The 55,774-nt window shown below is 36.6% G+C and carries 72 protein-coding genes (1 of these 72 cut by a window edge); 14 read left to right on the top strand and 58 right to left on the bottom strand.

The window, feature by feature from the left end:
- The first annotated feature begins 396 nt into the window (after window positions 1–396).
- From BCR25_RS05825 to BCR25_RS05840, 4 genes are all read left to right on the top strand, one after another.
- Window positions 397–1,047, top strand: coding sequence for a phosphatase PAP2 family protein (locus BCR25_RS05825; RefSeq protein ID WP_069662680.1), 651 nt, complete (start codon window positions 397–399; stop codon window positions 1,045–1,047).
- Window positions 1,048–1,061: 14 nt separating this feature from the next.
- Window positions 1,062–2,030, top strand: coding sequence for a tRNA modification radical SAM protein MnmL/YtqA (gene mnmL / locus BCR25_RS05830; RefSeq protein WP_069662681.1), 969 nt, complete (start codon window positions 1,062–1,064; stop codon window positions 2,028–2,030).
- Window positions 2,030–2,593 carry a tRNA 5-(aminomethyl)-2-thiouridylate-methyltransferase MnmM gene (gene mnmM / locus BCR25_RS05835; RefSeq protein WP_069662682.1) on the top strand — a complete coding sequence of 188 codons (564 nt, stop codon included), beginning with the start codon at window positions 2,030–2,032 and terminating at the stop codon, window positions 2,591–2,593. Before mnmL ends, mnmM begins: the two co-directional genes overlap by 1 nt.
- A gap of 222 nt (window positions 2,594–2,815) precedes the next feature.
- Window positions 2,816–3,073 carry a YiaA/YiaB family inner membrane protein gene (locus tag BCR25_RS05840; RefSeq protein ID WP_069662759.1) on the top strand — a complete coding sequence of 86 codons (258 nt, stop codon included), beginning with the start codon at window positions 2,816–2,818 and terminating at the stop codon, window positions 3,071–3,073.
- A gap of 583 nt (window positions 3,074–3,656) precedes the next feature.
- On the opposite strand, the gene BCR25_RS05845 is transcribed toward BCR25_RS05840, so the two are convergent.
- From BCR25_RS05845 to BCR25_RS05870, 6 genes are all read right to left on the bottom strand, one after another.
- Entirely contained in the window at window positions 3,657–4,364 is a 708-nt protein-coding gene (locus BCR25_RS05845) for a response regulator transcription factor (protein ID WP_069662683.1), read from the bottom strand.
- Window positions 4,365–4,580: 216 nt separating this feature from the next.
- On the bottom strand, window positions 4,581–5,645 hold the full coding sequence (locus BCR25_RS05850; RefSeq protein ID WP_069662684.1) for a WxLIP family cell surface protein: 1,065 nt from the start codon (window positions 5,643–5,645) through the stop codon (window positions 4,581–4,583).
- Window positions 5,646–5,918: 273 nt separating this feature from the next.
- Entirely contained in the window at window positions 5,919–6,701 is a 783-nt protein-coding gene (locus BCR25_RS05855) for a WxL domain-containing protein (protein WP_069662685.1), read from the bottom strand.
- 39 nt (window positions 6,702–6,740) lie between these two features.
- Window positions 6,741–7,550 carry a WxL domain-containing protein gene (locus BCR25_RS05860; RefSeq protein WP_069662686.1) on the bottom strand — a complete coding sequence of 270 codons (810 nt, stop codon included), beginning with the start codon at window positions 7,548–7,550 and terminating at the stop codon, window positions 6,741–6,743.
- Window positions 7,550–7,957, bottom strand: coding sequence for an LPXTG cell wall anchor domain-containing protein (locus BCR25_RS05865; RefSeq protein ID WP_069662687.1), 408 nt, complete (start codon window positions 7,955–7,957; stop codon window positions 7,550–7,552). The genes BCR25_RS05860 and BCR25_RS05865 overlap by 1 nt, the downstream gene beginning before the upstream one ends.
- Window positions 7,958–8,085: 128 nt before the next feature.
- The gene (locus BCR25_RS05870; protein WP_169818989.1) at window positions 8,086–10,914 is read right to left on the bottom strand and encodes a WxL domain-containing protein; all 2,829 of its coding nucleotides are present in this window, start codon (window positions 10,912–10,914) and stop codon (window positions 8,086–8,088) included.
- 432 nt (window positions 10,915–11,346) lie between these two features.
- Here BCR25_RS05870 and BCR25_RS05875 point away from each other — a divergent pair, with 432 nt between their 5' ends.
- Both BCR25_RS05875 and BCR25_RS05880 read left to right on the top strand, forming a co-directional pair.
- Window positions 11,347–12,795, top strand: a complete 1,449-nt coding sequence (locus tag BCR25_RS05875) for a helix-turn-helix domain-containing protein (protein ID WP_069662689.1) — start codon at window positions 11,347–11,349, stop codon at window positions 12,793–12,795.
- Window positions 12,782–13,279 carry a hypothetical protein gene (locus tag BCR25_RS05880; RefSeq protein ID WP_069662690.1) on the top strand — a complete coding sequence of 166 codons (498 nt, stop codon included), beginning with the start codon at window positions 12,782–12,784 and terminating at the stop codon, window positions 13,277–13,279. Before BCR25_RS05875 ends, BCR25_RS05880 begins: the two co-directional genes overlap by 14 nt.
- Before the next feature lie 913 nt (window positions 13,280–14,192).
- On the opposite strand, the gene BCR25_RS20795 is transcribed toward BCR25_RS05880, so the two are convergent.
- The 42 genes from BCR25_RS20795 to BCR25_RS06085 form a co-directional block, all read right to left on the bottom strand.
- Complete coding sequence (locus BCR25_RS20795) at window positions 14,193–14,975, bottom strand: peptidoglycan recognition protein family protein (protein WP_083242596.1); 783 nt, start codon at window positions 14,973–14,975, stop codon at window positions 14,193–14,195.
- A gap of 2 nt (window positions 14,976–14,977) precedes the next feature.
- On the bottom strand, window positions 14,978–15,340 hold the full coding sequence (locus tag BCR25_RS05890; protein ID WP_069662691.1) for a hypothetical protein: 363 nt from the start codon (window positions 15,338–15,340) through the stop codon (window positions 14,978–14,980).
- Window positions 15,337–15,630, bottom strand: coding sequence for a matrixin family metalloprotease (locus tag BCR25_RS05895; RefSeq protein ID WP_069662692.1), 294 nt, complete (start codon window positions 15,628–15,630; stop codon window positions 15,337–15,339). Before BCR25_RS05895 ends, BCR25_RS05890 begins: the two co-directional genes overlap by 4 nt.
- Entirely contained in the window at window positions 15,623–16,717 is a 1,095-nt protein-coding gene (locus BCR25_RS05900) for a hypothetical protein (RefSeq protein WP_069662693.1), read from the bottom strand. Before BCR25_RS05900 ends, BCR25_RS05895 begins: the two co-directional genes overlap by 8 nt.
- Complete coding sequence (locus BCR25_RS05905) at window positions 16,714–18,939, bottom strand: hypothetical protein (protein ID WP_069662694.1); 2,226 nt, start codon at window positions 18,937–18,939, stop codon at window positions 16,714–16,716. Before BCR25_RS05905 ends, BCR25_RS05900 begins: the two co-directional genes overlap by 4 nt.
- 5 nt (window positions 18,940–18,944) lie before the next feature.
- Window positions 18,945–22,169, bottom strand: a complete 3,225-nt coding sequence (locus tag BCR25_RS05910; protein WP_069662695.1) for a phage tail tape measure protein — start codon at window positions 22,167–22,169, stop codon at window positions 18,945–18,947.
- A gap of 12 nt (window positions 22,170–22,181) precedes the next feature.
- On the bottom strand, window positions 22,182–22,469 hold the full coding sequence (locus BCR25_RS05915) for an HK97 gp10 family phage protein (RefSeq protein ID WP_069662696.1): 288 nt from the start codon (window positions 22,467–22,469) through the stop codon (window positions 22,182–22,184).
- Window positions 22,444–22,887: a hypothetical protein gene (locus BCR25_RS20305; protein ID WP_069662697.1), complete on the bottom strand. Its 444-nt coding sequence runs from the start codon at window positions 22,885–22,887 to the stop codon at window positions 22,444–22,446. The genes BCR25_RS05915 and BCR25_RS20305 overlap by 26 nt, the downstream gene beginning before the upstream one ends.
- 38 nt (window positions 22,888–22,925) lie before the next feature.
- Window positions 22,926–23,288, bottom strand: coding sequence for a hypothetical protein (locus tag BCR25_RS05925; RefSeq protein WP_069662698.1), 363 nt, complete (start codon window positions 23,286–23,288; stop codon window positions 22,926–22,928).
- A 16-nt stretch (window positions 23,289–23,304) separates the two neighbouring features.
- The gene (locus BCR25_RS05930) at window positions 23,305–23,670 is read right to left on the bottom strand and encodes a hypothetical protein (RefSeq protein ID WP_069662699.1); all 366 of its coding nucleotides are present in this window, start codon (window positions 23,668–23,670) and stop codon (window positions 23,305–23,307) included.
- Window positions 23,657–23,989 carry a hypothetical protein gene (locus BCR25_RS05935; protein ID WP_069662700.1) on the bottom strand — a complete coding sequence of 111 codons (333 nt, stop codon included), beginning with the start codon at window positions 23,987–23,989 and terminating at the stop codon, window positions 23,657–23,659. Before BCR25_RS05935 ends, BCR25_RS05930 begins: the two co-directional genes overlap by 14 nt.
- Window positions 23,990–24,460 (bottom strand): phage head-tail connector protein, encoded by a 471-nt coding sequence (locus BCR25_RS05940; protein WP_069662701.1) that lies wholly within the window; start codon window positions 24,458–24,460, stop codon window positions 23,990–23,992.
- Window positions 24,438–24,659, bottom strand: a complete 222-nt coding sequence (locus BCR25_RS05945; RefSeq protein WP_069662702.1) for a hypothetical protein — start codon at window positions 24,657–24,659, stop codon at window positions 24,438–24,440. Before BCR25_RS05945 ends, BCR25_RS05940 begins: the two co-directional genes overlap by 23 nt.
- Window positions 24,643–25,029: a homoserine O-succinyltransferase gene (locus BCR25_RS05950; protein WP_069662703.1), complete on the bottom strand. Its 387-nt coding sequence runs from the start codon at window positions 25,027–25,029 to the stop codon at window positions 24,643–24,645. The genes BCR25_RS05945 and BCR25_RS05950 overlap by 17 nt, the downstream gene beginning before the upstream one ends.
- Entirely contained in the window at window positions 25,026–26,276 is a 1,251-nt protein-coding gene (locus BCR25_RS05955) for a hypothetical protein (RefSeq protein WP_069662704.1), read from the bottom strand. The genes BCR25_RS05950 and BCR25_RS05955 overlap by 4 nt, the downstream gene beginning before the upstream one ends.
- 55 nt (window positions 26,277–26,331) lie before the next feature.
- Entirely contained in the window at window positions 26,332–27,015 is a 684-nt protein-coding gene (locus tag BCR25_RS05960; protein WP_069662705.1) for a hypothetical protein, read from the bottom strand.
- A 64-nt stretch (window positions 27,016–27,079) separates the two neighbouring features.
- Window positions 27,080–28,063 (bottom strand): hypothetical protein, encoded by a 984-nt coding sequence (locus BCR25_RS05965; protein ID WP_069662706.1) that lies wholly within the window; start codon window positions 28,061–28,063, stop codon window positions 27,080–27,082.
- Between the two features lie 420 nt (window positions 28,064–28,483).
- Window positions 28,484–29,023: a capsid assembly scaffolding protein Gp46 family protein gene (locus tag BCR25_RS05970; protein ID WP_069662707.1), complete on the bottom strand. Its 540-nt coding sequence runs from the start codon at window positions 29,021–29,023 to the stop codon at window positions 28,484–28,486.
- A complete protein-coding gene (locus BCR25_RS05975) occupies window positions 29,020–29,670 on the bottom strand; it encodes a hypothetical protein (protein WP_069662708.1) in 651 nt (216 codons plus the stop codon). The genes BCR25_RS05970 and BCR25_RS05975 overlap by 4 nt, the downstream gene beginning before the upstream one ends.
- Window positions 29,671–29,672: 2 nt before the next feature.
- Complete coding sequence (locus tag BCR25_RS05980; protein ID WP_069662709.1) at window positions 29,673–30,977, bottom strand: phage portal protein; 1,305 nt, start codon at window positions 30,975–30,977, stop codon at window positions 29,673–29,675.
- A gap of 2 nt (window positions 30,978–30,979) precedes the next feature.
- Window positions 30,980–32,221, bottom strand: coding sequence for a PBSX family phage terminase large subunit (locus BCR25_RS05985; protein ID WP_211272494.1), 1,242 nt, complete (start codon window positions 32,219–32,221; stop codon window positions 30,980–30,982).
- Entirely contained in the window at window positions 32,193–32,627 is a 435-nt protein-coding gene (locus tag BCR25_RS05990; protein WP_083242598.1) for a terminase small subunit, read from the bottom strand. The genes BCR25_RS05985 and BCR25_RS05990 overlap by 29 nt, the downstream gene beginning before the upstream one ends.
- Before the next feature lie 30 nt (window positions 32,628–32,657).
- Window positions 32,658–32,945, bottom strand: a complete 288-nt coding sequence (locus BCR25_RS05995) for a SprT family zinc-dependent metalloprotease (RefSeq protein ID WP_069662710.1) — start codon at window positions 32,943–32,945, stop codon at window positions 32,658–32,660.
- Between the two features lie 300 nt (window positions 32,946–33,245).
- Window positions 33,246–33,572 carry a hypothetical protein gene (locus BCR25_RS06000; protein WP_069662711.1) on the bottom strand — a complete coding sequence of 109 codons (327 nt, stop codon included), beginning with the start codon at window positions 33,570–33,572 and terminating at the stop codon, window positions 33,246–33,248.
- On the bottom strand, window positions 33,556–33,771 hold the full coding sequence (locus BCR25_RS06005; RefSeq protein WP_069662712.1) for a hypothetical protein: 216 nt from the start codon (window positions 33,769–33,771) through the stop codon (window positions 33,556–33,558). Before BCR25_RS06005 ends, BCR25_RS06000 begins: the two co-directional genes overlap by 17 nt.
- 2 nt (window positions 33,772–33,773) lie before the next feature.
- A complete protein-coding gene (locus BCR25_RS20310) occupies window positions 33,774–33,950 on the bottom strand; it encodes a hypothetical protein (RefSeq protein ID WP_169818990.1) in 177 nt (58 codons plus the stop codon).
- Window positions 33,951–33,982: 32 nt separating this feature from the next.
- Window positions 33,983–35,377, bottom strand: a complete 1,395-nt coding sequence (dcm, locus tag BCR25_RS06010; RefSeq protein ID WP_069662762.1) for a DNA (cytosine-5-)-methyltransferase — start codon at window positions 35,375–35,377, stop codon at window positions 33,983–33,985.
- Between the two features lie 276 nt (window positions 35,378–35,653).
- Complete coding sequence (locus BCR25_RS06015) at window positions 35,654–35,929, bottom strand: hypothetical protein (RefSeq protein WP_069662713.1); 276 nt, start codon at window positions 35,927–35,929, stop codon at window positions 35,654–35,656.
- Window positions 35,913–36,209, bottom strand: coding sequence for a hypothetical protein (locus BCR25_RS06020; RefSeq protein WP_069662714.1), 297 nt, complete (start codon window positions 36,207–36,209; stop codon window positions 35,913–35,915). Before BCR25_RS06020 ends, BCR25_RS06015 begins: the two co-directional genes overlap by 17 nt.
- Entirely contained in the window at window positions 36,210–36,638 is a 429-nt protein-coding gene (locus tag BCR25_RS06025) for a YopX family protein (RefSeq protein WP_069662715.1), read from the bottom strand.
- Window positions 36,639–36,643: 5 nt separating this feature from the next.
- Entirely contained in the window at window positions 36,644–36,910 is a 267-nt protein-coding gene (locus BCR25_RS06030; RefSeq protein WP_069662716.1) for a hypothetical protein, read from the bottom strand.
- A 63-nt stretch (window positions 36,911–36,973) separates the two neighbouring features.
- Window positions 36,974–37,501 carry a single-stranded DNA-binding protein gene (gene ssb / locus BCR25_RS06035; protein ID WP_069662717.1) on the bottom strand — a complete coding sequence of 176 codons (528 nt, stop codon included), beginning with the start codon at window positions 37,499–37,501 and terminating at the stop codon, window positions 36,974–36,976.
- Window positions 37,502–37,505: 4 nt separating this feature from the next.
- The gene (locus tag BCR25_RS06040; protein ID WP_069662718.1) at window positions 37,506–38,018 is read right to left on the bottom strand and encodes an HNH endonuclease; all 513 of its coding nucleotides are present in this window, start codon (window positions 38,016–38,018) and stop codon (window positions 37,506–37,508) included.
- Window positions 38,019–38,078: 60 nt separating this feature from the next.
- Window positions 38,079–38,441, bottom strand: coding sequence for a hypothetical protein (locus tag BCR25_RS06045; RefSeq protein WP_069662719.1), 363 nt, complete (start codon window positions 38,439–38,441; stop codon window positions 38,079–38,081).
- Window positions 38,425–38,601 (bottom strand): hypothetical protein, encoded by a 177-nt coding sequence (locus tag BCR25_RS20105; RefSeq protein WP_249023536.1) that lies wholly within the window; start codon window positions 38,599–38,601, stop codon window positions 38,425–38,427. Before BCR25_RS20105 ends, BCR25_RS06045 begins: the two co-directional genes overlap by 17 nt.
- Complete coding sequence (locus BCR25_RS06055; RefSeq protein ID WP_069662721.1) at window positions 38,594–39,169, bottom strand: bactofilin family protein; 576 nt, start codon at window positions 39,167–39,169, stop codon at window positions 38,594–38,596. Before BCR25_RS06055 ends, BCR25_RS20105 begins: the two co-directional genes overlap by 8 nt.
- Entirely contained in the window at window positions 39,170–40,063 is an 894-nt protein-coding gene (locus BCR25_RS06060) for a helix-turn-helix domain-containing protein (protein ID WP_069662722.1), read from the bottom strand.
- Window positions 40,064–40,065: 2 nt separating this feature from the next.
- Window positions 40,066–40,737, bottom strand: coding sequence for a putative HNHc nuclease (locus BCR25_RS06065; protein ID WP_069662723.1), 672 nt, complete (start codon window positions 40,735–40,737; stop codon window positions 40,066–40,068).
- On the bottom strand, window positions 40,738–41,685 hold the full coding sequence (locus tag BCR25_RS06070; protein ID WP_069662724.1) for a DUF1351 domain-containing protein: 948 nt from the start codon (window positions 41,683–41,685) through the stop codon (window positions 40,738–40,740).
- On the bottom strand, window positions 41,667–42,368 hold the full coding sequence (locus BCR25_RS06075; RefSeq protein ID WP_069662725.1) for an ERF family protein: 702 nt from the start codon (window positions 42,366–42,368) through the stop codon (window positions 41,667–41,669). Before BCR25_RS06075 ends, BCR25_RS06070 begins: the two co-directional genes overlap by 19 nt.
- A complete protein-coding gene (locus tag BCR25_RS06080) occupies window positions 42,365–42,688 on the bottom strand; it encodes a hypothetical protein (protein WP_069662726.1) in 324 nt (107 codons plus the stop codon). The genes BCR25_RS06075 and BCR25_RS06080 overlap by 4 nt, the downstream gene beginning before the upstream one ends.
- A gap of 86 nt (window positions 42,689–42,774) precedes the next feature.
- Window positions 42,775–43,461: a Rha family transcriptional regulator gene (locus BCR25_RS06085; RefSeq protein WP_069662727.1), complete on the bottom strand. Its 687-nt coding sequence runs from the start codon at window positions 43,459–43,461 to the stop codon at window positions 42,775–42,777.
- Window positions 43,462–43,733: 272 nt separating this feature from the next.
- Between BCR25_RS06085 and BCR25_RS19835 the strand changes: the two genes are divergently transcribed.
- Window positions 43,734–43,958: a hypothetical protein gene (locus tag BCR25_RS19835; protein ID WP_139124535.1), complete on the top strand. Its 225-nt coding sequence runs from the start codon at window positions 43,734–43,736 to the stop codon at window positions 43,956–43,958.
- A 31-nt stretch (window positions 43,959–43,989) separates the two neighbouring features.
- On the opposite strand, the gene BCR25_RS20800 is transcribed toward BCR25_RS19835, so the two are convergent.
- A complete protein-coding gene (locus BCR25_RS20800) occupies window positions 43,990–44,121 on the bottom strand; it encodes a hypothetical protein (RefSeq protein ID WP_281247209.1) in 132 nt (43 codons plus the stop codon).
- A gap of 93 nt (window positions 44,122–44,214) precedes the next feature.
- Between BCR25_RS20800 and BCR25_RS06095 the strand changes: the two genes are divergently transcribed.
- The gene (locus BCR25_RS06095; protein ID WP_069662729.1) at window positions 44,215–44,424 is read left to right on the top strand and encodes a hypothetical protein; all 210 of its coding nucleotides are present in this window, start codon (window positions 44,215–44,217) and stop codon (window positions 44,422–44,424) included.
- Here the strand turns inward: BCR25_RS06095 and BCR25_RS20315 are convergent.
- Window positions 44,416–44,556: a hypothetical protein gene (locus tag BCR25_RS20315; RefSeq protein ID WP_169818991.1), complete on the bottom strand. Its 141-nt coding sequence runs from the start codon at window positions 44,554–44,556 to the stop codon at window positions 44,416–44,418. The two genes, BCR25_RS06095 and BCR25_RS20315, sit on opposite strands and share 9 nt — an antisense overlap.
- 82 nt (window positions 44,557–44,638) lie before the next feature.
- On the opposite strand from BCR25_RS20315, the gene BCR25_RS19840 reads away from it, so the two are divergent.
- On the top strand, window positions 44,639–44,734 hold the full coding sequence (locus BCR25_RS19840; RefSeq protein ID WP_083242599.1) for a DUF2188 domain-containing protein: 96 nt from the start codon (window positions 44,639–44,641) through the stop codon (window positions 44,732–44,734).
- On the opposite strand, the gene BCR25_RS06100 is transcribed toward BCR25_RS19840, so the two are convergent.
- The 3 genes from BCR25_RS06100 to BCR25_RS06110 all read right to left on the bottom strand — a co-directional run bounded on the left by BCR25_RS06100 (window position 44,731) and on the right by BCR25_RS06110 (window position 45,876).
- Window positions 44,731–45,198, bottom strand: coding sequence for a hypothetical protein (locus tag BCR25_RS06100; protein ID WP_069662730.1), 468 nt, complete (start codon window positions 45,196–45,198; stop codon window positions 44,731–44,733). The two genes, BCR25_RS19840 and BCR25_RS06100, sit on opposite strands and share 4 nt — an antisense overlap.
- A 138-nt stretch (window positions 45,199–45,336) precedes the next feature.
- Complete coding sequence (locus tag BCR25_RS06105; RefSeq protein ID WP_069662731.1) at window positions 45,337–45,558, bottom strand: hypothetical protein; 222 nt, start codon at window positions 45,556–45,558, stop codon at window positions 45,337–45,339.
- A 12-nt stretch (window positions 45,559–45,570) separates the two neighbouring features.
- The gene (locus tag BCR25_RS06110; protein WP_249023537.1) at window positions 45,571–45,876 is read right to left on the bottom strand and encodes a helix-turn-helix transcriptional regulator; all 306 of its coding nucleotides are present in this window, start codon (window positions 45,874–45,876) and stop codon (window positions 45,571–45,573) included.
- Window positions 45,877–46,288: 412 nt separating this feature from the next.
- On the opposite strand from BCR25_RS06110, the gene BCR25_RS06115 reads away from it, so the two are divergent.
- From BCR25_RS06115 to BCR25_RS06130, 4 genes are all read left to right on the top strand, one after another.
- The gene (locus tag BCR25_RS06115) at window positions 46,289–47,044 is read left to right on the top strand and encodes a helix-turn-helix domain-containing protein (protein ID WP_069662732.1); all 756 of its coding nucleotides are present in this window, start codon (window positions 46,289–46,291) and stop codon (window positions 47,042–47,044) included.
- A gap of 143 nt (window positions 47,045–47,187) precedes the next feature.
- The gene (locus tag BCR25_RS06120) at window positions 47,188–47,616 is read left to right on the top strand and encodes a hypothetical protein (RefSeq protein WP_069662733.1); all 429 of its coding nucleotides are present in this window, start codon (window positions 47,188–47,190) and stop codon (window positions 47,614–47,616) included.
- A 1-nt stretch (window position 47,617) separates the two neighbouring features.
- The gene (locus BCR25_RS20655) at window positions 47,618–47,986 is read left to right on the top strand and encodes a transporter (RefSeq protein WP_069662734.1); all 369 of its coding nucleotides are present in this window, start codon (window positions 47,618–47,620) and stop codon (window positions 47,984–47,986) included.
- Between the two features lie 51 nt (window positions 47,987–48,037).
- Window positions 48,038–49,168: a tyrosine-type recombinase/integrase gene (locus BCR25_RS06130; protein WP_069662735.1), complete on the top strand. Its 1,131-nt coding sequence runs from the start codon at window positions 48,038–48,040 to the stop codon at window positions 49,166–49,168.
- Window positions 49,169–49,252: 84 nt separating this feature from the next.
- Here the strand turns inward: BCR25_RS06130 and BCR25_RS06135 are convergent, their stop codons facing one another.
- Together BCR25_RS06135 and BCR25_RS06140 are read right to left on the bottom strand one after the other, a co-directional pair.
- Window positions 49,253–51,022: an ABC transporter ATP-binding protein gene (locus BCR25_RS06135; protein ID WP_069662736.1), complete on the bottom strand. Its 1,770-nt coding sequence runs from the start codon at window positions 51,020–51,022 to the stop codon at window positions 49,253–49,255.
- A gap of 2 nt (window positions 51,023–51,024) precedes the next feature.
- Entirely contained in the window at window positions 51,025–52,725 is a 1,701-nt protein-coding gene (locus BCR25_RS06140) for an ABC transporter ATP-binding protein (RefSeq protein WP_379974978.1), read from the bottom strand.
- A 236-nt stretch (window positions 52,726–52,961) separates the two neighbouring features.
- Between BCR25_RS06140 and BCR25_RS06145 the strand changes: the two genes are divergently transcribed.
- Window positions 52,962–53,609, top strand: a complete 648-nt coding sequence (locus BCR25_RS06145; RefSeq protein ID WP_069662738.1) for a TetR/AcrR family transcriptional regulator C-terminal domain-containing protein — start codon at window positions 52,962–52,964, stop codon at window positions 53,607–53,609.
- A 71-nt stretch (window positions 53,610–53,680) separates the two neighbouring features.
- Here the strand turns inward: BCR25_RS06145 and BCR25_RS06150 are convergent, their stop codons facing one another.
- The 3 genes from BCR25_RS06150 to BCR25_RS06160 form a co-directional block, all read right to left on the bottom strand.
- A complete protein-coding gene (locus tag BCR25_RS06150; protein WP_069662739.1) occupies window positions 53,681–54,481 on the bottom strand; it encodes an alpha/beta hydrolase in 801 nt (266 codons plus the stop codon).
- 256 nt (window positions 54,482–54,737) lie between these two features.
- Window positions 54,738–55,367: a LysE family translocator gene (locus BCR25_RS06155; RefSeq protein ID WP_069662740.1), complete on the bottom strand. Its 630-nt coding sequence runs from the start codon at window positions 55,365–55,367 to the stop codon at window positions 54,738–54,740.
- Window positions 55,368–55,468: 101 nt separating this feature from the next.
- Window positions 55,469–55,774 carry the 3' portion of an MDR family MFS transporter gene (locus BCR25_RS06160; protein ID WP_069662741.1) on the bottom strand. 1,155 nt of this gene lie beyond the right edge of the window, so only the last 306 of its 1,461 coding nucleotides appear in the window; its start codon lies off the right edge, out of view — the gene reads right to left on this strand; the stop codon is at window positions 55,469–55,471.

The raw sequence follows: 55,774 nt of genomic DNA on the forward strand, positions 1-55,774 counted from the left end.
CTTCAAGGTATTCCTTTACTATGTTCAATTTAAAATCTGCTTCATAAAAGTTCAAAAAAATGACCTCCCAAAGTTGTATTTTTCATGTACAACTTTTTGGGGTCACCTCAGAAACGTTTAACCCCGAGAAATAAGCTGGAATTCACGAAAATTGTTCTTCAAATTTTTGTGAATTTCAGCTTATTTCCGAAGGGGTTGTTTCTGCTTCCACCGTTTATTCGGATGTCAAATGACTAGATTGTAACTCATAGAGTTATGTCCCAAATTCTTTTTTGCTGTTTCTCGGATCTAAACGTTTTAGTCTTGCTCTCTCTTCTCTTCATTTTTTGGTTCTAAGCTGTGTTCTTCATTATTTGATGTTATAATAAGCATTACGTAAATCAGAAAGGATTTTTTATGAAAAACAAATTATACTATCAGTTTGCGGGCAGCTGCTTTTTGGTTGTCTTTATGTTTTTAGGTTATGTTGTCCGTTTTTATCCAGAGTGGCTGGGTGGATTTGACCAAACAATCACAGCATTTGTACGTGCCCCTTATCCCTCTTTGAATCAGTTTTTTATTTGGTATACGAAATTCGCTGATCCATTGACTATCGGAATTTTGGCGATAGCGATCGCTTTTATTTTATTTAAAGGAAAGTATTACGCTGAAACATTGTGGTTATTGATCAATACAGCAGGTATTGCTGGTATCCTCAATCCACTGATCAAACTGGTTTTTATGCGTCCGCGTCCAACCTTAGATCATTTAGTCGTTGAGCATAGTTACAGCTTCCCTAGCGGTCATTCAACAGGTAGTGTCTTGCTTTATGGCACGATTATCTTGCTGCTGCCCCAATTCATCAAACAAAAAAATCTTTGCTTATTCTTACAAATTTTACTTGGTTGCGGTATCTTATTGATCGGTATCAGCCGAATTTATGTAGGTGTGCATTTCCCAAGTGATGTTTTAGGTGGTTTTTGCTTTGGATTAGCTTGGTTATTGATGGGTTACCCAATTTACCTAGAAAAACGATTTGTTTGGCGTTTTAAAAATAAACAGCAATAGAAAGAAGAATAGATATGTCTGATTTTTTATATACAGAAGATCCAAATAAACGCTATCATACTTGGAATTATGCGCTTCGGCAGCAGTTTGGCGGAAAAATTTTCAAGGTTCCTTTAGATGGCGGTTTTGATTGTCCTAATCGTGATGGTACGGTTGCTAAAGGTGGTTGTACATTTTGTAGTGTGTCTGGCTCTGGTGACATGATTGTCGCACCACAAGATCCTTTACCGATCCAATTTCAAAAAGAAATTCAACTGATGCACAAAAAATGGCCTCAAGTAGCGCAATATATCGTTTATTTTCAAAACTTTACGAATACCCATGCCCCTGTTGATGTGATTCGTCACCGTTTTGAACAAGTAGTCAATGAAAAAGGCGTTGTTGGTATTTCAATCGGTACACGTCCAGATTGTCTTCCTGATGATGTTGTGGCGTATTTAGCGGAGTTGAATCAACGTTATTATTTATGGGTAGAACTAGGATTACAGACTACCTATGAAACCACCAGCACTACGATCAATCGAGCGCATGATTATCAAACCTATTTGGAGGGTGTGGCAAAATTACGAAAGCATAACATTCGTGTCTGCACTCATTTGATCAATGGCTTGCCAGGAGAAACAACAGACATGATGCGGGAAAATGTGCGCCGTACGATCGTTGATTCCGATATTCAAGGAATCAAACTTCATTTGCTTCACTTGATGACAAATACACGTATGCTACGAGATTATCACGAAGGCCGGCTTCAATTGATGACCAAAGATGACTATGTTTCTGTGATTTGCGATCAATTGGAGATGATTCCATCAGACATTGTGATCCACCGTTTAACAGGTGATGCGCCTACTGATTCTTTGGTGGGGCCAATGTGGAGTTTGAAAAAATGGGAGGTCTTGAATGCGATCGATGATGAAATGAAGCGTCGAAACAGCTACCAGGGAATTCACGATGCTCGTAAAGAAAAAGAGGTGCTTATTTGATGCTCCAGACAGCATTACATTTTAGTCATACATTGTTGAAAGAGAGTATTGCAGAAGGTGATACTGTTGTCGATGCTACGATGGGCAATGGAAATGATACAGTATTTTTGGCTGAGTTAGTTGGTCCGAACGGAATCGTTTACGCTTTTGATGTCCAAGAACAAGCATTAACAAACACGACTAAGAAATTGACGGAAGCGGGTTTGAGCGACCATGTTCAATTATTCCATCAAGGTCATGAGACGATCGAAACTACCCTTACTAAAGAAACAACCGTTGCGGCAGCCATTTTTAATCTAGGCTATCTGCCAAAAAGTGATAAACAAATCATCACCACACCTAACACCACAAAACAAGCGCTGGAGGCGTTACTTCTTAGATTAAAAAATAAAGGAAGGATCATTCTAGTTGTTTACTATGGACATACAGGTGGGGAAGCCGAATTGGCTTTTGTCCAGGACTATTGCCAAGCATTGCCGCAGGAGTCTTATAGTGTGCTGACTTATCAATTTATCAACCAACGAAATAATCCGCCGATTTTATTTTGTATTGAAAAAAAATAGTGCTCTCTATTCCAGACTCTCAACGTGAAAACTATTTAATGAATGTCACTTTTTCATTGCTTATCTAACCAGCTCTATCAAGTGTTCCTAAAAAGTAAACTTGCTCACTAACGCCTTTTTCAATATACCTTTAGCAGTTTGTCAAAATTGTCTTTCCTATCCTCTTTTTATTTGGTACAATTGTTATCTAATTAAAAAAGGAGTGGTTAGTTGAATAATAATATAAAAAAGAAAGCCTATCGTAATACTCCGGCTTTTGTTATGTTAGCATGGGGATCATTTTTATTCTTTGTGGTTCTTATCTTAATTGGGTTGTATACGCTAAAAGAGCCATTGATGGTAAAAGGATATTACTTAATGGGATCTGTAGGTCTGATCTCTTCGTCCTTTACTCTATCTAAAGTGATCAGAGATAACCAAGAGGATGAAGAACGATACAACAAAATGTTTAGAGTGCAAGATGATGTAGAAGATATCTGATTTCATCAAATAAAACTATTGCTGCGATTAGTGATGTAAACAATCAATTATTATGATAAACGATTTAACTAAGTTTCAGAAAATCCAAGATGTTCAATGCTAGAGTATTTCATTGTTCTAAAGCTTACGCGGCTTGAATAGATTGGTAATGAAAGAAAACAGGCTCTTTGTCAACTACTGTTGGTAAAAAAAGCCAAAGAATTAAATTGATTAGTCTGACTTCTAGAGGAAATTTCCTCTAGTTTTTTTATTAAAAAGGAATCACACTAAAACATAGAAAAATACTCAAGTTGAAAGAGTAAAAGTTCAGACTTTTGTAGACATTTCTCTTCAATACTTTACGATGATCATTTATACATTCTAGTATATTTTTAAGTTTATTTTGACTCTATTTATTAGTTTTTATCCATTTAATTCTAAATGATATCGGAGTGTCTGTTCTATTATTTTGCATTAAAAAAGATGCCGATGATTTCTCATCAACATCAGAACATATCGGTTCAGAATTACTTAAGCTTACCCGCAAACACATCAAAACACTAGAGACTAAACTAATTTTTTATTAGTCTGACTATATGTTCAATTATATATTTAACATATAGCCTCTTGAACGAACTGTCTTAATATAATTTTTGTTACTATCATCTGCTTCATCTATTTTTCTTCTTAGATGATACATTAGATTAGTTATACGATACTGCCGGTCTTCAGAAATGTCTCCATAGATGTGTTTCTGAAGCTCTTCGTAGCTAAAAGTCATTCGAGGATTTTGAGATAACATCTCTAGTAATTGAAATTCTAACCTGGTTAAAGAAATTTCTATTTTTCCGTTAACCTTCACGCTAAGATTTTCTGGAACTAAGTGAAAATTTGTTTTTGTTATTTCTGATGGTTGCCCATTAAACTGAAGCTCCTGCTGGTTTTTCGTAAAAATATGATTTCTTCTCAATGAATTTTTGATGATTAACTCTTTTTCCATTTGACTAGAATTTTTATTAATAACGAAATCAGCACCTAATTGTAAGTAAACCAGCCTATCCATATCTTTTTCGATTGATGAAACAACCCAACTAAAACATGTTGATTGTTTCTTGATCGTCATGATTATTTCACAAACCTCTCCTAGCTTATTCTTTTCTTCATCGACAACGATAACTCCTTCTAACTGATACAACTCTTCAAACAGTTCTTCCTTATCTCTTAATAACACAATATTTGAATATTTTTCTAAAAAATCTGTCTTTACTTCTTTCTTCTCGAATTCCAAATAGATTAAGCCAATCTTACCCATTCTTGTTCACACCTTATGTTTATTTTGGTATCTTAATTGCTTGTCTATTGCTCTAGTATGTTATCATTAAAAAAATTAAAATAGGAATGACACTTCCTATCAAGATTTCTTACCGCATAGATCAGCTTATATCGCAAAACAACGCCTGATTTCTCCTGTAAGTATTAAAGCAAACAGGTGAAACAGCTTTGCAAATTTTATTTGCTAAATAGAGAATTAACGTTTTTTACTTTGCTTTTTTCTTTTTTTAGCGTTCCTATTTTTTTCTTTTTTCTTCCTATATAATAGTATAAACACAAGAATAATGATTAGCATAAATAGACTACCGATTAATAGATACATCCATGTGTTGCTTTTCTCAATACTTACGTCTGTTTTATTTAATTTCTTCGCTACATCTGCTTTGATTTCAAACTCTTTTGTAAAGTGCCAATCTTGTTTCATAGAATGTGCGACCATATCTAATGTATATTTCCCTGGTTTCAATTCCTTTCCGTTTAAGGAAACCGGATAAGCAAATGAACTGTTAGGCGCCATCTGCATGCTTTCTTTTTTAGAAGAATATAGTACTTCTTTTTGCCCATTTTTAGTAATTTTGGTATCAATAGTTAGTTGATTCATGTACTTAGGTTGCGTATTTTGAATGGTTGCATTGATTACATTTCTAGCATTTACTTGCCCGGGCTCTACGTTAGTAAGTTTTAACTCAGAAGCGACTTTTTCCTCAGATTCGTGTAAAACTACAGCTACAACATAGGCATATTTATTTTCAATAGCAAGACCTTGAGCTTTATTTTTTTCATCTTTTTTTGTCTCTTCTTTTTCTTCTAAAGTAATTCCACCAGCTAAAACTCCTTCAAATTTTTCTTCTGGCATTTGAACATTCAATTCTAAATCTTTTGCTCCTTTTGCAGGAATTTTAACTTCATCAACTGTCGGTTTTACGATATTTTCAAGACTATATTTGATCGTCTTATCAACTTTGGTATTCGACTCTCCATACTCTACAACACCATTGATATTTGTTGTCGCCGCATGAATGGATGGTTTTACCACGACTTCTTTATCTGTATCATTTCGCATATGGACTTTCAGCACTTGCTTTTGATTTGGTGTCATATTCAAATCAAAATAAGTATGTCCTTCACTTTTTTGATTTTCAGGAAGTACTGGCTCAACACTAAACTTCAATTCAGAAGCATCTACTTTAGGCATAAATCCAACTATAAAACCAATACATAGTATTAAAGAAACCAGCCATCGTTTTTTTAGCTTAATCATTATTAATTTCCTCCCATATCCTCATATGTATATTGAATAAAGAGCGAGCAAAATAAAAGTAACGTTCTTCTCTGTTTTAAATTCTGTTTTAAATAAGGTAAGCATTTTTTGCTACGCTTAATTGAATGATTTAAGCAGATGATTTCTGGTGAGAACATCAATAATAATAAATTTTCTCACCAAAAATCTTAATTGATTTGAACTGCTTAGTATTTGAACTTATACACTTTTATCTAATCTCAATCTCTCATATTCAATGCATTGCTCTTATGTTTATTCCTCTGTATTTTCTGGAATATCAGTTAATGTCCACGTCAGCGTTGTTTTGTAAGTGTCTGCTTCTTTTACTGTAGAGCCTGGAACGTCTAATTTAATACTTTCCTTCATTGTTTCTTCATTACCAAAACGATAAACCCAAGTACCAAAACCTTCTCCAGTTGATGCAGCCATTACATTTTCAGCAACACCCAGACCATCTGTACCTAAGCTAAATGTGTCTTTCACGGTACTAGGTGCTTTTGAAGATGATACTGTAGCTGATTCCGCATTCATGAAAGTAATTTGCGCACCTGTTAATTCTTTTTGATTTTTTAATGACTTGAATTGACCATTTTGTTTTACACTAAGAGCCCAGCCTTTTTCTCCACCACGTTTATCTGTTACTTGAGCATAGTTTGGTACTGGGTTAGCTTCATCAACATTTCCATCTTTGTCTCTCAAGTATTGAGGTTTAGCAAAATACGTTTGATTTTTATTAGATATCAATTGTGTTCCAAAATCTAAAGTTGACGCAAAATCTAAACTCAATGGACCATTTGTACCTGGCTCTACTGGTTTGTCAGGATCTAATGGATCAACTGGTTTTTCTGGTTTTTCTGGATCTGGATCCGTTGGGTCTGTTGGATCTGTAGGTGAATCATCTTCGATAAATTTTACTTGTGCATCTGTATCGCGGTTTGCTGGTAATACACCTGGTGCTGCTGATGCCTGTGTTCCGAACAATACTGTACTAAATAATAAAGCTCCTGCTGTTGCTGCTAATTTGATTGATTTCATGTTTGTTATTCTCCTCTGTGTTTCACTATTTTTAATGAATTATTCTGCTTCTGTTGTATTACCTGGTACGTCTGTCAATGACCAGATTAATTTTGTTTCATATTTTACTGCATCCTTTGGTGTTGTTCCTGGTACAGATAACGTGATAGCTTTATTTTTTTTCACCGTTTCACCATTGATTTCAACATCTTCAAGTGTTCCAAAACGATCTACCCAAGTACCTGCTCCAGCATTTTTATCTGCTGTCATCACTTTTGTTGCAGTTCCTGGAACCAACGTCATATCTACCGTTTTCGGCTCTGTTACATTTGTACTATTTGAAGCAGCTACCCCTTGTGTAAACTTGATTTGCGAACCTGTTAACTCTTTATTTAAAGTTTGATCATTTTTAAATTGAGTATCTTGTTTAACAGTTAGTGTCCAACCACCATTTGTTCCGCGTTTATCAGATATTTGTACATAGTTAGGTTTTGCAGAAGATGGTTCAAAATCGGAATGGTCTTCATTCCATAGATATTGTGGTTCTGCATAGTATAATTCATCTTTATTCGTAATTTTATTTTTGCCAAAGTCAATACTTGAAGCAAAATCAATACTTAATGGACCATCTGTTCCTGGGTTTGGTTTGTGATCAGGTGTTGTCGGATCCCAAGGTTCAACTGGATTGTCTGGATCTGGATCATTTGGATCTGTTGGGTCTGTTGGATCTGTATCAGGAACAAATTCCACGACACCTCCACTTTGATAATTTCTTTCATAGTTGTCCGCTGCGAATGCTTTCATTCCTGATACTGTCATTGATGATAATATCATCAATACTGCTGCTGATTTTAAATTAACTAATTTCATTACGCGTTCTCCTCTTTACTCTTTTTTCTATTTATAAGGACGATCAATATAATTGCCACTACAATCAATACACCAATCAATCCAATAAACCTATTACTTATTTCTCCTGTATGAGGAAGCGTTCTTCCTGTAGGCTTACTCACCAGTTGATTTGTTTCAATTTCATTTTGGATTTGCTCTTTATCTATTGGTTTATCTGGTGAAGGCATTTCTGTTGGCTCTTCAGAAGAAGAATCATCATTTTGTGATCCTTCCTCATCAGGATATTCATAAGAACCATAAAATCCGACACCCGTACGTGATTCATATTCTTTATGCTCTACTGCCTGTACTTGATAGCCTCCAACCGTTAAAAAGAAGAAACCACATAATGACAACAACGCAACAAAAACGTGTCTTTTTTTCATTTAATTTTTCCCCTATCCTTGGTTACTAGCTGAGACATTTTGTGATGACCTCCAACCATTAGAAAGAAGAAACCACATAATGACGACAAAACAAAAAAAATGTGTCTTTTTTTCATTTAACTTTTCTCCTATTCCTGGTTATTAGCTGGAACATCTTGTAATGTCCATTTTATGGAGCCAGAATATTTTTCAGCACGCGGTTGACCAGCTTTTACATCTAAAAATGGACCGTTTTTTGTACCTGACCATTCGGCAGAAATATCTACGCCTTGTTCATTGAGGGTTTCTTTTTCAATAATAGGAATAGCATTACCAACTGTAAAAATATACTCTTGTTTTTGATCTTTATAGTGCAGACTGTTTGCTAGTTTATGCCCAGATTTGCTGCTTAATTCTTTTAATAAAGTAGCTGTCATTGACCAATGTTCTCCAGTACCGCGATGATCTTCTACAACTAAAGCATCATCTTTCGAAGCAATTGGATAGGTTTGATTTTTAGGAAGAATTTTTAAGTTATCGCCAAAATCAAGCATTTTAGGTGCCGAAACAAAAACTAAATCTCCTCTTTTTTTCATGATTTCTGTTTGTACTTCATTAGATGTTGGTCTTTTGTCCTGATCTAATGAGCTACCATTCGTAAATTCAGCCCAAAAATTTGCAGTTGCTTTAATCAGGGTTCCGTCAGGTGTGTCTTGTTTAACAGTAGCTTTATACTCTACATACAAGTTTTGATTGATAGGCACTAACTCATCCTTATCAAAAGCGTCAAAATAAAAGATAGTATTCGCTTTGTCATTTAGAACTGCTGTTCCAATCGTTTTTCCAGACTCATCTTTCAATGTAGCGTCTTGTACATTTTCCAAGTTAGCATCAAAAGGTATGAAGCCTTGCAAACTTTTATAATTCAACTTGCCTGAACTATGAGGGTTTAAAATCGTTGTTTTATAGGTTAACGTTTCTCCTTGAATACCTTTATCTGCAACAGAACCGTCTTCATGAAAGACCTCTTCTTTTAATTTATAGTCTAATTTTTCACTAATAGGAATTTCCACTTCGGCTTCCGCCGTCTCAAGTTTAGTATTAGCAGCTGTAAATTTATTGATTATGGTTTGATCCATCATACCGGAAATAATTTTAGCTTTATATTTGATTTCAATTTGCTCTTTGGGCGAGATATCATATAATCCAGCGTTAAATTCATGCTTATCTTTATCATAGATTGAGGGATCAAGCGGTGACTCTTTTCCACTCGCATCTACTAACGTTAAAGAAGATGTGTCTAACTCTAATTCTTTAGGCAATTCATCGGTTAATTTAACCTGTTCCCAAACATCCATATCTCCTCGATTATTAGCTACTATGCTAAAGGATAACGTATCTCCAACATGATTTTCTTTACTTGATGAGGTCTCATTCTTATACGTTTTTTGTGCGACTGGTAAAACTGGGGCTGGTTCTTCGATTGATAGATCTAGAGAACCAGTACCAACCTCTTTGGGTTTTACGTTTAGCTTGTCCCAACGTAATGCAAAAATTGGATGTGTCAATGGAAATTGATAGTCTACTGGTTCAATCCCATCCCATGGTTCATAGGGATCAGTATAACCGGCCAAAGGGTTAAGCCAATTGTGCATTGTAATAGTAGACCAATATGAAATTTTGTAGGTACCAATGGGATTATTCCCTAAATCTCCTGTCTTATAATCGGTAGGGCCTAACTTATTTCCGTACCCATTATTAGTATAAAAATAAATGCGGGCAGGTATTTTATCAACTGGTGTTTTGTCAGGTTCATGAAAATATAGACCCGATTCACCATAAGAAAATAGCTTTGAATTTTCATGTGCTCCACCAACATCCATATGTGCTCCATAGGTCATTGCATAGTCTTTTTCTTCTTGGCTATCATTGTAATAACTGACATCGTAACGGATTCTTCCATTCTTCTGGCTAACAATATATCCATGTACTCTCACAGGTAAATATGAAACAGTTCCACCATTTAGATCCTTTTGAGCAAAATAACCATATGAAACAATTTCATTTTCCTTCACATATTGGGAAATTATCCATGTTTTAGTTTCAGGACCATCACTAGCCACTCCAGATTTCATTATCGATTTAGACTCTGAGCTTATTTCTCCAATATCAAAGTTAGCTCCATTTGAACCCCATGTCGTCTCTCCGAAGTTATAGTCATAACCAAAAACCCCTGCGATTTTTCCTGATTCTGCTGTTTGTTTTTTTACCCCTATCATCATTGGTGCTAGAAGTGGTAATGATGCTTTTTCTCCTAAAGTCGCATGCATGTTACCTTGCTTTTCAAACCTATCAGTAGCATAAGTATAAGTATTTAATCTACCTATATGTCCAAAAAACATATAATATTCTCGTTGCTGCTTGTCAAATACTCCACCAGTCAACTTAACAGGTGTGTTCACAGAAACTTTTTCAAATGATGACAAATCTAAACCGTCTTTATTCAACAAATTCCAATCGAAGCTTGGTAATGTGTCCACCTTTGGCTGCTTCTCTACTAACGGCTGATCAGATGATGACTCTAAAGCTTTCTCCTGTGTTGAAATTGTTTGTTCTAAGGTAGAACTGTCTGTTTTGTCCGAAGAACTTTTTTCATCCGATTCTTCAACGCTGATTATCAGCTGTTCTTTTTCTTTACCAAGCTGAACAGCTATTTGCTGTTCCCCTTTTTCTAAAAAGCGTCCAGAAAATAAAATTTCTTTTACTTCTTTGTTCTTTAGCATAAATGAAAGCTGCTGTTTTTTAGAATCAACTTCAATATTTTGAACTTTATCACTATTTTCTTGTCTAAATTTTTCTTCTTCTAATTGAAAACTCTTTGGATAGTGTACAGTGATAATACTTTCTTCCATACTGTTTAATCCAATGGAGAACTCCGTAATATTATCGATTTGAACTGTACTTTTAGCTGTGCTCAATTGTACTGATCTCTCTTGTGCAGAAATCTTGTTAGAAAAAAGCATTGTTATACTTCCTATACAAATAAAAAGAAAAGACGTAAAAATAAATATATAATTATTGACATATTTTTTCTTTCTCTGCTTTACGCTCATTAGACTCTCCTCTCTAGCTAACACTCTATTTTCCTTGATCTACAGGACTTAGTGCACCTCGTCCTTAAGACACAAATTATTATATTATCTGCCTCCTTTTTTGTCATTTCAATTTTTTTTGTTTTTTTTTAAAAAAATTGGAACGCAGAGAAACGGCATTTATTCTGGCATTTTTTATATATTCCAATTTTATTTAAAAATATTTATTGTTTTAAATCTATTTGGGCTTTATAATATATTTTTAAATTTGACAGTTTATCTTTTTTTGATAAATAAACTTTTTTGGGAGAGGTTCTTGTGAATAAATTATTAAATAAAGAATATCAATATAGGCTTGCTATTTTAAACTATCTTGAAATCCAACCTATGCAAACTACTTCATTTAAACAATTGTCCAGTGATTTATCATTATCTACATACTTAGTTAAAAAAGAAGTAGCTCAACTGATAGAAGACCTTACTTTTTTCAAAATAACTGAGCTTAAACTTATCATTGAAAATAAAAATGTCTATTTTTTCTCATCAGGACAAGATTCAGTGCAAACTTTACAATGGTACTATCTTAAAGACTCAAAATTATTTTTGCTTTTAGATGCTATTTTTAAAGATGAAGAATTTTCATTTGAAGAATTTTCTTCCACATACTACTTAAGCCTTTCCGCTACATATCTCTTAAAATCAGATTTGGATAAATTACTAGAATTGGATAATATTTATATCGATGATAATTTAGAATTTGTTGGAGAAGAAGAAGCGATTCGGATTTTTCTTTTTGATGTTTATTTTTTTTCCTTTAATAGTTTGGAGTTTCCATTTTCAAAAGAGATTGCAGATTTGAGTGAAGTTTTATTAAAAAAAATAGATGATTTATATTTGGTGAACTCCTCTTATTCACAAAAAATTAAGTTAAAATTCTTTCTAGCTATTATCTTCCAAAGAATCTACAGTGGAAACACTATTTCTGTAAAAAAAACTCTTGAAAAAGTTCCTTCCTCAAGAGTAATATCTATCAAAGAGTGGTTCGCACTTCATACAACTTTAAGCCCAGATGAAATAGCTCAAGAAGTTGCCTTTATCTACTCTTTTTTGATTGCAGAGCAATTAATGTCGTCCTATGATAAGAAATTAGCCAATAAACATATCAAACTAAATTGTCCTGAAGCATTTCGTTTAACTACAACTTTTTTAAAGGCATTGAAACATCATTTTAATATTTCAGAAAATGAATCTTACTATCATCGTTTAAGAAGAAATTTATTGCAAATTCATTATAAGTTCCTTCGCTTCACTCATATAAAAGACTCTTATTCATTTGAATCTGATTTTGTTTTTTTTAAAGAAAATTATCCTGATTTCTACCTGTTTATTGATTCTTTTATTAAAAAGAAAAAATTATTTACTCTTCAAACTGGTACGCTCCAACATGACTACTTATTTTTGCTGATTCAACATGTTCCTGTTATAATTTTTAGTACACCAGTTTATGTCTGTGTTGATTTTTTATATGGAAAAGCCTATAACGAATTCATCATAGAAAATATTCAATCATTTAAATTTCTTAATATTATTATTGAAAATACACTGTCTGAAAAGACAAACTTATATTTATCAGATATCAAATTAAAAAATTTACCTTGCGATTATATTATTTGGAAAAAACCGCCTCTTGCTTCTGATTGGGAACATTTTGGGAATCGGGTAGTCCAAATAAAAGAAAGGAAAACGATGGTTCATGAAAAAATTTAATAAAAAAAAGAAACTCCTAAAATCATCTATTATACATAGTGCATTATTAACTAGTATACTTATCTGTACTCCTACAGACACCGTCGCATCAACTGATAGTACCCGAGTATCTCCTGTAGATCCACTAAATCCTGCTGTGGATGTTCACCCCACATCAGCACCGCCTGACTCTTTTTCAAGACCTGAAAAAGAACAAAAATCAAAGGAAGAATCATATACAGATTCTACTTATACTGACTCTACTGAACAAATAGAAAAAGAAACTGATACTAAAGTAACTCATAAGAAAAAAAAGAAGCCCTCAAAATTAAAAAATATTCATAAGCTTTCTGCTTACCCCATAAGTAACGAAGGTATAGTATTAGAAAGTCAATCGAACACAGGTAGCGGTTCATCGAATTTCACAGATAATTCTACCCAAGTTGGTCAAACATTATTTAAAGTTTCAGGGATACTTTTATATGGAAAAAAATGTAAAATATAGAAATAATATATTTAATTCAAACCCTACCTCTAAAAATAAACTATTGAAAGTTGAACATTTCTTCATGATTTTTAGCCATCGATTTGTTAATTCATATACTTTTGTTTACCAAAATACGGACTACTATATGTCTTGATTTTTCGATTACATGTAGAATAAGTAGAAAACTTTAATTTATTTTCAATGATTCTATCTAACCAATAGCATCTTTAGTTTTCTAGTGCTTATTCATGAATATCTATTATCTCGAACTCGTTCTATACACTTATTTTTGATCTACTCATTTCAATTCCCCTAACAACTACCGATTTTAATTGCTTGCATCTACTATATGTTTTAAATAACGTTTAAGTGAAATAAATCATTCTTCAAATGTTATCATTTAAGCTATAAAAGGTACAATTCTATAACAACATTTCCTCTTTTGATATATCTTTCTAAGTTAGTTTATTTTAATTCAAAAAGAATGCTTAATAGATTACATATAACAACTGATTGTTTAAAATATTATTTATTCTACAGCTATTTTTATTGAAGAATCCCTAATTGAGTTCTCTTGAAAACAGATTGCCAACTATGTCACTTTTTTAAGCTAACAAAAAAGTATAGACTCCTTTCTAAATTTCAGGAATCTACACTTTTTAAGTGTTTATAGTATAAAAACTTATTCTTATTTATTGTAATTAGACACTGTCCACGCAGTGATTTCGAACTTTATTTTTTAATCAAAAACAAATTGGTTCTAAATTATGATTATTTTGATATATAAAAGAATAACAAAATAGTTATAAAAGACTTATATAGAGCTATTTTAAAAGATATTATATATCAATTGTAATACACTCATATTTCTATAACAATTCTTTTTTTGCCCCTTTTCCGCCCCTTTTAAATACAATCGTTGTTGATTTTTTTAATACTTATATTCTTCTTTCTTTCTCTCGATAGCTTTTAACGTGCGGTTATCACTGCTGAATCGGATATGCTTCTTACTAACACCTTTTTCTTTAAGCAAATATTCTACATCTAAAACATCTTGTTTAGTTAATAAAGAACGTTTTTCTCCATCGATAAACCACGATTCTACTTTTCCATTTGGAAATACTTTATCTAAAATATACATATTTGCATCATCCTTTACTTTTGTATTTTTATCTACACTATCGCTACTATCCTCTTTATTGCTAAATCCATTAGCTAGATCTTTAGAAAATTGATCTACAGTGATACCCCATTTATTTAGATATGGATATGGGTCAATGTGATCACTACCATTGTTTGGTTGATTATAGGTACAAAACATATGTGTTTTGATACCTGCTAAATCCTTTGTATCTAAAGTTAATGGTATACCTGCTTCTTTTGCTAACTGGCGTAGCAAATCTACATATAAGCGATAATCTCGATCAAATTCTTTTCTTGTTGTATGACTTTCGATTAATTCAACTGCAGCATATGTTTCGTAGTTCCAGCTCCCACCAACATCGTATGCGCCGCGGTTAGTTTCCGCCGTTTGGATCACTTGGCCATTACCGACAACGTGAGTATAGAAACCGCTGTTTAAGTCCTTGCGGATCATATAGTCCGCCTCATTTTGCGCTGTAGAATTTGGATTTCCAGTACTGTGCGCATGTATTTGACTGTAGGGCTTAACTCCTACTTGTGGAGTAGATCGTATTTGTTTTTTTATCTCCATAATCAAATTACCTCTTTAAGTACTTCGATCAATACATTTTTTTTGGGGTTTTTATCAAATTTAAATTCTTTCTCTTTTGCCAGTTTCAAAAGTTCTTGATACCCCATATTATCAAGATCATTGGTAGACACTTCTTCTACTGATGGATCTTCTTCATCTTTTTCAGTTCCTACAGCGTGTTTTTTCAACCAGTCAAGCGCTAATAGTTGTGTCTTTTCAGATTTCTCAAGTGCTTTAGCATAAATGTGAATTTTATGCCTAGTCTGATAAAACCAATGTGGTGTAGTACTTTCAGTGTCGATACTAATATCGAATTTATTTTTACTTGTAACCATTCCGTCAAATTTTTTAATTTCTTCAATCATAGTTTTTTTCCTCCTAATTCTTTCGCAGTGCCTTTCATTATCTCGTGCCCTCTGTCATAGTGCCTAAAACCCAAATAATGACCGATTTCATGCGCTATGACAACAGATAAGTCTAAATTATATTCTTTTGCTTTGTCTGCGTATACAACGATTATACGTCCTTTCTGGTACCCTATTACTGGGACGCTCCACTGATTAGATTTCTCTTTGACATTAATATGCAATCCTGAGACGTCAAACCCTCGTACAGACCAGTACGCAAGCGCCTTTTTTTTCTCTTCTTTATACATCGATAAACTCCTCCAATGTATTCATTAATACAAAATCGGCATCATTTATAACAAATTTTTTGCAGTCAATCGTATAGCTGTAGGGTATATATAACTCAATATTATTTACACCCATGATAAATTGAGCTCTTACCTCAGGTTTAATATAAATATTTGCCGCAGTATAACCGTTGTACTGACTTAACACATTATTAATAATGCGCGTTCTTGTTGCGTTGTAGTCAGAAAAATCAACCTCATCAAGCTTGTATCTGACGCCATCATTAATCCCCTGCTTGTTTATGATGATAGAGCTTCCCCTAGTGATCTCAAATACTCCACGTTTAAACTCCATCGCTTTCATTAAAATTGTACTAGCTTGAGTATCTGTGATTGTATTATCAGCACCATCTATAAAAGCGACAAGCTTATTATAGTCAGCTGTAGTCATTCTGCTTTTCCACGATTTTAATTTTGATTTAGAGTTGATATTTCCGATAATCTGTAATAACTCACGGCTTGTATCGTATTGAGGGTTAGTATCTGACTTATGCATATAGTCTTGCATTGCGATAACTTTGTCCGCTAGGTCATAAGATCCCCAGGTCATTCCATAAACCTCAACACGCGTGTAATATAGGTCTAATCCGCTATTGTAGCCCTCTAAATTAAATAGAGTATTAATCATAGCTAAAACATTTACACCAGCTAAAACGCTATCTATAGCGTCCTTACATGTCAAATTGTCATTCTCTTCTACAACGATTGTAGGCAGCGTATTACCATTAGTAACAACCTGCACCGATCTATTTACTTTTTTTATCAAATCTTGCAGGGTGTACGTTCCTGGTGTCAGCTCTATATCCTCGGAAACTTTAGCTAGTACATCTCTAGCGGTTATATCTGTGCCGGTCACATCATTTGTATAGCTAATGATTGAGTATAACCGACTATTTACGGAAATATACCGATATTTTCCTATAAATTCCCGTGTAGTAATATGGATTTCACTTCCCCAGCCGTCGACAGACAGCTCGAAAACATCAAGAGCTGTCTCGTCAATAGCATGTAGAGGCTCAAACTTATCATACCTGTTCATAAATATCATAAGTGTCTCACCTCTCGTAAAACTATGCCTACATTGATATCATACTCAGTCATATCAATAGATAAAGGCACCTTCTCAGTAATCACTGTAGGAGGTCTGTAGCCTGTCACATCATACTCTGCACTAGAAACTTGTGTTGCATCTTCACCGTAAATTGTTACTCGGATTTTATCTGCATCATCAGGAACAGTTATATTACTCAGTAGCATTTGGCTATTTAGCGCCGTTCTTAACCATGTCCCTTTATAGGCTAGATCCCAATCATGAGATGTATCATGGTTAAACAAGTTTTGGTCAAACCACGTTGTATAAGAACCATTTGTTCTATGCCATTCCAATTTCACTTTATATCGGTACGTACCTGAATAATGAACATAAGGTAAGTTAGGGACGTACTGACCTTGATCATTTACAGCCCAACCCAATAGATTTAAACGAATAGTTAATTTATTATTATCAACTTGAAAACCACAACCATACCCTACACCGCTGTTGTGTGCAGTCGTTAAGTTTATACCTCCGTATCCCGTGCCACCTGGTGCACCGCCTAAAATAACGTTACTATATGGACCTGTATTGTCATAACCACCGTGTATTTCAAACCATTTCAATGGTAAGTTGATCGGTGGCGGTTGAATAATTCTATCAACCGTTGTGCCTAGCGTAGTTGTATCTTTTCTAAGAGTAAAACCTATACCTGTTCCGCGGTATTTTATACGATTCAATGATCCTATGCCTGCGCTTCGTATTTTTTTATGAAAAAGGCTAGGTGTTATATATTCCCTTGTATTGTCTAGGTTACAAATGGCTTTATATTGATACATTAGATCAGTACCGATTAGAAATGGTACATCATTTTTACCCAAACTTGACGTGTCCTGCTTTTGACCATTGATAAATTTATTCTTATCAAACCAGGTATCAGATCCAATGATCGTTAATGTTTTACCGTCTGGGGTTTCCTCAAATTTACCACCAGGTCTAATGTATAAATTAGCTATATGATCTTTAGGTACCCCTAAATGATATAAACCATCAATTTGATGTGTTTTAAAGTCGATCGTGGTTTCATTAAAGTTATATCTAAGACCGCCTAATGTATCAGTAGCTCCTTTAGTTGCTATATTGATAATTTTAGCTTCATTATTATAAGCTATACCCTCGGGAATTTTAACCGTAATATCGACAAACTCATCACCGCCATAATTTGTAAATGATATTTCCGCAATATCAAACGGCGCATACCATAGAGACGTATTTTCAGCGCCTAACGGGTCAATACTATTAGTATCATCAAATACATCAGGCGGGTTGCTTTGCGCACCTCTAATACGATCAAATACCGCTTCTGAATCCCATTCAAATACATCGTATACGCCTGCTTTTTGCACATCTAATGAGCTATCATCAGATTTTGAATAAGTTGACGTAGAACTATCATTATATTTTTCTTGATAAGTTGTTGGTGGGAAATTATCAATTATATATTTCTCATTTTTACCATGTTCAAAAAAGAACATGATTCCGTAATTCCTATTAGTTTGCATCACATCATTAAATTCTGTACTTATGAAATCTATTCTAGATCCTGCATACTTATTCCATACGTCTTGCTTCATGACTTCAAAATATCGGTTTAACTGCCACCTGATAAATTTAGTCACGTTTAGCATGTTAATACTATCATCAATATATTCAACGTCTTCTATGATATTTTCGGGGATATGCTCAGGGTTATGATAATCATGATTCATGTATTCTACTAACACATGTGTATCGAGCTTATAACTATAGGTGATTTCTCTACTACTATCTCCATCACGAGCGAGACTGCTGTAGGCTCCACCCGTTTCTGATATCTCATTATGCCTAGAAAGTTTCTCATCAACTCCAGCGAAAGTTAAAACTCGCCTAAAATCATCATTAATACTAAAATTCTCGGTTGAGTTGTGCGCAAACCACCCAGTGCCTAAATTATTGATCCACCGATTGAATGAGTGTTCAAAGCTTTCAAAGTCTGCGTAATTCCCTTTTGATGCTAACCATTTATTTGTTGTTATACCTGTCCCAAGCCCTGATATATCTAATTTTTCAGGGGCAACTTCTGCCCCTTGTTTTAGAAAAATCATATCATTTTCGATAAAACTAAGACCAGTATACATTGACTTGAAACGATGATCTATTTTAGGTTCTACTTGCGTTGGATTATGATAGCCAAACATGTCAATTACCTCCTATACTTAGCTTTATCAAATAATTTGACTAAAGGTTTAAATATGCCTCTAGCAAGTACATTACTATCAAGCATTACCGTAATAGGTTGATTTGTTGTTTCCATAAATCCGGAAACCTCTACATTTACACTACTACTAGTATCTACTCTACTTTGTACTGCGTTCATGCTCGTTATTCCTGCAGTATTATTTGATAAATTATTATCGACACCTGCGTATGTCATATAGTTTTCAGCGTATGCACCATATACTAACTTATTCCCTTTACTTGCTCCCTTAGCTCCGTTTACAGTTGCATTTATTTTAGAGTTCGCTTGTCTTGCTATATCGTCTATAACACTCATGATCGTAGAAGTTTGAGACCTAATACCGTTAGCAATTGCAACGCCTAATAACTGCCCAGAATTTTGGAAAGCAGCCTGATAGGAATTGATAACATTTATTGACTGTTGCATTGCACGATTTACAGCGCTAGCCATGCCAGCCATAGCAGAAGCGACACGAGCCACCATATTATTTACAATAGATACTGCAGCCGATGCCATGCGAGAAAATGCAGATATTACACTATTCATCATGCTAAGCGCCGCCGATTTCATCGCATTCATTGCTGCTACAAATGCAGATCTTAATCTTATTACAGTAGTTCTTAGTACATTTAGTGTTTTTATTAAGCTATTTGTTTGCTGCTCCATTACTGCCATCGCAAGCGTTACATCTGTAAGCTGTACAGCTAACTCAAAGGCATTTCTAGCGGTAACGATAAGGCTTGAAGACATAGCAAGTAATTCATTAGTAGCTCTATTTACTGATCCTTTAAACATTTCAAAATAACGGATAGACATCATCACCGCATTATCTAAAGCCATAAAGGCAGACGATGCGAACGTGGTAAATACTGCTATCCCCATAAGGGTTGCCATTGCCGTTAATGCAGTAGTTGCGAACGTTTGGAAAGTAGGCATTACTGTAGTCATCGTTGTTTGTAATAGCATTAGGTGTGGTATTAAGGTCGGTATAACCGCTCCTAATTGCATAAGACTTTGCATGATCATTGGTATAATAACCGCTAACTTCATGCCGTTATCAACTATTTTTAATAACCCATCTACTAATAACTTCATTGATTTGCCGACTGTTTGAAGTCCTAATGATGATAAAGCTATTGCAGCAAGCCCACTGGAAACAGCTAGTAATGTCCCTGAAAGGTCTACAAGGTTTAAACCAACAAGGATTTTAATACCTTTCGCCATTTCTTTTACGCCTTTGCCAGCATTTAGCGCTGCGTTTCCCATAGCTTCAAAGATATCGGCGATTTTTTCTAAAATCCCTTGTACCCCGCCTGAAATGCTATCTACTACATCGGTGATAGAGTCGCTCGCCTGTTTCATAACATTCACTAATGTTGTACCCACTGTTTCAACAATCTTGGAAACACCATCAGCTATTTTTTCTACTAAATTACCGACACTTGTAAGTATCAAATCTATAGCCTGTGATATAGCTTCTACTGCACTATTAAAGGCTTGACTTAATGAGTCAATAACAGGAGGTAAGGCTTCAATCATAGGTGTAGCTAAAGCAGCTGCGACACCAATTAGTAACATTGTTACGCCAAAGGCTAGCATGCCTGGTATCGCCGCATTAAGTAGCGGCCCGAATAGTGCGAACACTGCTACTAATATTGCAATCACAGCGCCAAATACTGCCATAGCGATTGCTCCCTCAGTTCCGGATTGCGCTATAGGTGCCATAGCAAACGCCAGTAAAGAAACAGCTATGGCAAAAACTGCAATACCTGTCATATTCGTTGTTAAAGCCTTACCGAACAGGGCAAACGTTCCTACTAAAATAGCAATTACAGCGGCGAAAGTGAGTAACGGTACAACTGCCGTTGTTCCTAGCTCAGCTATCCCTTTTAAAGCAAAAGCTAGTAGAGCGATAGAAGCAATTACCAATGCAATTCCAGCAGATTTTTGCAATGATGAGAAACCATCAGCGATAGACTGCATAGGATTTGCACTTGATCCACCTTTAGAAGATTTATTAAAAATTTTCATCATACTATTAAGACCGCCGAAAACTTTTTTGCCTATCGATAAAGCTTTAAAACCTATAAAAGCAATTGCTAAAGATTTTGCTAGTTTTCTAAATCCATTTAATAGATCGTCAAAGCTTGCTCCTTTTAAGAAATCAGTTAAGCCTTTCGTTAAATCGGTAAAAATAGACGTTCCGAAAATACTATCTAAAGTACCGGCAACCCCGCTAAATAGATCAGCCAGTAAACCTGGGATCATAGGTTTTAATTTTTCAAATGCTTTTTTTATCCCAGCCGCAAGCTTAGGCGCTAATTCTTTAGCCATTTTTGCCGCAATTCCACCAGCATGCATAGCTGCTTCAAGCGCTTCATCTGCTCCCTCACCGGTAGCTAAAAAATTTTTAAATGCCGCTTTAGCAGTCTGGAAACTACCTGCTAGCGTGTCATTTTCTTTTGCGTAGTTACCGGCAGCATAGGCGGATTTTTCCATAAACATTTCCATCGCAAGCGTGACTTTTTCAGCTTGTGTCATCTGCTGTGTAGTCTTTCCTAATCCTTTTTCTAGGGCGTAAGCGTTTAAACTAGTATCACTCATGGCCACGCCTAAATTATCCATCATAGTAAAGTTACCTTTGGCAGCACCTGCTATAGATTCCATGGCAAAATCAATATCAACGCCCATAATGGAAGCAACATCAGCCGCCCTTTGCATAGCATCAGAGCTTAGTTCCATACTTTTTGCTTGATCAACACCCGACCCCTGCATCAGTGCACCCATTTTGTTTATAGTTTGCATATATCCTGCCTGATCCTTACCCATGCTTTTATATGCTGTTTTACTTTGCTTCTGGATAGTTTCAGCGTAATCTCCGAAAACTGCTTCACTACCTCCCACTTGTTGCTCTAGCTCTCCGGCGGCTTTTACAGAAGCCCCTAAGCCTGTAACAATTCCAGTAGCACCGGCAGCTATTCCTTTGAGTGTTATTGATGCCGCTTTAGTTGCTATACTTGTCAAGGCTCTATCTATTTTATCAATACCAGCAGAAGCGGCACTTGTAGCAATATTTAGAGAAATCCCTTTAGATGCCTTAGCAGCAGTATTTGCCATTTTTTGTTCTATTTTATCAAGCGGCGAGGCATCTGCATTTATTTTTAACTCTAACGTTCCATTATCAGCCATATTTTCACCTCTTTACTTTATACGTCTGACTACTTCTTTTTTCCAACGTCCAGTTCTCGCCCCGAACATTTCGCGCCCAGATTGCTTATAAGTGCCGTACTCTTGGAAAATAGCATGATCAGACGTATTTTTTACTGTCCAACTCGATTCACTATTACGTTCTAATTTCCATGATTTTTTTAACTTTCCGGTATCTATAGGGCTAAGCTGTACCGCATTATTTACTTGTACTTGTAGGCTAGCGTCTATCTGATCCAGCATTTTCTTTTTTTTATTATTTAGTGCGGTTACCCAATCCACGCCACTTCGCCACCTTTTTAGCAATACTTGTTTCAGCTTTCGCTTTTTTGGCTTTTGCTTGTTCATGCTGCGCTTTCTGTTCTTTTTCTCTAGCATCCTCTATTAAGTCGTTATATACTTTCAAGGTATCACGGAAATTTTTACGATCAATACCCTGAAACCCTAAAAGTTCTTCGATAGTAAACGGTTTAGAGTTCTTCCCTGCTCTTTTTTTATCTGCTATAGACGTTAATAATGCTCTAGTAGCTATATCGGAAGCTCTATCAAATTTTATAGCAAGCATACGCGCATTAAGACGTTTGATAAAAGTATCATCTGCTTTTATAATATCCTCATATGCATAGCCAGTTAAAAAACTTATATATTCCGCTACCTCATCCTCATCGTCAAGGATGCAATCACCTAGAAAAACAGGCACAAGAGAATTTATAAATACTTGTGCCTGTTCTGTTTTTTCTAGAACTGAAGCATCTTTTTTACTTCGATTTCCTCTTTTACTTTTTTAGCAAATTCTACCAGATCAGAATTATCCAACCCTGCTACGTACTCGCTAAACTCTGCAAGTGATAATTTACTTTGTAAAGCATACCCGACTTTATTCAACTGACTTTCAAGTACTTCACGTTCTGCTTCTCCTGAGTTTAAAAGCTCTTTAAAACTTTCGACCGCATATTCTCCACCTGGTAAAATAAGGGTGATCATACCTTTTTCTGTTTCTTGCTTAGACTCAAGCTTAGTGATCTCGCCTAATACCTTAAAAAAATTGGCGCTTTTTGCAAAAATAACTGTTTTACCTTTAATCTCTTTTGTAAATGCCATAATTTTATAGTCTCCTTTAAGTTAAATTTAATAGCCCATGTAAGGTTCCGTCTTTTTCTCGTAGTAATCTAAATTCTGTGTCTGTTCTAAATCGTTTGTTTAATTCATCGTCAAATGCATCTATAGCCCGTATAAGGTCACCCTGTCTATTCCATGGGTAAAATATATGCACTGTAGCTGAATAGTCGTATACGTCTCCTTGACGCGTTCCACGCCTTGAGATTTGCCGACGTTCTGCATTTAGTTGATCAACCCATGCATAAGGTAATGATCCATCGTGCGTTTCAGGGTTGTAGGCAACTGTTAACCCTTGATTTTCAAAAATCTCACGTAGGATATTATAAAAAAATAGGGTATTCTGTTCCCAGTTACGAAATGCCATTATCGCCCACCTCCAGAAACCTCACAGAATGCCACTTTCTACCTCTACCTCGTTCTTTTTTCTTATATGATCCTTTTATAGGCTTATATAAAACATCTTCAAACATCATCATTTTAAGAGGTATCGGACGTTGTGATTTAACACTGATAAACTCCCTATATTCAAAAGGCGCTCCAGATTCGTTTAGCGTATCTGTTGATCTAAAACGTACATCGGCGTTATGGTAAGCTACATTATAAGTCTTAACGCTGTCATTTCCTGTTTGAGGGTCATAGCTTGATTTACTTGACTCAAAATAAAGCGTGTCATTATAAGTCATTTACTCACCGCCTAAAACGTTTGTATAATACCAAATGCCATTTGCTAAAAGTGGTACCCTATAGCCTAAGTCATACCTCTGCCGACCTGCTCCGCGCGTAGACGCCATAATAAGGCACCAGTTTTGAACTTTACCTTGTATTACATCCTTGATTTTGTTGACCCATTTATCCATTGGGTCTTTTTCCCATGTGATGCTTTCTCCATCTTGTGAACGTTGCTGCATCCCTTCTTCGCTTAAGCGGTTAAATCGATACACAGCGCTTTCGATCAATGCTATACGTGCTAATGCTTCAAATTTTACTGAATCAACTTCTTCTCCGGCAATAAATGAATATAGATAGCCACTAGCAAGCTTATAAGCCTCCTCAAGCTGTTTATCTGCTCCTTGAGTATCTGATACACCAGTTAGGGTTAAAAGCTCGCTACGCACGTCTAAATAATTAATCTCAGGTATTGTTTGACTCAGCATTATCTCCACCTACTTTATAACCTGTCCAGGTCGCAAACATTGCATTGACAAAAACGGCTAGAATACCGCCGATTTTCTCCACTTCCGGCGCATATGGTAATGTTAAAACACCCGCTAAGCTTACGTATAAAATCACGATTGCCGATAATGTACCGGTAACAAGTGATAGCAAGCGAGCATTATTAATTTTTTTCTTCACGTTTTATACACCCCTTTTTAACATCTTCTTCAAAACATTTAACTCTAATATTTGTATGTGAGTTCCATCCATTAGCCTTATATTCATCAAAATCCTTGTACAACTCAGCAAGATTATTTTCACTTATTTTTTTATTTCGGTAAGCTTCGTTAATTAACCTAAAAATATTAGCTTGTAAACTAGATTTTTTTAATAGCTTAATATTTGAAGCATTAGCCTCAACATTTGATCCCATAACATTCATTATTCCCGTTATTTTATCGATTTTTTTTTCGAGTTTTTCATTACCTTTTCTTATCGCAGTTATAACAGCAACGGATATTGTACTAGTTGCTGTTATAACTGCGATGATAACTTGTTCAGTAATCATGATCGCAAATAAATTTCTTCGATAATTACGGTCATATTTTGATCTAGTGAATCTGGAGCAGTTGTCGCTCCTCCACATAACGCTAGTATTCCATATATAGACTCCGGACCAGAGGAATCATTTAATTTTACTGTTGCTCGATACATCGTTAATCCACGATTTGACGTTGAGTATCCCAATCCTATTGCATCGTATTCTAGTCTTCCTGTTGTAGTACCTGGATCAAAATTAATTAAGGTATAATTCTTAATTTGCGGATTTACTCCATCCTCACTGAAACTCTCAGCGATGACCCTTAAAGTCACGTTGCTTTGATCCGAAACATTTTCTAAATACGGTAGATATGTATTACTTAAGCCGAGTTTATCTAAAATAAAATTAAGTTTCCCATCTTTAAACGGGAATGATAGGACGTCACCACCTGGTTGCCATGCCCTAGTATTAAATTCCCAACGGCGCGGAATGTCCCCCAACTTTACATCGATCGCTTGATTTACTTCGTATTGAGTACCGCTAGCTATGCTTAAATTTTCGAATGGTCCGGGATCATTAACATGATCTGTTGATATATTATTTAGTATTTCTTTCCAGCCTGTGGATTTTACCCATTGCGCTTGCAGGATATTATTCGCGTCAATGATAAAAATAATATCCCCGTTTTCAGGTTGATCACTGCCCATTTGATTCGCTACTTCTTGTGAGTATGTCGTATATGTTCCATCTGTGAAACAGCTGCCAAAGTCTCCATTTACGAAAGCATGTCTTGTTGTTATATTCAAATTATTTAAAATCGTATTTAAACTATCAATCTGCTGTTGCAAGATAATATCTTCATCGCTTCTCACCTGTGCTTCTGCAGTGATATCTGACTCGATAGCTGTAAACCTGTTTTCAAAAATACTATATTGATTTAGTACATCTGCTTCTACCGCATACTGTGGTGTTTGTAAAAGTAAATTATTATCAATATCGTAAAACGCCAATGATCCGTCGCCGTTATCCGTCACGTAATGAACGTATGAAGGCAAAACGACAGTATCGCTTGTACCGTCTGAATTAACGATCGTCCACTCATTACCTCCAGAATTAGTTATAATGCTGTCAATACCCTCATTAACCCATTTAGCATTGTCTACTAGTCCATTAATGTTTGCAGCGTGGATTGTTTCACCAGCTGTAATGGGCCCGCTGCCAGTTGTTCCCCACCCATTTTTAATATCATCTCTTGTTCTTGTTGGTGTCGACATTTATTTATGCCCCTTTCACTATGTTTAAGAGGCGGATAAACCGCCCCTAGTGTTTTTATGGTGTCGGTACTGTCGTGTCTTCTGCGTGTTGAGAAGCCTCGCTGCTTGTTTGTGCATCGTCAACATTAGTGTCGCGTACAGTATGATCAGGGTTATCTGTATCCGTGTACTTTTGTAATGATGCATTAGGATACGTTTCACCGTCTGCAATAACCCACTCGATCGGCTCAACCCATGAATTATCATGGAAAGCCTCAAGCATAATTGACCATTCATGTGTCCTTGATTCATCGCCTACGTTGTTGCTGTAGCTATCTGCTGTTACTTTACCCACAAAATACTTGTCAGGCATCCAGCCAGCTGGTACAGGTTGCCCCGTGTTATCTAACACCGTTAATCCGTCAGCTGTCACTGTTGGTGTCACTTCCCAAATTTCCACTAGTTCATCATGACGGAAGGCCCACTCAAGTAGACTGTGAGCTTCTACGCTGACGTTTTCATCAGTTGAGAACGTTAATTCTTTAGTGTCATCTCCATTTAATGTAGTAGCAGTCCTAGGACCTCTCGTTGTGCGAGTTGTTTTCGTGTCATTTCCTTTTTCATAGCTGTATGAGAAGTCATTTACCGACTCTAAACGATATGCAGGCATTGCATTCCGCATTGAATAGATACGGAAGAAAAAAGCCGTATCATTAGGAGCGATGATAGTAGTATCTAACACTGTTGTTTTAATTACCATATTCCATTTACCTCCTGTTTAATATTTATCTACATCGTATAAAGCCCCATCGTATAGGGCATTATTAGGGTGTAGGTGTAAAATCAGACAAGTTTGTATAAGCCAGTTCACCGCTTTCATCGATAAATTTATAATCAAGGTAAGCGATCGCACGTGCCCCGATCTTGTCATTCGTCCAGTAAGAAACGCCAGTGGAAGAAGCCGGGCTGTTGTATGCCCCTGTGCCAGTATTTCCTGTGAATCCTTCATGTGGATCGTAAGCTGAGTTTGAAATTTCCAGGCTAACATCGCCAACTTTTCCGACAAATAAGCGGCTGCGGTCAAACACGATCCATGGTTGTGTATCACCCGTTTGTGTGAACCCTGTCAGTCTAGCCAATTCACGCATACCCGGCATTTTTACAAATAGGGCATCACTGGTTGCATGGGTCCATACTTCACCAGGAATAAGCGCTGTGAACTCATTCAGTTCAAACATTGATAAGCTTTGCAGCATAACAGTTGGTTGGCCTCCTGCATCGGAAATAATATCCACTGCATCTAAAATTGCTTTTAACTGACTAGAGAAACCAGTTGCCGCATTCTTTTTGGCTTTCGCAAATACTGAGTTCGGTTCGCGGATTGTGCCCTGTAAGTTATAAACTGGGTCTTCATCGATTCCGAAAATTGCTTGATAGTCAAATTTCTTGTTGATTGCAGAACGGTAGTGTGCTGCGCTTGATAAGACCAAGCCACTTGAAAGCTTATAGCTCAATCCATCAGTATATTCACGTGTAGCATATCCATGCAAATCAAGAACCCCGTTGATCTCGTCATATTTGGTCAATGGAATATATTGGTTACTCAATACAGAATAAGCTTCAATATCTCCACGGCCCTTCAATGGAATCAAACCATTGCTGTTGCTGCCGTTTCCGCTCTCTGGTGTCAAAATTCGTCCCAGTGTCATTGCGCGGGAATTATAGTTAGTCTGGCCGTCTAGTTCAAAACCATAGCTACCGTCTTCTTTTTGTGTCAGTTCGTTGTTACCTAAAATTTGATAAGGCATTAAAATTTACCCTCTTTCTTTTTTATTTAAGCCGATTATTTAAACAAAAAAAACAGCATGGGCAAACAACGTATCTAAATACGCCATTCATCCATGCTGCTACAGTATTCTACCCGCATAAGCACATTAACATATATAACATTGGTAGTTTGCTTCACACTATCAGCTTTTAACAAATATAATTCGTGCGGTCCCTTTCAGTATTCTACCCGTCCGGTCCCTAGAGAAACACACATCGCAAGCTTTCGCCGTTGGTAATGCACCGCTCATTATTCCTTATATTCAAAACAGACACGCATTATCACAGTATTCTACCCGCTCAAATGCTAGTTCCGCACCCATCGCAACTATATAGCCGTTGGAAATATTCGACTTTTCATAAGTACAATACCATAAAAGTAGTTCAAAAAAGGCTCACTCTTATAAAAACCCTTGGGATTCTAAAATACTACGAGGATCAACATAGTTTGGTTTGGCTGGTACGCCACCGCCCTGGTTGATAGGTAGTTTTGATTTAGGTGCATTCTCTTTGGCAAGGCGATCGATTTCAGCCTGTTTTGCATCGCTGATCAGTTTTGCTTGGGCCTCAATCTGCAGCTTGATCGTATCTTTATCAAAAGAGGCATAAACTTCAGCAAACTGCTGATCTGCTGGAAGTCCATTTGTGGCCAACAATGATTGAGCATAATTCACACGAGTTTCACGCTCCAGGCTGGCAATATATTCCTGGGTTTTAGCCGCTTCCTCCGCTTGGCGCTGCTTGTTCAATTCCTGCTCAGTCATGCTTGATTCTTGAATACTCTTAATTTTTGCATCAAGATCGGCTGTTGCTGAAGCCACACGTTTGGCCACCGCTGCATCCAATTCCGCTTGGCTGTACTTCTTTTCTTTCAGTGCTGCTTCCATCTGTTCCTTTTGTGCTCTCAACTCTTCTATTTCTTTCTTTTCTTCTTCAGTCATGTTGTAGCCTCCCGTTGTTTTTTAAGTAAAAAATTCTTTATTCGTTTGTCGCTCATGGTTGGCGGAATCAGCTCCGCCGTACACATGCAATTATAATGAACAGGGTAACGAGCTTTGAACTCTTCGACTGTCATTATCCGTCTGTTGTATTCCTGGCAAGGTCCATCAGCTTGAGAACGTGCCCGCCAGATCACCAGGCCACCTCGTTCACTTTCTCCATACTCTCCGGCTGTTGCTGCATCAAGTACGTTGTAATTCGCTTCAGCAAATACCTTCATACGATGGAGCAGCTTTACGCTGCTGGAAAATCTCTTGGCCACCTTGTAGGCTTCACTGGTATCGTTTTTGAACAACCCGCTAAATAAAGCCCTTTTCAATTGGAACTCAAACCTTTCACGGGTTTCATATGGGTACCATTTATTTTTAGGCACTACCCATTCAATAATCGCCCCGGCTAACTCTTCCGGATCCGCTGAACTGGCCCCGATTATCTTCTGAATTGATGCCCTTATAGTCTTATCGTCTTTCTTGTCGTTTCCGTAAAAGTTCAATAAGGCCAACAGCGCCACAAGCCTGGTATCTAGCTGATCATTGAAAGCCAAAGCAACGGCCAACAATGCCAGCTGTTTTTTTGTGGAATCATCCATGGTTATTCACTCCCCATGAAACTATTGACCAGGGCAACCGGATCGCTGTTTGAAATCTGAGCGCTTTGAAGTCTGGCCAGTTCTGCATTAACTTGTTCATCTGACCACTCAGGAAATGCCTGCCGGATTTTTGTTTCATCGCTTAGGTAATCAATATCGTTCAGCGCCTTCATGTTGTCGTTAGGGCTTTGCGGTGTCTCAATTTCATACGAAAGTTCCTGGTCGTTCAAAATTTCTTTGAATACGTCAATCACATCATCTGCCAGGCTCTTTGCCAGCTGAATAGTTTCATACAAGTAAATTCTGATTGTGTCGGTTGACACGTTCCCGGCCACCTGTTCAAAGTCTGGCATATTCAGCGTTGAATAAATCTCTTTCCGGATCCGATTTGACCAGCTTTCACGGGCTTCAGTATTCAAAGGCGGGGCAATGAACTGAACTGAAGGAGTTGAACCAAATGTGCCATCACCTGAAATTTGGTGCTCAAAAGCCAGCACGTTTATAGCTTCTTCACCAATGGCCTGAAGCTGCTCCGGTGTGATTCCTTGTGAGCTGTCAATGCCGGTGATTGTCAGAATGCTTTCAGCAAATGCCTTCAAGCTTGAGCCATTATCATTCAAGCTGTCTGTATAAGCATTGATCATGTTAATTGCATCGGCGTACACTGGTTTCATTTCGTCAATTCTCACAAGCTTGTACCAATCAATAGAAAATGTTTCCTCCTGGGACGTATAGCCCTTCTTGTCATCATAAACGTAGCGGCGGCCATCGGTCAGCACATCCCCGTTGTCATCGATCAATCCTATTACATTATCGCTTGTATCGAAAATTGGTTCGTAGTCCGTTTCTTCATTCACCCCGGCCACTGAATAAACTAAGCAATAGCCTTTCATCAAAGTATTTTTCATGATTTTATAAGTCAAGCTGGTTGTGTTCGTCCACTTAATACTTGAAGCAAAGAACTTCACGGCCTTCTTATCAAATGGAACATACACACCATACTTGTTTATTCCAAAGCTGTGATTGATTGCCAGCTGCCCTGTGTTCTCTTTCAAATAATTTTCAATGCTATCTGTGATAATAAAACGATGGGGCTTATAGGCACCCTCAGCACTGAATTTCTTATTTCTTTGAATAGTCTCCCGGATATTCCGTTGCATTTCTGCCTTGCTATCCATGAACGGAAAGCGCCGGCCTTCTCCTGCAGTAGCAACTGCAATCTCTCCGGTCTTTGTTGCTTGGCCGATCGGTGTGCCATTTTCTGGCGCTTCGCCCATGTTTTCATCTGTAAAATTTACATCTGCCATACTTATACCTCCTTAAAGTTTCCTTGGTTATACCAGCCCCGGGCCCCATAACGCATGGCATCCAATAAATGGTGACTTCCAATGTATTCTGTACCGTCTTGCACATAGCCGCTTATCTCTCCGATAAGGTCCCGGCTCATTTCATCAATGTAAATATTGAACAGCTTCACCGTAGCGATTCCGTCAGCCCGCTTTCCTTTATGCTTGGCCGTCTTCATCGGGTTCACCTGGAATTTTCTATTTTTCAAATAAGTATTGGCCACGCCTAAGTTGGTATCTGCATATATTTTCGTGTCATGATCCAAAAGTGCTGGGATTTGCTCAAGCTGCAATGTATTAGAATAGGCTACTTGTCGCACGTATAAATTCATTTTGACCGGATCAATCCATATTTTCACAATGGCCGTTGGATCTCCTGCCCCGTTATCATTCCCCCAGTCAAGCCCCATGACTTCAATTAAGCCTCTAGGTGTGCCGGTGAACGTTTTCCAGTTCGGATAAACAACGCCATCGGTCATGCCCCATTCACCATTGGCCACAACAGCACCACGCTGAGGATCAGTTTGCAACACACGCTCATAACGTTCTCTGTCATCAGGTGTCAGCCATTCGTTTAGCCTAAATGTTGTTGTATCTGAAAAGGTGTCTGGTCGCTTCGTTTCCTCGTCAAAAAATTCTTTTTTCAGCCAGTGGTTCTCACTCCATGGGTTGAAGGTCAACGTTACTTGCTTGAAAAAATCATCTGGAGCATCGACACCGCCCCGGATTGATTCTACAACTGTATCGAATTTCTCTTGGCTCTCGATCTGATAAGCTTCTTCAAACCAAGCCCAACACAGAAAGCCAACATCAACTGAGATTGATGTGATTTTCAATTCATCATCCAGGCCCCTAAAAAGAATCTTCTGGCCTGTCGCCTTCACCGTGATCTCTGGCAGCGATTCATTGAACTTAAATAGATGGGAAACCTTGAGCCTTTTGCATGCCCACTTCAGATCAGAATAAGTTGATTGTTTATTTGTATTTGAAAACCGCCGGACAACCAGCAGATTGGCCCAGGGATATTTTAAAATGTCGTGAATGTAACACAGTGCCGTGTTCTTAGACTTCTTGGACCCACGGGACCCCTTGACTACTCGGAAAAAGTTCCGGCAATGATAAAACCGGTTATAGCCTTTGCCTAAAGCTACGGTCATTTTGATAATGATTTTCGGTTTAGTCTTCTGTTGGTACGTCTTCAACAAACGTCACCCCGACTTCTCCGCTGATCTCACGTTTTTCAGTGAACAACGCATGACGTTTGCCCAGTAGTTCGGCCGCCTTGATCCTGTCTTTGGCAGAAAGCTTTTTATTAGCCTTAACAACCTCGCTAGCTTCTTCCCCAATGCCGACAACTAGCAACGCTTCTTCTTCAAGTTCACCATTCATTACCTTAGAAAGAAATTCCTCCACATCCATTGCACTGACAATATTCTGCTGTTGAATTTCTTCTTGCAATTCCTGTATACGTTTTTTTATGTCAACTTTTGTCGACAGGCGCTGCCCTTGTGAGCGTGCTGTTTTTTCAGAATATCCCGAACGAATTGCCGCTTGAGTAGCATTATAATCAATTATGTACTCTGTACAAAATCTTTCATGTCGTTTATTCACTTGAATCACCACTTCTCTAACATAAGATAATTATTTAAAATCGTTGTCTTCGATAACTTGATGCAATACCTTTCCAATCCTATTAATGACGTCTTCATCTTGATCCTCGAACCCTGCTTCATAGAAAATAGCATGCGTTAGCTCATGTATGAAGGTATCTTGTTTCCTTTCTTCGCTAATATCCTCAAGTATAGAAATTTCTGTTTTTGTATATTCACAAGCACCCTGATAATTTCTACTTCCATTAGCTTCTATAAATGGTTTCATTTCAACATCGTAATCAATAGCTCCAACTTTTACCTTATTTGGTATTTTCATGCTTCTCCTCCATTGAAATTCTTAATGTTTGCATCTTAGTATTGATTTCCTCAGCAAGTTCACCTTTATCTGATCCTGCAAGTGTTTTCTTCTGTTTCCGCTATCTCACCTCTATTCTTGTAACTATGTAAAAAAATGTACCGCCAAATGAATGACGGCGCACCAGGGAAAATGAAGTATTAAATATGAATCAGTTGTACAGAAGTACCAAAACAAAAAAAGGAGTATATGGCTTCAGTAAAACGCATCTACCATATACCATTTATATCATGAAAGTTGATTTAAAAAGGCTCAATGTTTCTAATTTCCCCAGTAAATGCTTAACTCCTGTGCTACCTTCTTAAAAAAGGCTTTCCGCTTTCGTTTGATAGAGGACCATGAATAATGTGCCTCATTCAAAGATTTATTCATACTGTACCGCTTGAAGTAATAGCATTCAATAAATCGTTTTAGGTTTTCATCCGGCTCTCTATCCAGACAGTCCTTGATTGCTTGCTGCGTGTCAATGATCTTTATGGCCACCTCAGCGCTATCGTCTCCAAGCTTACGCAAGTGATCAGAAAAATAAGGATATTCAAACATGAGATCCCGGACCTTCTCAAACCCGTTTTTATGCATTCGTTTCATCGGCTCCCCCCTGCAACTCCCTGCCGCACATCGGGCAGTATTTGATCGGTACCGTTACTGCTCCATAATCGTTATGCAGAAATAGTTTAGCTTTTGATGTAACGTAAACCTTTACTGTGTCTACTAGTTCCTCGCTATCATCAAATTCGATCAATAAATCATTATCGATATAACTTGTACCTTGGCAATACTGACACATAGTTATCCCTCCTCTAAAGCATCTACCAATCTACCAGCCTGCTCAACAGACAAATTAACCACCGCCACATGGTCGCCATCATCGACTGTCAGCTCAACATACGGTGGTTTACCTTTGTACTGTCTACTACGTACGTTTAGTGTAAAATCATCTGTGATTAGATCTAGGTCGTGTGTCATCTTATTCCTCCAATCCTCCGCCAACTGTGGTGTTAGTTGGTGGGTTGTAATCTCTTAGCGATATCTGCGATCACTGGAACAGTCACAGAGTTGCCCGCTTGTTTGTATAACTGACTGTCACTATTTACCGCTGCCGCCTTGTCGAATGCCCAATCAGGGAACCCTTGCAGTCTCCAACATTCTCTAGGTGTTAGTTTACGGATCTTGAACCCATCAAATACTGCTGCGTCCGCTTTATTGGCTTTTAGCGTTCTGCTTAGTCCTGGCAAGATCCCTCTATTGAATCTTTCTGAATCATTTGTATATAATCCTCCAACTTGTAATAGATTGTTTTCGTGCCAACTATTCGCCGAAAGTGTTGGCGCAATCTCATGTGTTCCACCTTCGTTATATCCTCTTGCCTTTTGAATAATCTTAGGTGGATTACCATGATCCTGTGCCCTCAGTGTCGGACATACCTCATTCGGAACTAATTGTTTATTTTTACGCCCTTGATCATCAACAACCAGTACTCCATGACGATCTTGTGAAGTCAGCGTAAACATTTCTTCTCCATCATCTTTAAAACGTCTGCCGTTCTGTCTTTTTTCCAAGCGATCAGGAGTTAAAACAGGAATAGCTATTTTAGCTCCTTCGCCTTTATTTGTAGTTAAGGTAGGTGCAAGTCCATCGCTTGAATAAACTTCGCCATTCATTCCATTTCCACTTGGATTTACATTACCCACAACAGCAATCTTAGGTTCTCTATTTCCGCTTTGCATAGTGTCCAAACAAGGTGCTATTCCTGAAACGTCATAAAATCGGTTAATGCTGTCATACTTCATCAAATCTCTGGTTTTCTTCGAATCATTAACAGGCTTTATATAGTTTTGAGCAGTTGCTCCACTTTCTCTTCCGAAAGGAAATACTTTCCTGCTACCTGATCCTCTAAGATGTCCGACAATGAATACTCGCTCCCTGTTCTGTGGGACGTAGTCTTTTGAGTTAAACAAATTCCATTCCACATCATACCCGAGTTCATCCAAGGCTCTGAGGATTGTCTCGAACGTAGCCCCTCCTTCGTGGTTGAGCAGTCCTTTGACGTTCTCAAGGAATAAATAGCTTGGTCTGAGAATAGATGCGAACCTTGCAATCTCAAAGAAGAGAGTTCCTCGAGTATCGTTGAAACCTTGTCTTTTCCCTGCAATGCTGAAAGCTTGGCACGGAAATCCTCCACAGATAACGTCGACACGTCCGATTCCTCGAACAAACTCATCTGTAACGCTTGTGATATCATGCATTTCCACCTCTCCTGTTGTATCATGTATTGCTTTATAACTAGTACGTGCAAACTTATCAATCTCGCAGAATCCGACACATTCATGTCCTGCTGATTCCATTCCCAATCTAAAACCGCCAATACCGGCGAATAAATCTAAAAATTTCATAATCACAAAGGAGTAAAAAGCTTTTTGCGTCCGGACAAATCTCCTACTCCTTTCATTTAGTTAGTCCGCATTGATAATCAATAATGTGTCATAGTATTTTTCTGTGTTACAATGCAATACATCATCATCTGGCGCATTTTTGTAAATCGGTTCGTCGATCCCCATAAGCCTAACGATTTCTTTTTTTGCTTCTCCTTCTGTTTCGAATAATCCGCAAGCGTATTCTCCATAATTAACTAGTACAGTCCATTTCTTCGTCCCTACTCATTCCTTTCGTCATAAATGTCCATCGACAATAGTTATTTCAGGTAAATTAAACCCGTAATCTTTTTCAGTATTTCTAGTGATGTGCAAATCCTTACCACACATATCTGCTTTTTCGATTAGTTCGCTAAAGCTTTCAACTTCTGCGACATAAACTTTTATTCTATTGATTAAATCTGTACTTGTTTTGAAATCCACATGCTCTATGTGAGCATCGAATGCCTTAACAAATTTATCCGGTAAATCAGTCTCTACAAATCTGCTGGCACAATTAACTATCACTTTCATGATCCCCTACCTCCTGCAGTTCTTCGGCTGATAAGACTTTAAGATGTCGATATTGACCTATTTTTTCTTTGGCGTCTTCTTTGTCAGTTGCGAACACTTCTACTTGATCAACTTTATCAAGTGTATTTACATAAGTTACTGTATATTTTTTCTCTTTTTTGTACTCATTGTCTTCTAAGACCATTGCAGCCCATGTTTTATCGCAATCATCACAATAGTTTTCATAAGTTAGTTCTTCATCGCAATCGGGACAAAACTGGCTTTCAAAATCCTCACACATCTATTCCACCCCACTTAGTAGTTCTGGAGTCGTATAAATATCACCTATCACATAGATGCTTAACGTATCATTTTGTTTTGCCTCGCTTAGTACATTAGACTCAAAATACCAGCCTTTATAATATTTAGCATGTATATCAAATGCCGGATAATTCTCATCTGCGAAATACTCTACTACTCCAATGAAATAATCACCTTGATTATCTACAACTTTTACAATAGATTTTTCATAAATTTCAAATTGCTCTTCGGAGTCGTCTTTTAGTCCGGTGTATTGCATGAGGATAACGTCTTCATTTTTTCTTGTAAATTCTCCTTCGTAAATATTTTTATCAAATAAATACATGTATTCATCTTCAATATGGATAGAAGAAACTTGGTACATTTTCTGATTGATCTTATCCCACGCCCGAAACTTCGGCTTATTCATTCGGTTCAATCCTTCCTTTTTGCATTTTCAAATCTCAATCCCGTTTCTCGATGAGCTGTCTTTTTATTGATACAGGTAGCAATAGTGTTCTTGCTTATCCCGTATTTTGCAGCAACTTCTTTTCTAGAGCTAAACCATTCCTTGCTACCTTCCGAATGAATCACATAGACCGGTTTCGATCTACGCCCCTTCGCGATGCAATCCTCTTTGTCGCTCATAGTTTTAGCGATTTTATTCACCATGTTTTCTGCTTTCGGATCGCCCAAGTCCATTTTGATTAAATATTTCCGTAGTAATTGTTGCCTAGCTTTCCGCTCATCCGTCCTACTCCCTACTTAAAATGGCAGGTCGCCATCTGCAATATCTATCGGTTGGCTGCCACTGAACGGATCACTCGTATTAAATCCATGCTCTGACATTCCTGGTATTGACGGTTGGCTATTATCTTGCGATTTAAAGGTGTTGTTTTGGTTTGATGAATAATTACCCTCGGAACTGTTCGAAACGCCTGTATTTTGATTATATTGTGAATTATCGTCACTTCTGCGACTTTCTAACAGTTGGAAAGTCTCGCATACAACTTCTGTCACATAAATTCTATTTCCTTGTTGATTTTCATAGTTTCTAGTTTGAATACGACCTGTTACGCCTAACAATGTTCCTTTCTTGGCATAGTTTGCTAGTGTTTCTGCTGGTTTACGCCAAATTACGCAATTGATGAAGTCAGCTTCTCGGTTTCCTTCCTGGTTCGTAAAATTACGGTTAACAGCCAGACGAAACGTAGTTACAGCACTACCACTGGAGGTAAATCTCAAATCAGGATCAGCAGCCAATCTACCAACTAAAACAACATTATTTATCATATTTTCATCCCTTCAATCCAATTTTTTTAAGTCGATTATAAATAGTCCTTCTAGTCACTCCTGTCATCTCTGCAATTTTTGCAACTGGAACTCCTTGTGAATATAGTTCCTTCACATCTTTGTCAATATTTTTATAGTTCGGATGATTAGTTGCTACCCATCCTAGTTTGATTGTTGCAATCGAATTTCTTTTTTTCGTTTCTTCGGATCGTTTGGCACCCTTATGATGGAGAATAGTGTGTTCTGACTTATCCATCATTTGTAAGTTTGCAAACCTATTGTCCTGTTTATCTTCGTTTATATGATGAATAACTATTTCAGGATCTAAATAGAAACCAACAATAGACTCAAAAATAACTCTGTGCTCGAAAACATATCCGTTCGATTGAGCATTTGGATGGGTCGGAATTTTTAGCAAAATATGCCCATCCCCTGAAAGTTTCTTGCCTAAAACGTTATGAATATCTAAACCTATTTTTAAAGAATAGTTAGTTTTATTATTTTTTGTAGCAGTCATTATCTAGCCTCCTGAGGTCGGGGTCTTTGGTTAGTCGCCCGACTAGCACAACATTGTTAATCATTTAATCAGTCCCTCTTCCTTCATAAACTCTTCTGGAGATTCATATGCATCTGCATTAACTATTGTCACACCTTTTAAATCATTTTCTTCAATCCCTAAATTATCAAAGATATTTTCAAACTCTGACGCTAAGTTCAGCGCAATCCTCTCTTTTTTAGAGTCTCCGGCTAATGCATCATCTAGAAATCCAATTACGTCTTGTTCAATACCCGCTGCTTCAAGATGATTTGCTACAAAGGAAATAAAGGCTAATTCTTCGGCTTGTTCAAAAGATGTTTCTATCTTTATTGTCTTGGTCTGTAGTTTTCCATTTTTCATTTTGTGCTTTATTTCTTTTATTTTCTTAGCAGATTGTCCCATCTCTATCCCCCCACTTCAATTCAAGTATATGTTTATCATCGTCAGGTAAAGACAAAATAAAATTGTCGTTTACCAAGCATTTTTTTACTTTTAATATTTTGCCAGTGTACTTAGGCAATGCTGTACCAATGTATTTAACTTTGTCTCCTTGGTTAATCATTACACTCAACTCCAAATCTCAACTTAATATACTCAATTAACGCCTTGTACTCTTTCCCATATTGACTATCACCATGTGTCTGCTCTACAGCTTTCTCAAACTCTGCTAAATCTCCACTAAAACATCCTCTAGTCAAAAACAGTCCACCGTCTTTACTACGCGTCACCGTCAAAGTACCATTTTCTGATCCAACATTGCTAATCCAAATAATTTCAGTGCGTCCGTAGACCTCTGCATTGCCGGAGACCCTTGCATTGCCGGAGACCCTTGCATTGCCGTAGACCCTTGCATCGCCGGAGACCTCTGCATTGCCGGAGACCCTTGCATTGCCGGAGACCCTTGCATTGCCGTAGACCCTTGCATCGCCGGAGACCCATGCATTGCCGGAGACCCTTGCATCGCCGTAGACCCATGCATTGCCTTCTTGATCAAGGTTTTCTTCTTTTTCAACAAAACCACCAACATCATCTTTTTCAACATTTCCGAAACTAACTAAAGCTTTAATTCTGTACAATGTTCTCCCGAATCTAGTAATTTTTTCGTCCGTCAATTCATATTTTTTAGTCATTTATTTCTCCTCCGCTCTTTGTCGATGCAATTCTTCTAGTGTTATTCCTAAAGTTTCTGCTAGTTGCTTTTCAAGTTCTAATTGTTTCTCTGGCGACAGTTTCTTCTCAGGAATAGGATTTGCAATGCCCTCCGGAATCGTTTCTTGTCTGACTGTCGGGCGTTGATAACTCCCTGTAGGTTTTGGTGGTGTCAAGTCATACTCATCATTGAATCGATCATCTCGTATCCATCGAAACAATTCTTGCGGATGATACCACTCGTTGAGATCGATATACTTCAGATAATTATCAAAGCCTTTTCTGAATGTCTCCAAATCTTGCTCCGACTTTATTTTTTTAATAAACTGTTCTTTAGCTTTCTTCTTGTTCGTTTTTTTGGGAAATTGTTTCCAAATTTCTTCAAACGAATCAGACACGGTTGAACTCTGTTCAACACTATTCTTTTTATCTTTTGTATTATTAACTGTATTATTAAATAATGTATTATTCTCTGTGAAGTTTTCTTCACCATGGGTGGTGAAATTTTCTTCACTACCCTCGTGATCATTTTTTCCATAGGTGATGAAATTTTCTTCACTAGGTTCGTAGAAATCTGATTCAGTTGGAAACTGTAATATATAGATATGCCTGCGTTCCACTTGCTTGCTATTCGGCTTATAGAAAACACGTATGTTAATGTATTTCTTTTTTTCAAGTTGTTTCATCCATGAAATGATTGTACGTTTGCTAACTCCATATAAATTCGCAAAATAGAGATTAGTAGCCCAACAATAGCCCTTTTCGTTTGCTAGTGCTGTCAACTCTCCGTACAACAACTTCGCATTCCCATTTAAATCATTGTCATATCTTACTATTGCTGGAATGATAGCGTAGTAACTTTTTTGATTTTCCAAGGTTACCCTCCTATCCTCAATTTCTTCCTATCATCGGCATTAAGCTTGATAGGCGTTATTTTATATTTGCTCAAAAAATTGCTAATACCTAAATTATGTTCTTCTTGATGGTGAGTTCTACATCCTGCGTAAAATCTGAACTCACTGTGATCGATAGATTTCCTATCTCTTCCGCTACCGACCACATCAACGTGACATACATCTGCATGTTGTCCGCATATGCAACACTTACGATGTTTTAGGCAGAGATAGTAAAAGTAACTCTCATCTCGTGGTAAAAGCTCATATCCCTTCTTAAACGGAATGCCCCACTCGAACATGAAATCGATGACTATTTCTATAAGATTGTTCATCTGCTCAACGCTTGTATCAGCGTTATTTTTTGCACTGATGATGTGCCCATATTTGCTGTAGTATTCCTCTTTAAAATATTCATGTGTACTGTTACTTTCATTTCCATATTTATCGTAAATATCATTGATTAAAGCTCTGTATAAAGCTCGTTGATTGTGAGAAAAGGCTCGTGGGTCAGATAGTATTAAGTTACCGTTAACGTTGCTTAAATCACCTTTGTAGTAGGTATTAAGGCGTTCAACGTTCAGAGTTTCATCAAGCTTCACTTGTACAGTGTTCGCTTTTGGATCATAACCCACGACCTTTAGTGAGTATTCCATTTAAATCACTTCCACTTGTATTCCTTCGTTTACAATAAATTCATTTAAGGCTGATAGTTGCTCGTGTGTCCCGGTCAATTTAAGTGTGACTGTTTGTCTGTCGTCTACTTCTTGCCTAGTAAGTTCTGAATCTTCTTGAATAATCTCACCAGTTTCGGTATCGATCACTTTTTCATCGACTGTCCGCTCACGCAGTTCTTTCATTGCTTGTTCGTATTCTTCTTTTGCCTTACGGTCGCTTTCTTCTTGTGCTATTCTATTTTTCTTATCCTGAACAGCCTGATCGATTTGTTTCATGACCTCTACCAAGGGATGTCCTTTATCAATCCAAGCAGACCAACCATCAGCATCTAAACCAACGGCTTTTGCATAATTAAATACTGATACCTTATCTTCCTCAATACGTTGGTTTTCTTTAGCGATTAATGTCATAGTTTCTGTAATTTCTTCGAATACTTTTTTAGTCAGTTCACCTTTTGCGGTAAATGATCCCTTATTGAGCCATGTTTGCTTGATTTCAACTGCAGCAATATCTATTCCGTAATTTGGAGCCATTTCAGATAGTGTTTCAATCAGTTTTTCTTCTCTCAATTCTTTTTGTTTCTCTTCATAATCAGAAATACCCACGTTGATATTATCCGAAACACCTTTAATCTGATCTCTCAATGCGTTAATCTTCGTTTCAAAGGCTTTTAATGGTTCGCTGTAACTTTTCTTCACTTCTTTTCGTTGGTCGTCCAATAGCTTAGAAATACCGTTTAGCTTCGTTTTCGCTTCCTTAGCTTCTGGAATATTGTCATCTGTGAAAACTAATGAAGAATAATGTGTGACTGTTGCAGCAACTAATGATTCAAGTTGTTCCTCATTTTGAATAGTAATTTCTGACGGTTTGAAATCTACGCTAAATTTGATATCTTTTGTTAATTCGTTCATTGTTTTTTCCCCCATGGTATAGATTGATTATTCTGTTGATTATTTTGTTGTTTCTTTTGATAATCCTGCTTCCACTTGACCAATGTTGCCAAAGCTTCTTGATAAAAAATACCTGGTAGTTCTGAAAGATCTGGAACCTTTCCCATTTCAGCAATCTTAGTTGTAAATACAGATGGTTCAACACTGCAAATTTCTGCTATCTTCCTAGCTTCATTATTCAATTCAGCTAACTGACGACCATCTATTTTAGTATTATTAGCGTTAATATTATTTTGGTTCATTGTGTTGTTCCCCTTATCAGGATCATCTTTTCCATCATCAATCATCAACAAATCACTCAAAGCGTATTTTTTTGCGTATGAACTAGCAGATCCTGTAACCTGTGATTCGTCCATTTTAGGTTTGGTTTGTGGTTCTCTTGCATAACCTACTGCTTCTTCTGTTTTCGTACCATCAGTTATTGATGCCGTGGCTTTTATATAAAAACGATCTTCTATCTTTACAACTTCTTTGGTTACTTTGATATACAATCCCTGTTCGATTGCTGGAGCTTTGGCAGCTTTTAATATTCCTTCAGCATCTCGATAACTAAAATTGCCAAACTCATTTTGTTTATCTTTAGGCGCATGTATGTTGCTTATCACCTTTAAAAGCTTCTGTTGAAACGTTAAATCTTTATTTTCTTTTTTTTCAGTCATCGATTACTCAACCACTCTTTCCCGCTAATGATTTCTAGCTTTTCTTTTAATAACCTATCAGCACCTTTTTCTTCTAAAAGGTCTAAAAATCCGTTTTGTTCTACAACAAATTCCTCAGTGACAACTGCTGACAACTTTCCTGATTCAACTGCAAATTTTTTAAAATACGCAACAAATACCCAGTCACTCTCTGAGACAATGGTACCTTTATCATCTTTATTCCAGTTCTCCGTTTCATCTACTTCGTCTATTTCTTTGTAAAACTCCTCTGGCGGAGTTGTTAAGTAATGGTTTAGTGCTGCTGCTTCCTTTGGTGTCATTGTCAAATACCGCCTTTCTGTGGTATACTTTTAGTAAGTTTATATACGTTTGAGACTAACAGGACGCCTATCCTATTGGTCTTTTTTTATTCAAATAATTCACCTTGTCTATTCGCTTCTTTAATCAATAATCGTAAATCTGTGTCTGGTAACCATTCATCGATGTATGCTAAAGCATCATCAAACTTTATTCTTGGTAGTTCACCGTATCTTGGTAAATGGAAATACTGTTTAAAATCTTTCCAGAAATTAGAAAACACTTTTTTTGCATGTCGTTTATATGCTGGACTATCTTTCCCACCAAGGCATTCTACAACTTTCTTATTCGACTGTTGTTTAATTTCGAATTCTTGTTGTCCAGTGATCCGCATAGTGTCTTTTAGAACAGTGACATCTTTCTTTACTTCTTTCATATCCTCTAATTGATAAATCATCATGTCTTCAATTGTTTGAGGAACAATAGATTTTCTTATCGTATCTTCCATATCATTGAATGCTTCTATATATTTTTGCTTGAATCCAATAGCTTTTTTTCCAGTAAATCCCATAGCTAATAGGAAGAAGCCATCACGACTGATAAAATAGATCCGTCTTGGTCTTCCATATAAATCATCTTCATTGCCTTCTATAAACATCTGTCCAAAATTGGACACATCTTCTTGTAACGCATCGATGTCCCGCAAAACATGTTGATGCTTCTTTTCGAAACTATCGGCTACTTGTAAACTAGTAGTTACTGCTTCTTTATTTTTCATAATTACTAATTCTTGCATTTATATTTCTCCCTCAATTTATTATTTTTCTTTTTCGTCCATTAACGTTAATCATCTTAGGCAATTCAAACGTCTTATTTACCACGTACACAGCGATCATGAGTAAACCTGCCCAAATAGATAGCCATGAGACAAAAGCTAATAGGATAGCAAATGGTGTGTCTAGTAGTGCGTTAGTTAGTTTTTTTTTCATTTTTATTATTCCTTTCTAAAAATCATATTGTTGTAAATGTTTCACCTTGGTATACTTATTTTGAAAGCGAGGTGAAAAAATGGGACAGCGAATACGTATATCTGAACCACCATTTAACAATAAAAGATACATTCTTAATATGAATACAGGAGTCAGTCACGATTTAGACAACTATTGCCCTAGTTGTATGATATATTCAATGAATCCTGATCATGTTTTTGCTTCTGACTACTTATATTCAGAAATCAAAAAACATTATGCGTACAAAGAAGAATGCGATTATTGTATGACTCCCGATGGTTAGTTTAGAGTTGGCACTTGTTACCAAGTGCCTTTTACTTTTCAATGGTTCCTTTTGATTGGAACTCAATAATCACTTTCGAAACAGCTTTTAATAATTTCGATACGGTAATTTTGTTTTCAATGCAGATAATCAAAATTTTCTCTGTTAATTCATTTACTCCCATGAATCTCAACTCCTTTCCAATTTATATTGTTAGAAATCATTCACCTTGATATACTTAATACGTTGAACTGGTCATATAGAGAGGAGTCCTTCTATGCCAAAAAGAATTTCAGTTACTTCAGAAGATGACAATGGAAGAAATCAAAATTTTCATGACAATTTTAAAGGTACAAATATGACTAGAAACCAATTCGTTAAAGAGATTAAAAACGGTAATTACGAGAATTATCACGTTAGAAACATTAATGGAGTTGATACCCCCGTATCAAACCCGGATAAAGCAAGAAACAACAACTTAGATTAGTTTTTTAAACTCGACCAGTTCAACATTTATAGAATCATGAGTTATTAGATTGTCATCATTAAGACTAGCTAGTAAGTTGCCTTCACTATCAGTTACAATGATCTCTTTTATGTCTTTATCATTGATTTTCATATCGGTCGCTCCTTTCTAATTTTTGGTATACTTTATCTATCAGCACTGCAATGCTGAAATAAATTAAGGAGGTACATCTTTTATGGGTAAAAATCAGCATGTAACACCTAACTCTGATGGCACATGGAATGTAAAAGGTGCTGGTAATTCTAAAGCTACTAGTATTTCAAAAGGCTAGTCATATTTAGGAATTAGCCTAATTCTGTAACCTTCGGCAGGTATTGCTTCTAATAAAGTGATCTCTGCTATTTTTAACCCCTCATTCGATTCAACTATCAAACCTGTATAGTCATTCTCGTTTAGTATTCCCACGGTTTCGTCAGTAGTTCTATTTGCTTCTCTATTTCTCCTAACCGTTTCCCGATATTTTTCTACCGAATTAAATTCAATCACTTGCACTTCAGATTCTTGCTTTTGAGCTTTACGCATCTTATGAACATAATCTTCTGAATAAGCATAAATACCAGAACTAATTTTTGAAGAGCCTCCGGGTTCTTCTTTGATTGGTTGAAACCAGTCATCCGATACCGCTTTTACCCCGTATGATTCGATCTCAACTCGGACATGCGGGTTTAATTCTTCTCGTAATATTTTTGCAATCGCCTCAGCGTGTTCAATAATTTCCTTGTTAATTTTATGCATCTTATCCTCCTGATTTCTGTATTATATCTACTACCCAACAGGTATACATCACCGCTAAAAATGCATACCCTTGTATCGTCTCGCCTGTAGTAAAGCAGATGACTGATACGGTTAATAGGATTAGTATTGCTAGCAGTTTCATGCTGCACCATCGTCCTTTTTAACTTTCAAGCTGTTTGTTGCATACCAGTCTCTGAATTTGCTATATAAGTCTAAATCAATCCAAATCTCTTTAGCTGTAACTGCTTTATATCCTGCTTTATATGGAGATTTTTTAAATTCTTTCATTCGTCTCTGATAAGTAGTCTCTGAATAGTTTAAATGCTTTTTGAAATCTGCTTTTCTTAAGTCGTTTGGCATTTCATTTCCCTCCTATGCTGATTGTTTTAGTCTTTTTTTAATTTTAAAAATAGTTTCATTTTTTTTATCATTGCATACGATTTTTTCGTATTTTTTACCTAAAAAAATAGCATCATATTCAACTTCAAAAGCCTTTAAATACTTTGTTAACAAGGAATCTTTTATATTAGTAGAATCTTTTTCCATATTGATAATAGTACCTACTGATACATTAAACAATTCAGCTAATTCTACCTGTGTTAAACCATTCTCTGTTCTTAATTCTTTCAAACTTTTGATACTCATGTATATCTCACCACCTTTCAATATATCTCGCATAATACTTTCCTCTAATACTTTTAAGATAAAATAAATTCAATACATCACTTAAATACGTTGGGTTAGTATTTAATTCACCTTTGAAGGAGGTGAAATCTATGGCTAAAACAAAAACCGGTAATAAGGGAAAAGGTAAAAAAATTGTTCCAGTTAAACCTTATACTAAAAGAGATGGTACAAAAGTACCTTCACATAGACGCTCTACACCAAATTAATTAGTACTATCGTCAATACCATAATTTTTTACGTGATACTTACTAACCCAACGTATTTAAGTGATGTATTTTTATATTGAAATTATTATAATACGAAATTTTCGTACAGTCAACAAAAAAATCGTTTTTTTCGTATTTTTTTGTTTACACACAAAAAAAATTGAAGTATACTTTAAATATAGAAGGATGTGATAACTATGGATAATCAAATGGAGATAATCGCACGTAACATAAAGAGACTCATAAAAGAAAATAATATGACTCAAAAAGAATTATCTAATAAAATAGGAATATCACCTACAACTATGAGTGATTATATGAATGGACGATCTAAGCCTTCTCATGGAGTTGTTCAAAAAATAGCTGATTTTTTTAATGTAGGTAAAAGTGATATAGATACAACCTATAAAGACTCGATTTCACCTACTAATGACATTCTACTAATCTACAACAAACTACATAAAGAACGTCAAGAGCGAGTCTATATGTTTGCTAAATATCAGCTGGAAGCTCAAAATGAAGAACTAGCTAATCCGGATATCACAGTATTAGAAGATTATAAAGAACAACGTCGTGAAAAAATACAAGATTTAGAGGATGCAGATTGGTTAGGAATTGTATCTGCTGGAAACGGTGAGTGGCTAGGAGAAGATAACTCAGAGGTTATTCAGCTACCTAAACATATTATACCTTTAGAAGCTGATTACTGTTTGACTATTAATGGTGATTCAATGGAGCCGATGTTTCATGATCAAAGCTATGTATTCCTAAAAAAAGATGTTGAACTGCATAGCGGTATGATTGGCGTATTTATTTTAAATGGTGAAGCTTATTTAAAGCGTATCTGGTTTGAAAATGATGGTGCTCGTTTAGAATCGTTCAATCCTAAATATAAAGATATTTATGTCACTAAAGAAGATGATTTCAAATGTGTTGGTCAAGTCGTTTTATAAAAAAACTCTATCAGTAGTTACAGCTACTAATAGAGGACACTTCTTGTGTATTATAAACTACACATACAGTATATATATATATCACAGGAGGTTATTTTTTCATAAAAAGAACAAGTATAAAGAAAGGTATTACGCTATCATTATTGTTATCTGTATTCGCGTTATCTGGTTGCGGTGCTATTAACTCGGTTAAGAAATTAACAGATGATAATAAAAAGGAAACGGTAGCTAGTACTAGTCAAGAAACATCAGATGATAGTGAAGAAGAAAGTACTGGTTCAGAAGGACTAAAAGATTTCAAAAAGAAAGCTAATGAATTAAACAAAAAAATCGATGATATGGCTAAGAAAATTAAAGAGTATACAGATAACCCTGATACTTTTACGAGCGTAGAAAAGATTAATTTATCTACAGATTACCTAGATATTACCGGTGCCTTTCTGGAGCTTACTTCTGCGATAATGAAGTTAGATGCTTCAAATGCTCAAGAAGCAACAGTTCTTTTGGGTGAGATAGAAAGTAAAACAAATGATCTAGAGACAGCTTATAAAGCATTAAAAGGAGATTCTTAAAATGGAAAAAACTAAACTACCTATAAATTTATATGCTGGTATTTTGGATATTATAAACGCTGTTCTTGTCGCATTATCCTGGTTAATTCTAGGAACTGCTTTTTTAGGTGAACTAGCTGGCGTTTCTGGTTCAGTTTCTATCACTTCTCTATTAGTATACGGCGTAATAGCTACGGGATTAGCTCTTCATATAGTAGGATTAATTCAATCTAGAAAAGCCGGTATTTCTATTGTAGGTCACATATTAGGTGTTATTGCAGCCGGATTATTTTTACTTACTATGTTTCTTGCGCTACCTTCGTTTATATTATTCATACTATCGGCAGTTTTTACTTTAATTCAGAAAAATGTAACTAAAAAAGAACAGTAATAAGCATAAAGCCCCTATGGGGCTTTTACTTATATATAAGGAGCGATAGTAATGTGGATGGAAAAAGTAGGTGAAAATAAATTCAAGTACATAGAACGCTATATCGACCCGCTAACAGAAAAAAAGAGAAAAGTTTCTGTTACACTTACTAGTGAATCACGGCAGGCGTGGAATCAAGCTACCTTAATTCTCAATAATAAAATACAAAACAAACTTAATACAACTGAAACGCTGCCAGTGACTTTCGGTGAATTAAAAAATAACTGGGATAAAAAATATAAACCTACCGTAAAAGCTAGTTCCTACAAAACTACACAAGTTTATATGTCATTGATTTCTGAGTATATAGATGATGATGTACTCGTAAAAAATGTTACAAGCAATTTAATCCAGGATATGCTTGACTATTATTATTTTGAGAAAAATCTGTCTTACAGCTATGTTAATCACTTAAAAACATTTACAGGGATGATTTTCAAATTTGCAAATAAAAGGTATGGTCTAGAATATAATCCAGCTAGTGGTGTTTCCTTAGTACGAAAACCAAGAACAAAAGAGGATATACAAAAAGAAAAAGAAGGATACTTGTCAAAAGAAGATGTCATTCTTATATCTGAAAAACAAGCGAACAACTATAAGCAAAAAAGATATGCTTTGATCACCAAGTTTTTGTTTTTAACAGGGATTAGGTACGGTGAACTAGCAGCTTTAACCGAATATGATTACACTGACGATAAAGTAACGATATCCGGAACATATGACTATGACAGCGGGACTAAAACAACAACAAAGAATACCGGATCATACAGAACTATAGATTTACCTAAAAATGCTACAGATATTTTGGATTCACTAATAAAAGATAATAGGGAAATAAACTCTGATACAATTAACACTGATAAATATATCTTCGTTAGTAAGAATGGCAGACCGCTATCTATACAAGCCTACAACCTATCTTTAAGGACGTGTACAAAATCTGTCGGTATTGATAAGAAAGTATCATCTCACATGCTTAGACACTCCCACATCTCTTTATTAACAGAACTAGGAATACCGCTAAAAGCAATTATGGATAGAGTAGGCCATGAGGATTCAAAAACAACTCTAAAGATTTATACTCATACGACAAAGAATATGCAGAGTCACTTGATAGATAAACTAAGTGAGATTGAAATATAATTGCCCCTCGCATGCCCCTTTTATGTATTTCCAGAACAAAATAAATAGACCTAACCCTATATAATAAAAGGATTAGGTCTATTATCATTCAAAAACAAATTGGTTATGGTAAAGCTCCGCGTAAAAGCCATCCTGATCTAATAATTCACGATGATTTCCTTCTTCGATCACCTCACCATTTCTCAACACTATAATGCGGTCAGCATTCAAAATGGTTTTCAAGCGGTGGGCAATAACAAAGCTGGTTCTGCCTTTGATTGCTTCGTCCATGGCTTTTTGTATTTTGGCTTCCGTTACTGTATCTACGTTACTTGTTGCTTCATCCAAAATCAATAACGCAGGGTCTGTAATGATCGTACGAGCAATACTAATCAATTGCTTTTGTCCTGTACTGAAAACATTGTTTTCTTCTGTTATTTCTGTATCATATCCTTTTTCCAGAGCCATGATAAATTCATGAATATTGGCTTGTTTTGCTGCAGAAATGATTTCATCATTGGTCGCATCCGGCTTACCAAACGCAATGTTTGCTCGAATCGTACCAGAGAACAACACTGAATCCTGCAACACGATTCCTACATGGGAACGCAAACTATCCAAGTCAATTTCACGAATATCAATTCCATCAAAAGTCACAGATCCATTCGTTACATCATAAAATCGGTTCAGCAGATTCATAATCGTTGTTTTTCCAGAACCTGTGGGGCCAACTAAGGCAACCATTTCACCTTTGCTGACATTGATCGAAACATTCTTCAATATTGGAACCTCTGGATCGTACCCAAAATCTACTTGATTCAAGGCAACTGATTCATGAATATCTGCAATCTCTTTACCATCTTTCGGATTAATTTCATCCGGCTCATCAAACATTTCATTTAGACGGCGTGCACCAGTTATTGCCAGCTGGATCATACTATAACCAGAAGATATCTGCATCAGCGGTTGATAATATTGTTGCGAATATTGTACAAATGTCACCACTAATCCTAAGGCAACTGTTTTTTCTAGATCACCGTTCAGTGCCAGCCAGCCGCCAAAGAATATCACGATAGCAGTATTCACAAGTGACATCCCCTGCATCATTGGAAATAACAGACCTGAATACACTTGACCTTTAAATGTTGCTTTGCGGACAGTTTCATTATGCTCAAGAAATCCGTCGATCGTTTCATCCTGTAAGCCATTTGTTATGATCACACGTTGACCACTGATTTTTTCATCCATGTAGCCATTTAATTTTCCAACTTCATCTTGTTGAATATCTACATATTTACGTGCTTTACTGATTACTACTACCGCAATCAAAATAGCAACTGGTGTGGATGCAATCGTTGCCCAAGCAAGTTGGACATTCTGACGGAACATCATAATCAAAATCCCCACAAATAAAGCAGCATTCGTCAAAACTTGCAGCAGCGCTTGATTTAAACTATTTTGAATATTATCTAAGTCACTCGTAAAGCGGCTTAAAATTTCTCCATCCTGATGAGAATCAAAGAAACGAATTGTTAATTTTTCTAATTTGTTGAATAGACCAATACGCATTCGGTTTGTCGATTTTCCTACAACTTGTGTAAACAAAATACTGTAGATAAAATTGGCCGCACTCGTTAATACATAAAAAATCAGCAGCTTCCAGATAATCTCGATAAATTTACTTTTATCATCCGTTCCCTGCATCAAGGCACCTACATAATTTGCCAATTCTTGAATCGCTTCACCGACAAACTGCGGTGCTTTTACCTGTAGATAGGTTGCTATTACGATCGTCACAAAGATAAATAAGAAGGAAATTTTATATCGCTTTAAATAATGAAAAAAGAATTTACTTGCTCTGACTAAATCAGTCATTATTATTCATCCTCCCCTTTTTGTGTTTCGTAGATCTCTTGATAGATCGCATTTGTTTTTGCTAATTGCTCATGAATACCTTCTCCAACAAGCTGCCCTTTATCCAGCACTAAAATACGGTCGGCATGGACAACAGAAGAAATTTTTTGTGCAATCACGATCGTAGTTGTATCCTTTAAATCATTATCCAAAGCTTCTCTAACAAGACGTTCTGATCGAGCGTCCAGCGCACTGGTACTATCATCCAGAATCAAAATTTTAGGCTCACCGATGACACCACGTGAAATCGATAACCGTTGTTTTTGTCCGCCAGAAAAATTATTACTTCGTTCTGCTACTGGCGCTTCAAATTGTAAGGACAGCTTCTCAATGAATTCTTTAGCTTGGGCAATTTCAGCAGCACGTGTCATATCCGCATCATCCGCATCTTTTTTCCCTTGTCGTAAATTTTGTGAAATCGTACCAGAAAATAGAATCGCTTTTTGTAGTACGAAAGAAACTGTTTTACGCAAGCTTCGTTCGTTGACATCTTTCAAATCCACTCCGCCGACTTCAACCGTTCCTTTTGAAGGATCGAACAAACGTGGAATCAATTGTGCCAAAGTTGATTTACCAGCTCCTGTCGCACCAACGATCCCAATCATTTCACCTGGTTTAATGGAGAAAGAAATATCTTTTAACGTGTCCACTTCATCACCTGGATAACGGAAACTGACATGATCGAATACAACACGACCATCTAGATCCTGTTCTGGAACCTCTTTATACGTAAGTGCAGGCTCTGTGTCCATCACCTCTTTGATCCGTTTGATCGAAACTGCTGCACGAGAAGTCATCATCATCATCATTCCACCGATAATGATCGCCATCATGATCTGCATCAAATAACTCATGAATGAAGCGATTCCGCCGATCACGGTTGGATCATCTTTAACTAGGTTGCTGACAAGAAAAATCGAGCCAACCACTGCTAAATTTGCCGCCAACATAAATGAAGGAATCATAACAGAAAACAAGGTTCCTACGATCAAATTATGTTTGGTCAACTCATCGCTGACTTTACTAAATCGATCTAATTCATTTTTTTCCTGTACAAATGATTTAACTACACGAATCCCCAAAAGGTTCTCTTTCGCTAAGCCGTTGACTTTATCGATCAATGTCTGAATAATCATAAAATGCTTACCCATCTGAGAAAAGGACAATGCTGTGATAATGAATACAGCAACGACCAATAAAATAATTACCCACCATAATTCTGGTAAAGTCATCATCGCTAAAATAAAACTACCAATAAACAAAATAGGAATTCTAAACAGCGATTGCAACGCAATCATGATCACGTTTTGAATTTGAGTTACATCATTCGTCAAACGAACGACTAAATTTCCAGCTGAAAATTCTTCAATATTGCCAAATGAAAAGGTTTGGATCTTACGGAAGGTTGCTTCACGTATATCCGCACTTACACCTTGTGCAACCTTTGCAGAAAAAATCGTGTTGAAGACTCCTGCAACCAGTCCTAATCCAGCTATACCGATCAAGTACAACCCCAGCTCTTTTATCTGACCCTTATCATCTTTTATAATTGCTTCTAGCACTTTTTGTAATAGTTTTGGCTGCCACAACGCCGACATGACCATAATAATGACTGTAATCAAAGCTATGGAAACTTCCAACTTGTACTTTTTGACATGTTCCATAATAATACTCACGTAATCCCCAACTTTCTTTATAGAACTAACCTAATTTGATTCATTGTCTACCTTTCAATGCTCATTTAGTGTTATGATATGGAATAGGCAAATGAGTGAGACACCGACTCGTTCATTACTCCATCAATTTAACACTGTAAAATTAGGTTGCATTCCAATGTACCATTTTTAGAAATGGATTTCAAGGAGTGCGCTTATATTTTTAAATAAAAGGATGATAAAACATGGATTCAAAACTATCGAAAGATAAAATCGTTCAAGCCGCGTTCCAACTACTGGAAGAAACACCCGATTTGGACAAGCTTTCTATGCGTAAAGTGGCAAAAAAATTGGCTGTTCAGGCGCCAGCCATATACTGGCATGTAGAAAACAAACAAGCCTTACTGCAAAGTATGGCTGAAGAGATCGAGAATCATTTTATACCACCAGAGCCGAAGGAAGATTGGAAAGAAACGATTTATGCCTACATGGAAAACTATTATGAACTTTATTTACAATACCCTTGCGCCCTGGAGATAGAGATTCTAACGATCCCTTCCTATCCGAGTCGGCTGAAAAATCTGGATGCGATGCTGGCAGTCCTTAAAAATGCAGGACTTTCTATCGAGCTAAGCTATATGACCGTTACTTCTTTACAGCATTTGTTGTTTGGTATGCTGTTGGATTCAAGTGAAGAACAAAAATTATACAATAAAGTAATCGCAGGAGATGATTACTTAAAACGCCAAATCATTTTGATGAAGCAATATGTTCAAGAAAATGATTTGAATAACATCCGCACAAGTATTGAGTACCGTCGAACAGAAAAACAGAAAGACTTTTTTATGAAAACATTGCGTATCTTTTTAAACGGACTGGATTCATTTATTTAAAAAAGCTTAGACGATTGAAGCGCTCCGCAAACGTTAGATTATTTGTTCTAACGTTGCGAGCGCTTATTTGTCTAAGCTTTTTCTTTAGATTCGATGGGCAGCCAGTCCAGCACACGCTGAATCCATTGATCCCAAAAGATCCAATCATGATTTCCCGGTCCCGTTTCAAGTGTATATTCGATTCCATGACCGGCTAAGGCTTGGGCCATGGTCTTATTTGCATATAAAAGTGGATCTTCTTCGCCACAGCAAAGGAAGATTTTTGGTGCCTCCTTACCACTTTTCACTAGTTGTTCAAGTAAAAACATAGGATCATTGACCGATCCTTGTATTTGCTCCATTGGGCCAAAAATTCCTTCCCAATAGTTTTTCCCTTTTATTGACAAAAGATCGTCTGTTCGACCTGCAAGATCTACAGCACCAGATAAAGATGCGACAGCAGCAAAATGCTCTGACTTTGCCAGACCTAATTTTAATGCGCCGTAGCCGCCCATAGACAGACCTGCAGCAAATGTTTTTTCTCTTTTTTTAGTTAATTGAGGAAATAATTCATGACAGATTACGGGTAGTTCTTCTGCAATAAACGTCCAGTAAGGCATATCATAGGTTGTGTCTGTATACCAAGCCAAGTCTGTCGAGGGCATGATTACCGCTAGACCTAAGTCAGAAACATACCGTTCTATAGATGTCCGTCGTTCCCACACGCTATGATTTCCGCCCATTCCATGCAGTAAATATAAAACTGGAACGTCTGTTGAATGACCACTCGTTGCCGTTCCAATTTTTTTCTCTGTTTTTTGGGGTAAAATAATATTCAATGAAACTTCCATTTCTAATACATTAGAGTAAACATTCGCTTGTAAAAAAGCCATCCAGCATCCCTCATTTTCTTTTTCTTCTATTGTATCACTATTTGTTCATTTTGAAGAAGTGGACGACCATACATAAAATAAAAAACTTAGCCAATAAACGAATAATCGCTTAGGCTAAGTCTTAGGGAGGAGTTACAATGAAAAATGTTTGCATTCTGTTGTTTTGTGTTTGTATGCTTATATAATACAAAATAACTATGAATTTTCCTTGTCAAACCTTCGTATTCTTTAAGAATTTTCTGTAAAAAATCAACTATTATTTATCTGCTGTTGCCCGTAGTAAATTTAATCCTAAGCCAATGTAAATACAACCAGCAAGCTTATTTGTGATGTTCTTCATACGCTCATTTTTATTAAATAAACCAGTAAAAAATGTTGCACTGTAAACGATACATAAACTCCAAAGCGTACTTGTGCAAACAAAGCTGATACCCAAAATCAAAAATGACCATGAAACATGTTGGGCAGTCCCAGAAACATACTGAGGTAATAAAGATAAGAAAAATAATGCTACTTTAGGATTCAGTACATTTGTTAGCAAGCCTTGCTTATACACCTGCCAATCAGAAACAACTTGTCTCTCCTTGACTTCAACCACTGATTCTCTCTTTATCAATGAGGAAATTCCTAAATAAATTAAATAGCCTGCTCCCAGCCACTTCATGAGATTAAATGCAACCGCTGAAGTCATTAAAATCGCCGACAAACCAATAGCGGCTAAGATTGTATGAACGAGAATACCAGAAGAAATACCAAACACAGAAATGATTCCCTGTCGTTTGCTGCCAAGTGTAGATTTGCTCAAAATATAAATCGTATCAGAACCTGGAATCATGTTTAATACTATTGCTGACACAATAAATCCTCCAAAATTAATAATTCCCATAAACATTCCACTCCTTTTTGACAGTATAGCAAAAAATGATTATCTAAAAAAGTGAGCAAGGCATAGCAGCTAATGCTGTCCTTACTCACGTTTGACTTTACTTATTTTTTATTCACTTTAACCAGCGCATTTAAAATCATTGCCGCAATGACCAATCCGATACCGACGACATAAACATTGTGCAGCCCTGAATACAACATCCCACGTAATGGCTTTAACAGATCTGCTGAAATTGTATTAGCCGTATGTGGATTAACCAGTTGATTCATCACGTCTGGATCAACATTAAGTGAGCTTTTTGCAAGCTCTGACGTTGTTACAGCATTGATGATTACACCGAAAATTGAAACCATCAACGTTTGTCCAATCGTTCTGACCAAGGTATTAAAAGAAGTTGCTACCCCCAT

It is taken from the genome of Enterococcus termitis (assembly GCF_001730305.1).
Taxonomy (GTDB): Bacteria; Bacillota; Bacilli; order Lactobacillales; family Enterococcaceae; genus Enterococcus_L; species Enterococcus_L termitis.

Bases quoted from the DNA above. Each gene is read 5' to 3' on its own strand.
- BCR25_RS20655 (WP_069662734.1), top strand. From the start codon at position 47,618: ATGGAAAAAACTAAACTACCTATAAATTTATATGCTGGTATTTTGGAT.
- BCR25_RS05950 (WP_069662703.1), bottom strand. From the start codon at position 25,029: ATGATTACTGAACAAGTTATCATCGCAGTTATAACAGCAACTAGTACA.
- dcm (WP_069662762.1), bottom strand. From the start codon at position 35,377: ATGAAATTTTTAGATTTATTCGCCGGTATTGGCGGTTTTAGATTGGGA.
- BCR25_RS06115 (WP_069662732.1), top strand. From the start codon at position 46,289: ATGGATAATCAAATGGAGATAATCGCACGTAACATAAAGAGACTCATA.
- BCR25_RS06030 (WP_069662716.1), bottom strand. From the start codon at position 36,910: ATGGACTTGGGCGATCCGAAAGCAGAAAACATGGTGAATAAAATCGCT.
- BCR25_RS20310 (WP_169818990.1), bottom strand. From the start codon at position 33,950: ATGACACACGACCTAGATCTAATCACAGATGATTTTACACTAAACGTA.
- BCR25_RS06045 (WP_069662719.1), bottom strand. From the start codon at position 38,441: ATGGGACAATCTGCTAAGAAAATAAAAGAAATAAAGCACAAAATGAAA.
- BCR25_RS05955 (WP_069662704.1), bottom strand. From the start codon at position 26,276: ATGTCGACACCAACAAGAACAAGAGATGATATTAAAAATGGGTGGGGA.
- BCR25_RS06100 (WP_069662730.1), bottom strand. From the start codon at position 45,198: ATGCATAAAATTAACAAGGAAATTATTGAACACGCTGAGGCGATTGCA.
- BCR25_RS06095 (WP_069662729.1), top strand. From the start codon at position 44,215: ATGCCAAAAAGAATTTCAGTTACTTCAGAAGATGACAATGGAAGAAAT.
- mnmL (WP_069662681.1), top strand. From the start codon at position 1,062: ATGTCTGATTTTTTATATACAGAAGATCCAAATAAACGCTATCATACT.
- BCR25_RS05850 (WP_069662684.1), bottom strand. From the start codon at position 5,645: ATGATTAAGCTAAAAAAACGATGGCTGGTTTCTTTAATACTATGTATT.
- BCR25_RS20800 (WP_281247209.1), bottom strand. From the start codon at position 44,121: ATGGGAGTAAATGAATTAACAGAGAAAATTTTGATTATCTGCATTGAA.
- BCR25_RS05860 (WP_069662686.1), bottom strand. From the start codon at position 7,550: ATGAAATTAGTTAATTTAAAATCAGCAGCAGTATTGATGATATTATCA.
- BCR25_RS05895 (WP_069662692.1), bottom strand. From the start codon at position 15,630: ATGTATAAAGAAGAGAAAAAAAAGGCGCTTGCGTACTGGTCTGTACGA.
- BCR25_RS20105 (WP_249023536.1), bottom strand. From the start codon at position 38,601: ATGATTAACCAAGGAGACAAAGTTAAATACATTGGTACAGCATTGCCT.
- BCR25_RS05865 (WP_069662687.1), bottom strand. From the start codon at position 7,957: ATGAAAAAAAGACACGTTTTTGTTGCGTTGTTGTCATTATGTGGTTTC.
- BCR25_RS05965 (WP_069662706.1), bottom strand. From the start codon at position 28,063: ATGCCTTATCAAATTTTAGGTAACAACGAACTGACACAAAAAGAAGAC.
- BCR25_RS06000 (WP_069662711.1), bottom strand. From the start codon at position 33,572: ATGAAACGAATGCATAAAAACGGGTTTGAGAAGGTCCGGGATCTCATG.
- BCR25_RS06155 (WP_069662740.1), bottom strand. From the start codon at position 55,367: ATGGGAATTATTAATTTTGGAGGATTTATTGTGTCAGCAATAGTATTA.
- BCR25_RS05935 (WP_069662700.1), bottom strand. From the start codon at position 23,989: ATGACTTATAATGACACGCTTTATTTTGAGTCAAGTAAATCAAGCTAT.
- BCR25_RS06020 (WP_069662714.1), bottom strand. From the start codon at position 36,209: ATGTGTGAGGATTTTGAAAGCCAGTTTTGTCCCGATTGCGATGAAGAA.
- BCR25_RS06150 (WP_069662739.1), bottom strand. From the start codon at position 54,481: ATGGCTTTTTTACAAGCGAATGTTTACTCTAATGTATTAGAAATGGAA.
- BCR25_RS19840 (WP_083242599.1), top strand. From the start codon at position 44,639: ATGGGTAAAAATCAGCATGTAACACCTAACTCTGATGGCACATGGAAT.
- BCR25_RS05880 (WP_069662690.1), top strand. From the start codon at position 12,782: ATGAAAAAATTTAATAAAAAAAAGAAACTCCTAAAATCATCTATTATA.
- BCR25_RS05930 (WP_069662699.1), bottom strand. From the start codon at position 23,670: ATGGCATTTCGTAACTGGGAACAGAATACCCTATTTTTTTATAATATC.
- BCR25_RS06025 (WP_069662715.1), bottom strand. From the start codon at position 36,638: ATGAATAAGCCGAAGTTTCGGGCGTGGGATAAGATCAATCAGAAAATG.
- BCR25_RS06135 (WP_069662736.1), bottom strand. From the start codon at position 51,022: ATGACTGATTTAGTCAGAGCAAGTAAATTCTTTTTTCATTATTTAAAG.
- BCR25_RS06075 (WP_069662725.1), bottom strand. From the start codon at position 42,368: ATGACTGAAAAAAAAGAAAATAAAGATTTAACGTTTCAACAGAAGCTT.
- BCR25_RS05855 (WP_069662685.1), bottom strand. From the start codon at position 6,701: ATGAAATCAATCAAATTAGCAGCAACAGCAGGAGCTTTATTATTTAGT.
- BCR25_RS06015 (WP_069662713.1), bottom strand. From the start codon at position 35,929: ATGAAAGTGATAGTTAATTGTGCCAGCAGATTTGTAGAGACTGATTTA.
- BCR25_RS05975 (WP_069662708.1), bottom strand. From the start codon at position 29,670: ATGGATGATTCCACAAAAAAACAGCTGGCATTGTTGGCCGTTGCTTTG.
- BCR25_RS05905 (WP_069662694.1), bottom strand. From the start codon at position 18,939: ATGTTTGGCTATCATAATCCAACGCAAGTAGAACCTAAAATAGATCAT.
- BCR25_RS06005 (WP_069662712.1), bottom strand. From the start codon at position 33,771: ATGTGTCAGTATTGCCAAGGTACAAGTTATATCGATAATGATTTATTG.
- BCR25_RS20795 (WP_083242596.1), bottom strand. From the start codon at position 14,975: ATGGAGATAAAAAAACAAATACGATCTACTCCACAAGTAGGAGTTAAG.
- BCR25_RS06040 (WP_069662718.1), bottom strand. From the start codon at position 38,018: ATGACTGCTACAAAAAATAATAAAACTAACTATTCTTTAAAAATAGGT.
- BCR25_RS06110 (WP_249023537.1), bottom strand. From the start codon at position 45,876: ATGCGAGATATATTGAAAGGTGGTGAGATATACATGAGTATCAAAAGT.
- BCR25_RS20315 (WP_169818991.1), bottom strand. From the start codon at position 44,556: ATGAAAATCAATGATAAAGACATAAAAGAGATCATTGTAACTGATAGT.
- BCR25_RS05995 (WP_069662710.1), bottom strand. From the start codon at position 32,945: ATGAAAATACCAAATAAGGTAAAAGTTGGAGCTATTGATTACGATGTT.
- ssb (WP_069662717.1), bottom strand. From the start codon at position 37,501: ATGATAAATAATGTTGTTTTAGTTGGTAGATTGGCTGCTGATCCTGAT.
- BCR25_RS05925 (WP_069662698.1), bottom strand. From the start codon at position 23,288: ATGGCATTTACAAAAGAGATTAAAGGTAAAACAGTTATTTTTGCAAAA.
- BCR25_RS06140 (WP_379974978.1), bottom strand. From the start codon at position 52,725: ATGGAACATGTCAAAAAGTACAAGTTGGAAGTTTCCATAGCTTTGATT.
- BCR25_RS05845 (WP_069662683.1), bottom strand. From the start codon at position 4,364: ATGGGTAAGATTGGCTTAATCTATTTGGAATTCGAGAAGAAAGAAGTA.
- BCR25_RS19835 (WP_139124535.1), top strand. From the start codon at position 43,734: ATGGGACAGCGAATACGTATATCTGAACCACCATTTAACAATAAAAGA.
- BCR25_RS06080 (WP_069662726.1), bottom strand. From the start codon at position 42,688: ATGACACCAAAGGAAGCAGCAGCACTAAACCATTACTTAACAACTCCG.
- BCR25_RS05960 (WP_069662705.1), bottom strand. From the start codon at position 27,015: ATGGTAATTAAAACAACAGTGTTAGATACTACTATCATCGCTCCTAAT.
- BCR25_RS06055 (WP_069662721.1), bottom strand. From the start codon at position 39,169: ATGACTAAAAAATATGAATTGACGGACGAAAAAATTACTAGATTCGGG.
- BCR25_RS06145 (WP_069662738.1), top strand. From the start codon at position 52,962: ATGGATTCAAAACTATCGAAAGATAAAATCGTTCAAGCCGCGTTCCAA.
- BCR25_RS06105 (WP_069662731.1), bottom strand. From the start codon at position 45,558: ATGCCAAACGACTTAAGAAAAGCAGATTTCAAAAAGCATTTAAACTAT.
- BCR25_RS05940 (WP_069662701.1), bottom strand. From the start codon at position 24,460: ATGCTGAGTCAAACAATACCTGAGATTAATTATTTAGACGTGCGTAGC.
- BCR25_RS05890 (WP_069662691.1), bottom strand. From the start codon at position 15,340: ATGATTGAAGAAATTAAAAAATTTGACGGAATGGTTACAAGTAAAAAT.
- BCR25_RS05980 (WP_069662709.1), bottom strand. From the start codon at position 30,977: ATGGCAGATGTAAATTTTACAGATGAAAACATGGGCGAAGCGCCAGAA.
- mnmM (WP_069662682.1), top strand. From the start codon at position 2,030: ATGCTCCAGACAGCATTACATTTTAGTCATACATTGTTGAAAGAGAGT.
- BCR25_RS05910 (WP_069662695.1), bottom strand. From the start codon at position 22,169: ATGGCTGATAATGGAACGTTAGAGTTAAAAATAAATGCAGATGCCTCG.
- BCR25_RS05970 (WP_069662707.1), bottom strand. From the start codon at position 29,023: ATGACTGAAGAAGAAAAGAAAGAAATAGAAGAGTTGAGAGCACAAAAG.
- BCR25_RS06085 (WP_069662727.1), bottom strand. From the start codon at position 43,461: ATGCAAGAATTAGTAATTATGAAAAATAAAGAAGCAGTAACTACTAGT.
- BCR25_RS06065 (WP_069662723.1), bottom strand. From the start codon at position 40,737: ATGGAATACTCACTAAAGGTCGTGGGTTATGATCCAAAAGCGAACACT.
- BCR25_RS05900 (WP_069662693.1), bottom strand. From the start codon at position 16,717: ATGATATTTATGAACAGGTATGATAAGTTTGAGCCTCTACATGCTATT.
- BCR25_RS06130 (WP_069662735.1), top strand. From the start codon at position 48,038: ATGTGGATGGAAAAAGTAGGTGAAAATAAATTCAAGTACATAGAACGC.
- BCR25_RS06070 (WP_069662724.1), bottom strand. From the start codon at position 41,685: ATGGGGGAAAAAACAATGAACGAATTAACAAAAGATATCAAATTTAGC.
- BCR25_RS05825 (WP_069662680.1), top strand. From the start codon at position 397: ATGAAAAACAAATTATACTATCAGTTTGCGGGCAGCTGCTTTTTGGTT.